The following is a 44,381-nucleotide window of genomic DNA, read 5'->3' as shown; positions in this document are numbered from 1 at the left end:
CACCTCCCCGGCCTCGACCACGACATGATCGCCCTGCCGCAACTCCGGGGCGCCCACGACCTCCCACCGGGCCGGATCGCCCGGGTCCGCCAGACGCCGGGCCGTGGTGTCGCGCTTGGCCGCCCGCAACGTCGCGGCCTGAGCCTTGCCCCGGCCCTCGGCCACCGCCTCGGCCAGATTGGCGAACAGCACGGTCAGCCACAACCACACCACGATCGCCCAGGCGAAGAACGAGGGATCACCGAACGCCAGCACGGTCGTGAACGCCGCACCGACCTCGACCACGAGCATCACCGGGTTACGCCACAGCGTCACCGGGTTCAGCTTCCGCAGCGCGTCGGGCAGCGAGGTGACGAGCTGCTTCGGGTCGAGCAGGCCGCTGCTCACCTTGCCGCCCTTCCCGGGAGCGGGCGCATGGCCCGGAGCTTCCGGCGCCTGGAGCACTGTCATCACTGGATTCCTTCTGCGAGCGGGCCGAGAGCCAGAGCGGGGAGGAAGGTCAGCGCCACCACGATGATCGTCACGCCGACGACCATGCCGACGAACTGCGGGCGGTGGGTGGGCAGCGTCCCCGCGGAGGCCGGCGTGGGGGCCTGCCTGGCCAGCGAGCCGGCGAGGCCGAGCACGAAGACGATCGGCAGGAACCGGCCGAAGGCCATGCACAGTCCGAGCGCGGTGTCGTACCACGGGGTGTTCACGGTGATGCCGGCGAACGCCGACCCGTTGTTGTTGGAGGCGCTGGTGAACGCGTAGAGCACTTCGGACAGGCCGTGCGGCCCGGAGTTGAGCATGCTCGCCCGCTGTTCGGGCGAGGCCATGGCCAAGGCGGTGCCCACGAGCACGAGCGCCGGGGTGGTCAGGAAGTAGAGCGAGGCCAGCTTGATCTCGCGCGAGCCGATCTTCTTGCCCAGGTACTCCGGCGTACGGCCCACCATGAGGCCGGCGACGAAGACGGTGATCACCGCGAGCACGAGCATGCCGTACAGGCCGGCGCCCACCCCGCCGGGCGCCACCTCGCCCAGCATCATGTTGAACATCGTCATCATGCCGCCGAGCGCGGTGAACGAGTCGTGGAAGGAGTCGACGGCGCCGGTCGAGGTCAGCGTCGTGGCCGCGGCGAAGGTCCCCGAGTTCGGCACGCCGAACCTGACCTCCTTGCCTTCCATCGCGGCGCCGACCGCCTGAGGAACGGTGCCGTGGTGCGCGATCTCCAGCCCGGTGACCAGCGCGACGGAGGCGAAGGCCAGCACGCCCATGATCGCGACGATCGCGTAGCCCTGCCGCCGGTCGCCGACCATGCGGCCGAAGGTGCGCGGCAGCGCGAACGGCAGCATGAGGATCAGGAAGATCTCCAGCCAGTTCGTCCAGGAGGCCGCGTTCTCGAAGGGGTGGGCGGAGTTGGCGTTGTAGAAGCCGCCGCCGTTGTTGCCGAGCTCCTTGATCGCCTCCTGGCTCGCCACCGGCCCGCCGGTGATGCCCTGCGTACCCCCGGCCAGCGTGGAGATCTCGTGGACGCCCGAGAGGTTCTGGATGACGCCGCCGGCCACCAGGAGGAGCGCCCCGACGAACGCGATCGGCAGCAGGATGCGGATCGTGCCGCGGACCAGGTCCACCCAGAAGTTGCCGAGATTCTCCGTCTGCTTGCGGGCGAAGCCCCGCACGAGCGCGACCGCGACGGCCATGCCCACCGCGGCCGACACGAAGTTCTGCACCGCCAGGCCGGCCATCTGCACGAGGTGGCCCATCGCGGACTCACCCGAGTACGCCTGCCAGTTGGTGTTGGTGACGAAACTGACCGCGGTGTTCCACGCCACGTGGTCCGTCACCCCGGGAAAACCGAGGCTCAGCAGCAGCTTGTCCTGCAGGCGCTGGAAGCCGTAGAGGAACAGGATCGAGACGGCCGAGAAGGCGAGCACGCTGCGGGCGTAGACGCCCCATCGCTGCTCGGTGTCCGGCCGGACCCCGATGAGACGGTAGATCACTCGCTCGAAGGCCAGGTGCCGCGTGCCGCTGTAGACGCGGTACATGTAGTCGCCGAGCGGCCGGTGCGTCAGCACCAGGGCGACGACAAGGGATGCGATGAACAGGATCCCGGCCGTGGTCGGCGACATCAGAAACGCTCCGGGAACAGCAGGGCCGCGACCATGAAGATCACCAGGCCGGCGGCCACGACCAGACCCACGGCGTTGACAGCGCTCACAGGCGCTCCACCGCCCTCACCACGAGCCCGCAGATCGCGAATATCGCGAGCGTCAGGGCGACGAAGATGACGTCAGCCATCTCACTTCCTCAAATCCGGATGCTTGCCTGGCCGCCGGACAGACGGCCACAAACCAGCAAAGCGCCAGGTTCGAGGAGGCCCTGATGTTCTTGACGCCTTTCATACGCCGGACGCCGGAATAGCTACGCGGTTCCTACGCCGCCGGCCGGGTGGAGAAGCAGTCGAATGGCCGGCGCGCCGTCACCCGCGGGCGCGACCAGGACCGCGGCCATGCGTCAACGTCGCGTCAGCTTTCCGCGGCACGGCGTCGGGATTCCGTAGCGATGGCGTTCCCGCTGGTCGCGTGGAATCTAACGTTGCCTTCGTAGAGTCCTCTGGAAGGCATGAGATGCTCGAAGATCCCTTATATGTGCCGGTTCGCCGCAGTTCGTTCTCCCTGGCGCTACGCCTGTTCCGTACGGCCGCGGGCACGCGGACGGCGGTGGCCTTCACCTCGCCGCTCCGGCTGACGAAGGTGCTGGGCAGCGGCCAGGAATGGGTCCGCCTGAGTGAGCCCGCGCTGCGGAGCATGACCGATGATCTCGGCGTGATCGGCATCGTGATCGACCCCGCCGGCGTGATGAGCCGGCCGATCCCCAGGACCGCGTGATGTGCATCCTCCAACAGAACCTCACCGACCAAGACCGATTCGCAGAGCCGCCGACGGCCGGGAATCCGCCTTCACGCGGGCAGGAGAACCCCAGCGGTCTCCGGCACGACCTCGACCGGCAGGACCCCGAGAAGCACACCGAGAGGCGGGGACCAGCCCACTAGCCGACGTGGACGTGAGGCCTGCGCTCGAGGTCCGGCTCCGCCTTGCGCAGCACCTCGCGGGTGAGCGGAGGCACGTCGCCGCCGCCGAACACCAGGTAGCGCAGCATGGCGAGCACCGGGTTCCCCTCGGCCCAGTGGAAGTAGATGTGCGGCACCGCGCCGGTGCGGTCGCGGAGGTGGAGCAGGAGCGCGGCCAGTGAGTTCGGCACGGCGGAGCTCTCGATCCGCAGGATCCTGTGCCCGTAGCGCTCCTCGCCCCGGACGTGCAGTTCCGTCTCGAACTCCGAGGCGTCCGGCACGGTCACCTCGACGAACATCACCGGCTCGTCGCTGCGCAGCCGGTGGTTGAACCACTGCTCGCGCAGCTTGTCGTTGTACTCGTCCTGGTCACGCTGATGGGGCTCGTTGGCGATCAGGTGGATCAGGCCGCCGGCCCCGTTGACCCACTGCTCGGCCAACGGGTCCAGGTCGACCTCGGTCACTCGCAACTCCGTGGAACGGGTGGCCCGGGAGATCACCGAGGTGATGATGATCGCGGCGATGAAGAAGGAAGCGATCTTCACGCCGTCCGGCCGCTCGACCACGTTGTCGACCAGCGTGTAGGCGAGGACCGCCGCGATCAGCCCGAAGCCGATCGAGGCGGCCGTCTGGCCCCTCCTGAACGCCGACAGGGTCACCGCGACCGCCGCCGACAGCATCAGCACCAGCACGCCTGTGGCGTAGGCGCCGCCCTGGGCGTCCACGTCGGCGTCGAAGATGATCGTGATGGCGAACGCGATCGCCGCGAAGACGAGCACCAGGGGCCGCACCGCGCCGGTCCACTCGGGCGCCATGCCGTACCGGGGGAGGTAGCGCGGCACCAGGTTGATGAGGCCGGCCATCGCCGAGGCGCCCGCGAACCACAGGATCGCGATCGTGGAGACGTCGTACACGCTGCCGAACCACTCGCCGAGGAACGTGTGCGCCAGGTAGGCCAGCGCACGGCCGCTCGCCTTGCCCCCCTCCCCGAACTCCTCGTGGGGGATCAGCATGGTCGTGACGAAGCTGGAGAAGATCAGGAAGACGCTCATGACGAGGGCGGCCACGGTGAGCAGGCGCTTGGTGCCCGTGATGCGCTGCCGTACGTCGCCCCTGACGACGGGCATCACGGCGACGCCGGTCTCGAAGCCCGACATGCCCAGCGCGAGCTTCGGCATGACCAGCAGCGACAGGCCGATCATGGCCAGTGGGCCGCTGTAGCCGGCGTCCAGCGTGTGCGTCCAGTCGACGACCATCTGGGGCGCCTGAAGTACGTGGATGATCGACGTGACCACGACGACGGCGTTGAGCGCGAGGTAGACGAGGACGAGGATCACCGCGATGCCGATCGCCTCGGTGAAGCCCATCAGGAACACTCCGCCGAGCAGGGCCAGCAGGAACAGTGTGACGGGCACCCGCTGTCCCTGGAGCCAGTGCGGCGCGAACGGGTTCTCCAGGATGTGCGCGGTCGCGTCGGCGGCCGACAGCGTCATGGTGATGACGAAATCGGTGGCCGCGAAGCCGAGCAGGGCCAGGACGAACAGCTTGCCCCACCACTGCGGCGCCAGCTTCTCCAGCATCGCGATCGAGCCCTGGCCGTACGGGCTCTCGGCCGCCACCCGGCGGTAGACCGGCAGCGCGCCCAGCAGCGTGAGAGCGACCAGGAAGACCGTGGCGAGCGGAGACAGGAACCCGGCCGCGAGCGCCGCGATCCCCGGCTGGTAGCCGAGCGTGGAGAAGTAGTCCACACCGGTCAGGCACATCACCCGCCACCACGGGTGCTTCGCGTGCGGCCCGTGCTCGATCTCCTTGCGATCGGTCTGGAGACCTTCGAGCAACCAGGTACGCACCGGACCCGTCGGCGTGGCGACAGAACGCCCCAACCTGGCCACCTCCGGCATCAAGGACGCGTAAAGCAACGCATGCACACTACTGGCGTGTTTATCGCTGTCAGAGAGGCCAGGGCGTCAAGAAGGCGTCAAGAGCGGAAGTTGTTCGATCACCGAACGTGACGACGGGCCCTCGGGTGACGAGGTCTCGTGGGCGGGCTCACGCGTCTCGGGGGGGTGCGGCGTCCGCTCCCGCGGGGCGACCGGCCGGCCGTCCCCTCACAAGCAGTGCGTGTCAATCGGGCGTCAGATTAAGCGGGCCCGCCGTAGGGATCGCGTCAGGATCGCCCGCCTCTGGGCTGGCCCGTGCTTAGCGTGTCGTGTGTCCCATTTCCGGGCTGTTGCCCGTTCGGCTCGTCAGGGCCGTTCAGGAGGCGGTGTGTGGTGAGATCCCTCGACGACGTCGACCGGTCGCTGCTCCAGGCGCTGACGCGAGACGGCCGTGCTCCGGTGCGGGCCCTCGCCCGCGACCTCGCGCTCGGCGACAGCACGGTCTCCGCCCGGTTGCGCAGGCTGCGTGACAGCGGCGCGCTGGCCGCCGTCCGCGTCGAGGTGGACCCCGCGGCGTTCGGCCGCCCGATCCAGGCCGTCGTACGCGTCCGGCTGCGCCACGACGTGACGTGCGCGACCTACGAGCGGCGGCTGCGTGGGATACCGGCGGTGTTGAGCGCGCTGGTCCTGCTCGGCGACGCCGACATCGAGGTACGCGTGGCCTGCCGGAGCATGGACGACCTCGAACTGGCGGTGGCGACGCTCCGCGACGCGGGCGCCGACACCACCTGCACCCAGATCGTGACCCGTACGGTCACCGGACTCGGCCAGGCGCTCCTGGCGGAGAAGAGAACGAAATGAGCCTGCTGATCACACCACCGCGTACGACGGAGACGGCCGACGGCCCCTGGCCGGCCACCGCGCGCTTCGACGCCTACGGGCATGCGGAGGTCGGCGGCGTCGACCTGATGGAGGTGGCCGCGCGCTTCGGCACCCCGGCGTACGTGATGGACGAGGTGGACGTGCGCCTGCGCTGCCGCGCCTACCGCGCCGCGCTGCCCCGGGCCGAGGTCGCGTACGCCGCCAAGGCGTTCTGGTGCCGGGCCATGGCCGCCTGGGTGCGGTCAGAGGGGCTCGCCCTCGACGTGTGCTCGGCCGGTGAGCTGGCCGTGGCGAGGGCCGCCGGCTTCCCGGCGGACCGGATCATCCTCCACGGCAACGCCAAGACCCCGGCGGAGTTGCGCGCCGCGGTGGACGAACGCGTCGGCCGCATCGTCATCGACGATCTCGCCGAGATCAACCGCCTCGCCGCGCTCGTCCCCGCCGGGATGCGGCAGAAGGTGCTCGTGCGGGTGATTCCCGACATCGAAGCCGGGGCGCACGCCGCCATCCGCACGGGCGGGGAGGACCACAAGTTCGGGCTGTCGATCGCGGCCGGTGGGGCGAGGGAGGCGGTGAACCGCATCCTCCGCCAGCCGCGCCTGGAACTGGTCGGCCTGCACTGCCACCTGGGATCCCAGATCACCGCCGCCGAGCCGTACGAGCAGAGCGCCCGTGTGCTGGTGGAGCAGCTCGCGCGGATCCGCGACGCGCACGGCGTGACGCTGCCCCAGCTCGACCTCGGCGGCGGTCACGCGATCGCGTACACGCGCGGGCAGACCGGCCTGGCCCCCTCCCGGCTCGGCGCGCTGGTCGCGACCGTCGAGAGGCGCTGCGCCGGCATCGGCCTGCCGGCGCCGCGGCTGACCGTCGAACCCGGACGGGCCGTCGCCGGGCCCGCCGGCGTGACGCTCTACCGGGTGATCGCCGTCAAGAAGGGGCTGCGCCGCACGTACGTCGCGGTCGACGGAGGCATGAGCGACAATCCCCGGCCCGCGATGTACGGCTCGCGGTATGAGATGCGCATGATCGGCCGGGCGACGCACGAGGGCCAGCGCGACTTCACCGTGGTCGGCCACCACTGCGAAAGCGGGGACACGCTGGCCGAGGCCGCCGCGCTCCCCGCCGACATCCGCCCCGGAGACGTGCTCGCGGTCGCCGCCACCGGCGCCTACAACCACTCGATGGCCTCGACGTACAACATGACCGGCCGCCCGCCGGTCGTCGCCGTCAGCCGGGGCAAGGCCCGCCTCGTCGTGCGCCGCGAAGGCCTCGACGACCTGCTGCGCCGTGACGTCGGCCTCTGAGAAGTCTGCAGGGAAGATCGTGCACGCCTCATCGACAGGGCGCGTCCTGACGCCGGCACTCCTGATGACCGTCGCCTGCGTGACCAGCGCGATCGTCAGCGCGCTCCTGATCCACGACGCGGACGCCTACACCGACGGCCACCGGCAGGTGACCGCCCAGGTCGTACGGGTGTTCCGGACCCCCGTCGCCGCGGCCCGGTCCGCTGCTCTGCCCGCCACGGCGGTGGAGGTCGTCTGGACCGGCCAGGACGGCCGCACCCACACGGGCAGAACGGTGACGACCTCCGGGCACCGGGCAGGAGACCGGCTGGCCCTGTGGGTCGACGGCGGCGAGGAGCCGGCTCCCGGCCCCGCGCCGACCGCCATGGTCGTCGTGATCGCCCTGCTCGCGGGACCGACCGTGGCCGGCGGCATCTGGACCGCCGGTCATCTCGTCCGGTCCGGACGCCGCGCGTGGACCGCGCGGCGCGCCGTGGCCGGGTGGGAGGGTGAATGGCGGACCATCACGGCCAGAGGACGCTGAGAGCGGCGACGGTCAGCCGATCCGGTCTCCGATCTTCGCGCCCATCAGGCGTCGGCTTCTGTCCCGTTCTCGTGCCACCTCGACCGCGTAGACGGTGGAGTGCTAGACCGCGTAGACGGGGGCGAGATCGACGAATATGCGATAGTCCGAGATCAGGCCGTCGTCGCGGGTGCGCCAGATCGATACGGCTACGGCGCTCGCGTCCTTGCCGTCGAGCCTCCGGTAGGTCACCTCGGTCTCGGCGATGACGTCGGCGTCCACCCGCCAGTTCCGGACGATCCGGTGCTGCAGGCCGCCGATGGTGGAGTAGAACTCCCGCAGTCCGGCGACGATGGCCTCGCGGCCCGCAAGCGGTTCGGCATTGCCGAATACCAGCGTGGCGTCCTCGGCCAGCAGTCGCCCGAAATCGTCGGGATCGAACGAATCGACTGATCGGAAAACGCGTCGCACCGCGTCGTCGGACATGCGGGTCCCTTCTCACGCAGCCGGGATCACTGAGGGGGACGATACGGGGCGAACGGTGGCGTACAACTAGCGCAAGGGTGGGGATTTCGTCTCCGAGTCCGCGATCTGGCTGCTTCCCCTGCGCCTGTTCAGGCCGCCCCGCCGGCCCGTGCGGTTCGTTCGGCCTCGTCGATGGCCCAGGCGGCGTTGATGAGCCCGATGTGGCTGAACGCCTGCGGGAAGTTGCCGAGCAGCTCGCCGCTCCCGGGGTCGACCTCCTCCGACAGCAGGCCCACGTCGTTGGCGAACGCGGCGGCTCGCTCGAACGCCTCCCTGGCCCGGCCGACCTGCCCGGACACGGCGAGCGCCTGCGCCAGCCAGAACGAGCACAACAGGAAGGTGCCCTCCTCTCCCGCGAGGCCGTCGACGCCCTCGACACCGTGGACGCCGTCCGCGGTGCGGTAGCGGTAGACCAGCCCCTGATCGTCGGTGAGCCGTTCCGCGATCGCGTCGATCGTGGACAGCACCCGCGGGTCGTCGGGTGGCAGGAAGCCGATAATCGGCACCATGAGGGCACTGGCGTCCAGCTCGTCGGAGCCGAAGGACTGCGTGAACGCCCCCACCCGCTCGTTCCAGCCCTCGCGCAGCAGCGTGTCGCGGATCTCGGCGCGGGTCCGCCGCCAGGACTGCGTACGATCCTGCGCCCGCAGGAGACCGGCGAGGGCGATGCCGCGATCCAGCGCCACCCAGCACATGAGCTTGGAGTACAGGAAGTCGCGTGGCTCCCCGCGTATCTCCCAGATGCCCTGGTCCTTCTCCGTCCAGCGCTCGGCCGCGGTGTCGGCACAGGCGACGAGGAAGCGCCTGACGTCGTCGTCTATGCCGCCGATCTGGCGTTCGAGGCGCGCGGCCGCGTCCAGCAGCTCGCCGTACACGTCGATCTGCCGCTGGTTCCACGCGCCGTTGCCGACGCGTACCGGTCGGCTGCCGCGCCAGCCGCGCAGGTGCGGAAGGGTGCGCTCGGTCAGGTCGTGCTCGCCGCGGACGCCGAACATGATCTGCAGCGCGCGGTCCTTGTCCAGAGACGGGGCCGCGGTGGTGAGGAAGGAGAAGAAGTCGCTCGCCTCGTCGGGGCAGGCCGCGACCCACAGGGCGCTCATGGTCAGTGACGCGTCCCGCACCCACGTGTAGCGGTAGTCCCAGTTGCGCTCACCGCCGGCCCACTCGGGCAGCGACGTCGTGGCGGCCGCGACGATCGCGCCGCTGGGCTGGAAGGACAGCGCCTGCAGCACCCGCCCGCTGTGGTGCACCAGGTCGCACCACGGGCCGTCATACGCCTGGTGGAGGCTGGACCACGACTGCCAGGCGGCGATCGTGCCGTCCAGCCGGGCCGCCAGTTCCGCCTGGTCCCACACCCGCGCGGGAGTCTCCTGCAGCGTCGAGCGCTGCATCCCGAAGTGCAGCGTCTCGCCCTCTCGCACCGTGAACACGCCGTGTCCGCTGCAGTCGTCGATGCGGAGGGGGACCGGCGTGGTCAGCACGAGCCACTCGGCTCCGCCGTGGGCGGTCACGCCGCCGTCGACGACGGACAGGATCGGGTGAATCAGGCCGTACTCCGGCCGGGGCCGGTAATCGACCTCCATCGGCACCTCGCCCCCGAGGCCGGACACCCGCCGGGCGAGCAGGTGCGGCACTCCGACGCCGAGCCGGTGGCCGCCGTCGTCCGGTCCGGTGAGCAGGGCGTCGATGAGAACGACCACGCCGCTCCCGGTGTGGAACGTGGTCTCCAGCACCATCGTCTGCGGCAGGTAGCGGCGCGTCGTCTCGAAAGGGACGGCCGGGCGGATCGACCAGTGCCCGGCCTCGTCGTCCAGCAGGCGGGCGAAGACCGACGGCCCGTCGAACCGGGGGAAGCACAGCCACTCGGCCGATCCGTCCCTGCTGATGAGGCCGGCGGAATGGCGATCGGACACCAACGCGAGGTCGGCGATGGGGGTGGTGCTCATCAACGCCCGATACCCGGAGAAGACCACAGCGTTGCGTACGGGCAGGGCAAATCGCGGCAAAGGCAATCAAAGCCGAGCGTTCCGTACGCCCGATCGCGGTTGACGGGCCCCACCGGCGACCGCGGCCGTCGTCAGGACGCCTCCGCCTCGCGAAGCCGTTTGGCGTAGTGGCCGCGGCAGTGCGGGCAGCAGAAGCCGTACGTCCGCCCGTCGCGCTCCAGGATGACGGCGTCGGCGAGCGGCACGGTCGCGCCGCAGACCGGATCCACGATCATGTCGTCCGGGACCGGCGCCGCGGAGCCGGTCTTGGCTTCCTCGATCAGTTGCAGGACGTCGGCGGAGCGGCGGACCCGCCCGTACAGTCCGTAGCCTCCTTCGGGCACGCTGATGACGTTCACCACGACCCGGGGCTCGGATGCGCCCGTGGCCTGCGCCAGTTCCTCGGTGATCCGGGAGATGAGGTGCTCGCTCATCTCCTTGCCCCACATCCCGACGATCACATTGACCACGCACCACGGGAGCTGGGCACGATCATGCGGGGTCTCGCCCGCGACCCAGACTTCCTCCTCCCGCACCACCACGTGGGTGAGTGAGTCGAACAGGTCGATCACGCCGGGATCGGCGCCCGCCGTGCCGGACTCGGCGGACAGCAACCGCCGCCCCCTGAGCTGTTCGGCGAGTCGCCGTCGAGCCGGCTCGTCGAAGACGCCCACAGGCACTCGAAGCTCGATGAACAGCATCGGCAGCGTCCTTTCCGAAGAGGAGATGGCCACTGGAGATGCTGCCGCCCGCGCTCGCCGCCGTCGTCACCCGAGGGAAGCCTGTCGCGGCTACCGCATCAGGAGTGAGGGCAGGCCGGCGTACGACCTTCGGAGTACGTCACGTGGCACCGAGCTACCGGCTCTCGGCGGCTTGCAGGGCGTCCGCGGCCGCCAGCAAGGAGGCTCCGAGGAGCACGATGTCCTTCAGCAGGAACTGCCCCGTGATAGACAGCTTCGGATCCCCGTGGGTCTCCTGCCACGCCTCGGGCGTCGTGGCAAGGAAGCTGAGAGTGGTGGCGAACATGCCGGCGGCGGCGAGGCTGCCGACGGCCGACACTCTCGGCGCGATCGGTTTCGCCGCGATCAGCGAGCCCAGGGCGATCTCGGTGACGCCGATCAATCCGGCGAACTTCTTCTCCCCCAGCCGGGCGATGAGCCACGCGAGCGGGGGGCTTGCGGTCACGAGGGGGCGGATGTTGTCCACCTCGTAGTCTTCGAATTTCAGTCGGCCGATCTCCAGAAGGTTGAGCGCAAGACCATACCGAATGGTCGAAATCCCCAGGCCATGCACTATTTTGCCGATGCGCTGCAGTTCCATCGAAGCCTCGCTCAACGCGTCGATTTCGCTTGGTACAGGACTCGAAACATCAGCCAACGCCGGCGGGCGACGACCATACGCCGGGCCGTGTCCGCGGCGCCGCTCGCCGCGGAGGACGGGCTACGACGTCGGGTCGTCGACCTTGAGCTTGTCTCCGGTGTCAGAGACGAAGACGACCAGAAGCCTGGCCCGCTCGGTGCGGTTGGTGTTCTCGGTGAGGACGTGGTGGGCGCCCGGCTGCTCGACCCAGTTCTCGCCTTGGTGATAGGTGCGCGCGGGCTTGCCGGCGAGCTTGCTGCGTACGCTGCCTTCGAGAACGTAGGCGTAGACGAACGCCTTGCCGTGCCGGTGCGGCCTCGCACGCGCGCCGGGCGGGAAGTCGACGATCGCCGAGGTGAAGGTCTTGCCCTTCACATTCGGGAGGCTCTGCCGGAGCAGTGGCGTGAGGGTCTCGGTGGGGTGCCTCGATGCCACGGCCGCGGGCGGCGTCGTGGCGTGGGCGGGCTCGTCCGAGGGGGAGGGAGGCGTGGCCGCGGTCAGCGTGGCGACGGCCAGCAGTCCACCGATGATCTGCATTCCGATCACAACGGGCCTCCTGTTCGGCCTTCTGCGCCCAGCCGTTCACGGGCCGCGACCTCACACAGTTTGCGAATCCAGCGTAGTCAGCCGAGTTCGGGATCTACGCGGACACTCCCGGAAGCGAGCCGGCACGCACGCTCGGACATCGTTCGGCCATGCCGGCCGACGCCGGTGATGAGTTGTCGCGCCCGCACCCGTCACACCTACGACGGAACACGTCGAGGCGGAAGGATGACGTGATGAGTGCGGACACGCGGCTGGAGGAGCTGGGTGTGGGCGGTCTGGGTGCCAGTGGTCTGGGTGTGGGCGGTCTGGGCGACGTCGACGAGCCGGCGTTCTCGGCGCTGGCGGAGCGGCACCGGCGGGAGCTGCACGTGCACTGCTACCGGATGCTCGGGTCGTTCGAGGACGCCGAGGACACGGTGCAGGAGACGTTCCTCCGGGCCTGGCGGCGGCGGGAGACCTTCGAGGGGCGGTCGACGTTCCGCGCCTGGCTGTACCGGATCGCCACCAACGCCTGCCTGGACCTGCTCGCCAAGTGCCGCCCGGAGCCTGCGACCGGCGGCGAGGTGCTGTGGCTGCAGCCCTATCCGGACCGGCTGCTCGACGAGCTGCCCGCGGGCGACGCGGACGAGCCGGAGAGCGTCGCCGTCGCGCGGGAGACGATCGAGCTGGCCTACCTGGTCGCCGTCCAGCACCTCGCGCCGCGTCCGCGGGCCGTGCTGATCCTGCGGGACGTGCTCGGCTGGCCGGCGAAGGACGTCGCAGGGCTCCTCGGCGACTCCGTCAACTCCGTGAACAGCGCGCTGCAGCGGGCCCGCGCCGGCATGCGGGAGCACCTGCCCGCCGAGCGGCAGGACTGGACCGGCGGCGAGGAGGACGCCGGGACGCGCGAGATGGTGCGGCGCTTCACCGACGCCAGCGTGGCCACGGACATCGACGGGCTCGCCGCACTGCTACGGGACGACGTCCGCTGCTCGATGCCGCCCACACCGGGCCTGTGCGTCGGCCGCGAGGCTGTGGTGAAGGACTGGGTCGAGGACGGTTTCGACCGCCTGGAGAACCTGCGCGCCGTCCAGACCTCCGTGAACCGGCAGCCCGCCGTCGCCTTCTACCTCTGGCAGAAGCGGGAGGGCGCGTATCTGCCGCTGACGATCGACGTCCTGCGCATCACCGGCGGGGCGATCACCGAGATCGTCACCTTCCACGCCGACCGGTTCCCGCGGCTCGGGCTGCCGGAGCGCCTGCCGGCGGACGGCACGGAGTAGTCCCGGCGCATCGCCGGACCGCAGCCTTCGCACCCGTGGGATCCGTGGCTATTCAGCTTGAGCCTGACGCGCGGCCCGCGTGGTGACGCGTTCGATCGCCTGGACGGCCAGATCGGGCTGGTCGACGTAGATGTAGTGGCCGCTCTTCGCGGCCGTGCTCAGCTTGCTGCCGCTGGACAGCGCGAGCCACTTGCGCTGGCCCGCGGCCCATGCCTGCTCCAGGCGCGGGCCGTACTTGGGGACGGCCGCGAGGTACGGCGTGCCGTGCTGGATCACCTCCACCGGGATGTCTCCGGCGGAACTGACCCGGCCGTCTTCGACGACGAGCTTCTCCGGGTTCTCGCCCTTGAACATCGCGAGGTTCTGCGCGCGCAACTCGGCCGCGGGGCCGGTGGCGGAGCCGGGGATCGCCTTCGTCATGTCGTTCAGCATGGTGGGCGGGGTGGCGTCCATCAGGACGAGCCCCTTGACCCTGTCCTGGTGCTCGGGGGCGTACCTGGCGGCGATCAGCCCGCCCAGCGAGTGGCCGGCCAGGACGACCGGGCCGTCGCCTGCGACGCGGTCGAGCACGCCCGTCAGGATCTTCCCGGTGCTGGAGAAGCTCTGCGGGCCGTCCGGCTGGTCGCTCGCGCCCTCGCCGAGCCGGTCGTAGGAACAGACCCGGTTCTGCGTGCTCAGCGTCTTCTGGACGGCGGCCAGCTTGTCCAGCCCGTCGCCTGCCCCGGCCAGGAGGATGACGACGGGCCTGCCCTTCTCCGGGTCGCCGGAACAGGACACGTTCACCGACCGGCCCCCGACCTCGATCTTCTCGGTCCCGGAGATCGGGGCGGCATCGGCTGTCGGCGTGGCGGGGGCGAGGGGGTCCCAGTTCTCCAGCGCTTCGCCGTCGCAGCCGGCGACCGCCGCGCCGAGCACGGTGCAGCAGAGCGCGGCCACAACGGATGTCTTGATCCTGGGAAGCATGAGGTCCTCCAGTGAGGGAGTCGACGCCGGGGATGACGCGCACGGCGGCGTAGCGGGAAGAGCGGCGCAGCGCCGTGGCTGCGTCGTAACGCTACGGATCGGGCGTTCCCGGATCGTCACCGCTCAGTGGACATTCACCGGTAGCTCGCACGGGGGACAAACGCGGGGGACGCGGGCGGGAGGATCGCCCGCGTCGTCCCCGGTCACGGTTCGCGGTGACCTACTCCGGCCAGGGGGAGCCGAGGATCGTGTCGACGAAGTTCCCCCGCCGGAAGCCGGGCACGTAGCGCTCGAGAACGTCGGCCTTGACGTTGCCGAACGTGGTCTCGGGCCTGGGCGCGATGCCCTCGGTGAACGCCCGCAGGATCGCCTCCTTGAAACCCGGCCGCGGATGCAGGGCGGTGATCTCGGCCCGCCGGGCGTCGTCGAGCTCGTGATAGCCGATGCCGAGCACGTCGTACTCCACGCCCGCGGTGACCAGCGCCACCTCCGGCTCCATGAACTCGGGGATGCCGGGGGTGGTGTGCAGGGCGATCGCCGTCCACACCCGGCGGACGCTGTCCTCCGGCACACCGCGTTCCAGCAGGAAGCGGCGGGCGGCATCGGCGCTGTCCACCTCGAAGCGCCGCCCGCTGCCGCGATACTCCTCGTTGAGCCCCAGGTCGTGGAACATGGCGCCGATGTAGAGCAGCTCCGGGTCGAAACTCAGGTCCCTTCTCCGCCCCATCAGGCTGCCGAAGAAGTAGACACGGCGTGAATGGTGGTAGATCAGGTCGCTGGTGACCTCGCGGACGAACTCCGTGGCCTCCGTCGCCAACCTGGTATCGGGTACGGTCTGGCCGATCGTCATGGTTCTGCTCCCCTCCGGTGGTGCGCCGTGCCGGGCTCCACTGTCACCCGCGGCGGCCGGGGGACATCGCACCAACACGTGGAGAAGGCGGTCGCTTGCCTTGTCCATGGCCTGGTCGCGGACGGCGGGCGAGGGCGGGCGGGGGGACGGCGATCAACGAGGAGGGTCGCCGGTCACTCGGAGAGCCGGGGCCCCGCGGCGCGGCGGAGCCGGTTCGCGATCGCGAGCCCGAGCCCCTCCTCCACCGGCAGGGACGCGATGATCAGGTCGCACCCCCGCTGGTCGAGCTCGCGCAGGAATCCGTACAGCCCGCGCGCGTAGGCGTCCATCGAACCGGGGACCGCCACCACGGCGTGCGCCTTCACCTGGGCGCCGGCGAAGGAGGGGGGCAGGAAGACGCCCACCTGGTGCCCGAGCTCCTGTGCGAGCTCCGCCTCGGCGACGACCTTCCCGGGCTCGACGAGGACGACCCGCGCGCGCGGTGCGTAGTGTGACGGATGCTGGCCGGGCACCCGGACGGCGCTCGTCGCCGGAACCGCGAGCGGGTGCCCGAGCACCGCTTCGAGGTCCTCGCGCGTCACCCCGCCGGGCCGGAGGATGCTCGGGACGTCGCCCGTGGCGTCGACGATGGTGGACTCGACGCCGACCCCGCAGGAGCCGCCGTCCAGCACGAAGTCGACGGCGTCGCCGAGCTCCGCACGGACGTGGTTCGCCGTCGTGGGGCTGACCGAGCCGAAGCGGTTGGCGGACGGGGCCGCGACGCCCCCGCCGAAGGCCGACAGCAGCGCGAGCGCGACGGGGTGATCGGGCACGCGTACGGCCACCGTCTCCAGGCCACCGGTCGCTTCGAGGGGCACCCGGCGGCCACGCCGCAGGACCAGCGTGAGCGGCCCGGGCCAGAAGCGCTCGGCCAGCAGGCGCGCCGTCTCGGGCACGTCCTCGGCCCAGTCGCCCAGGTGCTCCGCGCCGGCGATGTGGACGATCAGCGGGTGGGAGGGCGGACGCCCCTTGACCTGGAAGACGCGCGCGACGGCGGCGGGATCCTCGGCGTTGGCGCCCAGACCGTAGACGGTCTCGGTCGGGAGGGCCACGAGGCCTCCGGCGCGCAGCACATCGGCCGCCTTCTCGATGTCACCGGTTCCTGCCGTCACCCTCGCGATCCTTTCACTGTTCCGCTCTCCACCGCTCTCCACCGCTCGCCACATGCCGGGCTCTCGCCGGCGCATGGCGAAGAACCACGGCCGACGGCGCCGCGCGGGCCCGGACGGACGAAATCCGTCACAGCGGCACGGGGGAACACCGCCGGCACGTGTCCACTTCAGCGTAGAACCCGCAGGTCCCATCCGATCCACCCCCAGGTGCCGCGGGTCCTCGCGCTGCTCCGCCCACACCCTCGGCTTGCCGGCGGGCGACAGGCCGAGGACACACATTCCGCACGATTAATCCGGATTCGACGGGCCGGAGTATCCTGCTGCGCACATGTCACCGACCTCCCCCACCCCTCTGCGGGACCCGCCGCGTGGCAACGGCACGGCACGGCACGGCATGGGTGCGGCGCGGGTGGGGCTGGGCTCGGCGTGAACGAAAGGGTGTCAAGTGACGCGCTGTGAGGACGCTGAGCAGGGGCTGCCGGTAGCGGCCGGGGCCGGGGTGTTCCTCGCCGACGACGAGGTCGGCCGGGACCTGGCGTCGGTGGACTGGGGGGCCACTCCGCTCGGGCCGCCGCAGGAGTGGCCGCAGAGCCTGCAGACGGCGGTGAGCATCCTGCTGTCGTCCCGGTTCTCCATGTGGATGGCGTGGGGGCCGGAGCTGACCTTCTTCTGCAACGCCGCCTACCGGCGCGACACGCTGGGCCGGAAGTATCCGTGGGCGCTGGGCCGGCCCGCCAGCGAGGTCTGGGCGGAGATCTGGGACGACATCGGCCCGCGCATCGACACCGTGCTGGCCACGGGGCAGGCGACCTGGGACGAGGCGCTGCTGCTGTTCCTGGAGCGGGCCGGCTATCCGGAGGAGAGCTACCACACGTTCTCCTACAGCCCCCTCCGTGACGACTCCGGCGCCGTGGTCGGCATGTTGTGCGTCGTCAGCGAGGAGACCGAGCGGGTCATCGGCGAGCGGCGCATGGCGACGCTGCGGGATCTCGGGTCCGACCCCAGCGTGGTCCGCACCGAGCAGGAGATGCTGGGTTTCGCCTGCCGCCAGCTGGGCCGCAACCTGCACGACCTTCCGTTCACGATGACCTACCTGTTCGAGGACGGCGGCGGCGCACGGCTGGCAGGGGTGACCGGCATCTCCGCCGGGCACCCGGCCGCCCCGCTCACGCTGCCGGCCGACGACCCGGACGCGGTGTGGCCCGCGGCGGCGCTGGCCCGGGGAGAGTCGGTGATCGTGCCGCTCGACCCTGTTCCACTCCACCGGGCCCCCTTCGCCGGTCTCCCGGCCGGAGCATGGCCCGAGCCGCCCACGCAGGCGCTGGTGGTGCCGCTGCTCCAGCAGGGCAGTGCGCCGTACGGGTTCCTGGTGGCCGCGCTCAACCGCTTCCGTTCTCTGGACGAGGCGTACCGCGGGTTCATCGAGCTGGCCGCGGGACACGTCGCGGCGGGCGTGGCGAGCGCCCGCAGCTACCAGGCCCAGCAGCGGCGGGCGGAGGAACTGGCCGAGCTCGACCGCGCGAAGACCGTCTTCTTCTCCAACATCAGCCACGAGTTCCGCACGCCGCTGACCCTGATCATGGGGCCGGTGGAGGAACTGCGCGGCCGTCTGCAGGCGGCGGACCCGCAGGTGCGCGAGGAGCTGGAGGTCATCCGCCGCAACGGGTTGCGGCTGGGCAAGCTGGTCAACACCCTGCTGGACTTCTCCCGCATCGAGGCCGGCCGGATGCAGGCCAGCTATGAGCCGGTCGACCTGGCCGCCGTCACGGCCGAGCTGGCGAGCCTCTTCCGCTCCGCGATCGACAAGGCGGGCCTGGACTTCCGGGTCGACTGCCCTCCCATGGACGAGCCGGTCTACATCGACCGCGGCATGTGGGAGAAGGTGGTGCTCAACCTTCTCAGCAACGCGCTGAAGTTCACTTTCGAGGGCGCGATCGGCGTCACCGTGCGCGGCGAGGCCGGCCACGCGGTGGTGACCGTCACCGACACGGGCATCGGCGTCCCGGCCGACGAGGTGCCGCGGCTGTTCGAGCGGTTCCACCGCATCGAGAACGCGCGCTCGCGGTCCAACGAGGGAAGCGGCATCGGGCTGGCCCTCGTGCAGGAGCTGGTCGGCCTGCACGGCGGCACCATCAGCGCGGACAGCGCCGAGAGTGAGGGCACCCGTTTCACCATCCGCCTGCCGTACGGCTCCGCGCACCTGCCCGCAGAGGCGATCACCACGTCCGGCGCCGGCTCCGGCGCGACCACCGCGGACCCGTACGTCGAAGAGGCGCTGCGCTGGCTGCCCGGGGACGAGACCGGCGAGGCCACCGGGGACACCATGGGGCTGCCGTCCCACGACGGCTCCGCCGCCCGGTCCGGGGGCTCGTCCGCCCCGGCGCGGGTGCTGGTCGTCGACGACAACGCCGACATGCGCGGATATCTCGTCCGTCTCCTCAAGGGCGCCGGTTATCTCGTCAGCACCGCCGGCGACGGGATGGAGGCCCTGGACGGCATCCGCGCGGACGCCCCCGACCTCGTGGTCAGCGACGTGATGATGCCGCGACTGGACGGTCTGTCTCTGGTCGCGGCGCTGCGGTCCGATCCGCGTACGGCCGCCGTGCCCGTGCTGCTGCTGTCGGCTCGAGCGGGTCAGGAGGCGTCCATCGAGGGGCTGCAGGCCGGGGCCGACGACTACCTGGTCAAGCCCTTCGCCGCCGCGGAGTTGCTCGCGCGGGTGAGGGCGAACATGGACATGGCGCGGCTGCGCCAGCACCAGGCGCGCTGGCGCAGCGCGCTGGTGGACTCGCTGCAGGAGGCGTTCTTCGTCTGCGACGAGCAGGGCGCCGTCGTCGAGATCAACAGCGCCTTCGCCGACATCCTCGGTTACGGCCCCGAGAACCTGCCCTACACGCCGATCCACCCGTGGTGGCCGGACGCCGCCACCGATCCCGCGGCCCACCAGCAGGTCGCCGACGCCTTCAGCGGCCTTGTCGGCCCGGGCCAGGGCAGCTACACCATCCCGGTCACCCACCGCGACGGGCACCGGCTGTGGGTCAGCGTCACCTTCAACCAGGCGCAGGATCCCGACACCGGGCGGCACGTCGTCGTCGGCACCTTCCGCGACGTCACCGCCGAGCACTACGCCATCCAGCGCGAGACCGCTCTCGCCTCGCTGAGCACCAGCCTGTCCCAGGCCGGGAGTCTCTCCGACGCGCTGGTCGGCGCCCTGCGGGAGCTGCGGAGCCTGTGGCGCGCCCGGTCGGTCCTCGCCGCGGTCTTCGATCACGGTGAGGAGGCGACCCTGACCGTCGCGGGCGAGCCGGTGGACTGGCGCGGGCTGCCCGGCGAGCGCCGCCGCGTCCTCACCGATCTGCTGCGGCGGCCGCTGCTCACCCCGGTCGCCGACCGCGACGGGGCCGGCATCCTGCTGGAGCACCCCGAGGGCCAGCTGGCCCTGTGGATCGACCTGGGCGACCACCGGCCTTTCACCGGCGAGGACCAGGTGCTGCTGTCGCTGCTGGCCGGGCGTCTCGCCCAGGGACTGGTGCGCGCCCACCAGATCGACCAGCAACGCGAGACCGCCATCGCGCTGCAGCGCGCCATCCTCGGCCCCTCCCAGCTTCCCGACGGGTTCGCCGTACGCTACGAGCCCGCCACCAGGCCCCTGGAGGTCGGCGGCGACTGGTACGACACCATCGCCCTGCCCGGCGGGCGCATCGGCATCGTGGTCGGCGACTGCGTCGGGCGCGGGGTGGAGGCCGCCGCCGTCATGGGACAGCTGCGCAGCGCGTGCCGCGCGCTGCTGCTGCAGGACGACAGCCCGGCCCGCGTGCTCATGGCCCTGGACCAGTTCGCCGCCGGGGTCCCCGGCGCCAGGTGCACCACCGTCTTCTGCGCCGTCCTCGATCCGGAGAGCGGGCGCCTGTCCTACTCCAGCGCAGGACACCCGCCGGGGATCCTCGCCCACCCCGACGGCAGCACCGGCCTGCTCGACGGCGGGCGTTCCGTTCCGCTGGCCGTACGCCCGGGCGCGACCCGCCCGGAGAGCGAGACGACCATCCCCGCCCGCGCCACGCTCATGCTGTACACGGACGGCCTGGTCGAGCGCCGCCGCCGCCCGCTGTATTCGGGCATCGACCAGGCCAGCCAGGCCGTACAGGACGGCAGGAACGTCGCCGTCGACGACCTCGCCACCCAGGTCATGATCCGCCTGGCGCCCTCGGACGGCTACGACGACGACGTCGCTCTGCTGCTCTACCGGCACCCGGCCCCGCTGGAGATGACCTTCCCCGCCGAGTCGTCCCAGCTGGCACCCGTCCGCAAGGCGCTGCGGAGCTGGCTCGGCCAGTGCGACCTGCCGACCCAGATCGTCCAGAATGTCCTGGTCGCCGCCGGTGAGGCGTGCGCGAACGCCATCGAGCACGGCCACCGGCACGCCCCCGGCGACATCGTCCGCCTGCGGGCCGAGGCGTCGGTCGACAACCTGCGCCTCACCGTCGCCGACACCGGCCGCTGGAAGTCCCCCGAGCCCGAGGCGAACTCCCACCGCGGCCGGGGCGTCGCGCTCATGCGCGCCATGATGCAGCAGGTCACCATCACCCCCGGCCCGTACGGGACCACCGTCGACATGCAGATGAGGATCGCCTGATGACCACACCCCTGACCCTCACTCCTGGGGTTCGCCCGGACGGCGCCGCTCTCCTGACCGCGGCCGGTGAGATCGACATGAGCAACACCGACGCCCTCGCGGCCGCTCTCGAGAGCACCCCGGGGCCCGTCGTCCTCGACCTGACCTCGGTCGAATACCTCGACAGCGCCGGGCTGAGCGTCCTGTTCGCCCACGCCGACCACATCACGCTCATCGCCAACCCTCTGCTGACCCCCGTCCTGACCATCTCCGGGCTGGCGGACCTCGTCGGGGTCGCGGGTGGTGACTCCGGCGTCCGATAGCGGGCGCTCAGCGGGCGTTCCCGCCTCCTCCTCCGGTCATCGCCTTAAATGAGATTTTGCTCTCGCTTGCGTTGATCTCTTTACACGAGTCATGTGATAGTTGACTATCAAGTGGCTGCTCGACGGCTCGTGGTGAAACGGCGATCCGCTCTGGAGGCATCATGACCACTGTCGAACCCCGGATCTTCCCCTTCGGCCAGGTGGACCGGCTGGAGGTGGACCCCCTCTTCTCCCGGTTGCGGCAGGAGGAACCGCTGTCCCGGGTCCGGCTGCCCTACGGTGAACCCGCGTGGCTCGCGACCCGCTATGAGGATGTCAAGGTCGTGCTCGGCGACCCGCGGTTCAGCCGGGCCGCGGCGATCGGCCGCGACGAGCCGCGGATGCGGCCCCACCGGTCCCGCCCCGACGGCATCCTCAGCTTCGACCCGCCCGAGCACAGCAGGCTGCGCAGGCTGGTGTCGAAGGCGTTCACCGTACGGCGGATCGAGTTGCTGCGGCCCCGCACCCAGGAGATCGCCGACGATCTCGTCGGCGCGATGCTGGCGAAGGGCGCCCCGGCCGACCTCGTCGAGGACTTCGGGCTGCCGCTGCCGATCACGGTCATCTGCGAGTTGCTGGGCGTGCCCGTCGAGGACCGGGTCGACTTCCGCACCTGGTCGGACGCGCTTCTGTCCACCACGCGGTTCACCCCCGAGGAGGTGGTGCGCTGCATGGGGCTGCTCCGGGAGTACATGGCGGGGCTCATCGCCCAGCGCCGGCAGACCCCGAAGGACGACCTGCTCAGCGCGCTCGTCGCGGCCCGCGACAACGAGGAGCGCCTGTCGGAGGAGGAGATGCTGTCGCTGGCCGAGGCGCTGCTGGTCGCCGGCCACGAGACCACGGCCACGCAGATCCCGAACTTCGTCTACGTGCTGCTCACCCACCCCGAGCAGCTCGCGGCGCTGCGCGCGGACCTCGACCTGATCCCCAGGGCCGTCGAAGAGCTGATGCGTTTCGTGCCGCTCGGCGGCGGCGCCTCCATCGCGCGCTACGCGCTGGAGGACGTCGAGCTGGGCGGCGTCACGGTGCGCGCCGGTGAGCCGGTCGTCGTGAGCCTGGTGTCGGCCAACCGCGACGAGTCGGTCTACACGAACCCCGACGACCTCGAGTTCGACCGTCAGCAGGCCTCACACGTGGGGTTCGGGCACGGGGCGCACCACTGCCTCGGCGCCCCGCTCGCCCGGATGGAGCTGCAGGTCGCGCTGCGTACGCTGCTCACCCGGCTGCCGGGGCTCCGCCTCGCCGGCTCCGAGGACGACGTCGTGTGGAAGACGGGGTTGTCCACCCGGGGACCCGAGCACATGCTTGTCACATGGGACCGGCCCTGACGCCCGTACGGACCTAATCGATAGTCACCTATCACTTGGCTATCCTGTGGGGGTGACCACCGAGACCTCGCGACGGCTGCGCGCCGACGCCGCACGCAACTCCGGCAGGATTCTGCGCGCGGCCCGGGAGGTCTGGGCCGAGCAGGGGCCCGATGCGCTGCTCGAAGACATCGCCCGCCGCGCCGGTGTGGGCATCGCGACCCTCTACCGCCACTTCCCCGACAAGGCGGGCCTGGTCAGGGCGGCCCTCGACCAGAGCTTCGCCGAGGACATCGCCCCCGCCATCGAGCGGGCGCTCGACGACGACGATCCCCGGCGCGGTCTGGCCACCGTGCTGGAAGCGGCGATGTCCACGGCGGCCCGTGAACGCAACACCCTGGCCGCCGCCCGCAACTCCGGCGCCGTCACCGCCGAGGCCAGCAGCCCGTTCATCGAGTCGCTGACCCTGCTGGCCCGGCGCGGGCAGGAGGCCGGTGTCATCCGCGAGGACCTCGTCCCCGGCGACCTGCCGAGGATCATGGTCATGCTGATGGGCGTGCTGTGGACGATGGAACCCGGCAGTGACGGCTGGCGGCGCTACCTCGCGCTCGTCCTCGACGCCCTGTCTCCCGGCGCGGCCTCCCCGCTGCCGGCCGCCGTGCCGCTCAGGTCGGCGCGCAACCGGGGCGGCTGGCCCGTGTGACGCACGGGCGGCCTACGGCAAGGGGAAGGACGCGTCGTGATCCTGCCCAGGAGCGGTGAGCCTGGCGAGCGCGGCGGCCGAGGGCGTTCCGGGCTCGGCCTGGTAGGCGATGACGACCTGGCCGTCCGTCCCGCCGACGGTCAGGCTGTGACGCCGCAGGACGAGCGGCCCGGCGACGGGATGGGCGAACTCCTTCGTCTCGTCTCGCGTCGGGCGGACGTCGTGGCGTTCCCACAGGCGGCGGAAGTCCTCGGAGGCCGCCGACAGCTCCTCGACCAGCTCGCGCAGGGCAGGGTCGCCGAGGTCGGCCCCGGCCCGGAGCGCGGCGGCAGAGCCGGCCGCGACGGCGCCCCACTGGGGGAACAGCGCCCGCGCGCCGGGATCGAGGAAGACGTCTCGGACGAGGTTGCGGCCGGGCCGATACATGGGCGCGAGGGCCATCGCCGGCCCGTTGGCGGCCAGCACGTCGAACCGGCGTCCCCGCAGGTAAGCGGGTATACCCACCCACGCGTCGAGGAGAGACCCGGCCCCCGGGGCCGGTCGATCACGCGGTCGGCGGGCCTGGCCGCCGTTCGGTCTCGACGCGTCGCGGGCCAGGGCGTGCAGGTGGGTTGTGAGGTCTGCGTCGAGGCGCAGGGCGGCCCCGAGCGCGTCGAGCACCTGCTCGGAGGGATTGCGGTCCCGGCCCTGCTCAAGCCGGGTCAGGTAGGCGAGGCTGACGCCTGCGAGCGCGGCCAGCTCGTCGCGGCGCAGCCCGGCTACGCGGCGTCGCCCGAGCGCGGGCAGCCCGGCGTCCTCCGGGCGTACGAGCGCGCGGCGGGCCTTGATGAAGCTGCCAAGAGCGTTGGTGCCGGGCATGTCACCCGCCACTGTACGCAGCGCCCGATGGTGACCCTGCCACGGTGATGGCTGCGCCGTCCCGCGGGGGGCAGAGTGACTGCCATGAATACCGAACACGCGATCACCTGGTTCGTCACGGGAGCGTCCCGCGGCTTCGGAAACGTGTGGACGCGGGCGGCGCTGCGGCGCGGCGACCGGGTCGTCGCGACGGCGCGCGACGTTGCCGCGCTGAAGCCGCTCGCCGACGAGTTCGGCGACGCGATCCTCCCGTTGACGCTCGACGTCACCGACCGGGAGGCCGCCTTCGCCGCGGTGGACCGGGGGGCCGAACGCTTCGGCGGGATCGACGTCGTCGTCAACAACGCCGGGTACGGCCTTTTCGGAGCGGTGGAGGAGGTCACCGAAGCCCAGGCGAGAGCTCAGCTGGAGACGAACCTGCTCGGCGCGCTCTGGGTCACCCAGGCCGTGCTGCCCGGAATGCGGGAACGCGGACGGGGCCACATCCTGCAGGTGTCGAGCATCGGCGGCGTCGCCGCGTTTCCCATGCTCGGGCTCTACAACGCGTCGAAGTGGGGCCTGGAGGCGTTCAGCGAGTCGCTCGCCCAGGAGGTCGCCCCGTACGGCATCAAGGTGACGATCATCGAGCCCGGCCCCTACGGCACCGACTGGAGCGGATCGTCGTCCGTCCACGCCGAGCCGCATCCCGCGTACGAGCACGTCCGGGAGGCCCGCCGGGCCGCCGCGGCGGGCAGGGAACCGATCGGCCCCGAGGTCACGGCCGAGGCGGTCCTCTCGGTCGTGGACGCGGAACGGCCCCCGCTGCGCCTGTTCCTGGGGAGTTACTGCCTGCCGATCGCCGAGCGGGCCTACGCCGGACGCCTGGACACCTGGCGGGAGTGGCGCGCCCTCTCCGAGTCCGCCGACGGGTGACCCGTTCCGCGGTCCGGCTCTCGGCGCCCGGCCGGAAGGGGAAACCTCCGGCCGGGCCGCCGGACGCGGCCGATGAAACGCGGAGTTCCGCCGAGGAGGCGATGAAAGTTTCATTTCCGGGGTGGTGTCCGGATCGGACCGGACTTCCTCACAAATCCTTCTCCGAGGAGTGAAGGCGAAAAAAAATTCCGGGCGGCGCCGGACTATGCGTGGGGGACGGATGAGGAGCCGCCCGATGAGAAACTTGGGCGGTGGAGACTTCGGGGCCAGGGCGAGCCGAAACGCGGCTCCAGGCCAAAATACTCACGCGATTGCGTGACGCCGGTCCGCAATCCCGCATTCAGCTGTCGGAACACTTCCAAGTGTCACGTACGACGATCGGGACGGAACTCGGCCGGCTTACGGCACTTCAACTCGTCGAGGAAATCGGGCCGGCCGCGTCTCGTGGAGGGCGCCGGTCGACCGTCGTCGATCTCGCCGGCCGGGTCAGGTTCGTCGGCGTCGCCATCGGCGCGACCTCGGTGTCCGCCGCGGTCACCGACGGCGGGCTGCGCGTCCTCGCATTCGAACGCATGGAATGCGACGTGCGTCAGGGCCCCGAGCCCGTGCTCGAACTCGCCATGGAACAGAGCCGGCGGCTGCTCCTGAAATCGGGAGTGGACAAGCCGACGGGCGTCGGCGTCGGCGTGCCCGCTCCGGTGGACTTTTCCCGCGGTGTCCCGGTCTCACCACCGATCATCCCGAGGTGGGACGGTTATCCGGTCCGCGATGTCCTCCGGAGGCAGTTCGATTGTCCGGTCGTGCTGGACAACGTTGTCAATGTAATGGCACTGGGCGAACGACACGCCGGTGTGGCGAGCACCGCGGAGAACTTCCTGTTCGTCAAGCTCGGCTCGGGCATCGGCTGCGGAATCGTGGCCAAGGGTGAGCTCTATCGCGGCATGGACGGGTGCGCGGGGGATATCGGGCACATCAGCGTCGCCGGCTCCGGCGAGATCTGCGCCTGCGGCAACACGGGGTGCCTGGAGGCGTCCTTCGGCGGCGACGCGCTGGCTCGCGACGCGCTCGTCGCGGCCAGGTCGGAGCGTTCGCCCCTGCTCGGCGAGCTCCTCGAACGCGACGGCACGCTGACCGCCGCACAGGTGGGCGAGGCGGTCGCCGCCGGTGACCCGACGTCCCTCCAGATGGTGCGGGACGGCGGACGGCGCGTGGGCGAGGTGCTGGCGGGCCTGGTGTCTTTCTTCAACCCGAGTCTCATCGTGCTGGGCGGTCGCCTCACCCTGCTGGGTCACGTCCTGCTCGCCGAGATCCGCGGCGCGATCTACCGCCGATCGCTGCCCCTCGCCACCAGGAATCTGCCGATCACGATGAGCGATCTCGGCCCGCAGGGCGGCGTCATCGGCGCCGCCAGGCTCGTGAGCGAGGAGGTCTACGGCTTCCCCCGGTGATCGGCGCTCGTCCCGTGAGGCCCCGCCGATGACGTATCCGGGTCACAGGGGATTGCATGATCATGCATTCCCGTGTATATATTCTACTCGTGTCCAAGGTGCTCACTTCTCTGCCTGTCGGCGAGCGTGTCGGGATCGCCTTCTCCGGTGGCCTCGACACTTCGGTAGCGGTCGCGTGGATGCGGGAGAAGGGTGCAGTGCCGTGCACCTACACCGCCGAAATCGGCCAGTACGACGAACCTGACATCGCCTCGGTGCCGGGGCGTGCCACCGCGTACGGCGCGGAGATCTCCCGGCTGGTCGACTGCCGGGCGGCCCTGGTCGAGGAGGGACTCGCGGCCCTGGCCTGCGGGGCCTTCCACATCAAGTCCGGCGGCCGCACGTACTTCAACACCACCCCGCTCGGGCGGGCCGTCACCGGCACCCTGCTGGTGCGCGCGATGCTCGAGGACGGCGTGCAGATCTGGGGAGACGGCTCCACCTTCAAGGGCAACGACATCGAGCGGTTCTACCGCTACGGTCTGCTCGCCAATCCCTCCCTGCGGATCTACAAGCCGTGGCTGGACGCCGACTTCGTCAACGAGCTCGGCGGGCGCAAGGAGATGTCCGAGTGGCTGCTCGCCCACGGGCTGCCCTACCGGGACAGCGTGGAGAAGGCCTACTCCACCGACGCCAACATCTGGGGCGCGACGCACGAGGCCAAGTCCCTTGAGCACCTCGACACGGGCATCGAGATCGTCGAGCCCATCATGGGCGTGCGTTTCTGGGACCCCGCCGTCGAGATCGCGACCGAGGACGTCACGATCGGCTTCGAGCAGGGACGTCCGGTGACGATCAACGGCAAGGAGTTCCCCTCCGCCGTCGATCTGGTGCTGGAGGCCAACGCCATCGGCGGCCGCCACGGCCTGGGCATGTCCGACCAGATCGAGAACCGGATCATCGAGGCGAAGAGCCGGGGCATCTACGAGGCGCCGGGCATGGCGCTGCTGCACGCGGCCTACGAGCGGCTGGTCAACGCGATCCACAACGAGGACACCCTCGCCAGCTACCACATCGAGGGACGGCGGCTGGGCAGGCTGCTCTACGAGGGCCGCTGGCTGGACCCGCAGGCGCTGATGCTGCGCGAGTCGCTGCAGCGCTGGGTCGGCATGGCGGTTACCGGAGAGGTGACCCTGCGGCTGCGGCGCGGTGAGGACTATTCCGTGCTGGACACGTCCGGGCCGGCGTTCAGCTACCACCCGGACAAGCTCTCCATGGAGCGCACCGAAGACTCCGCCTTCGGCCCGGTGGACCGCATCGGTCAGCTGACCATGCGCAACCTCGACATCGCCGACTCTCGTTCCAAGCTGGAGCAGTACGCCAGGCTCGGCATGGTCGGCAGCCAGCAGCCGGCGTTGATCGGGGCCGCCCAGGCGGCGTCGACCGGATTGATCGGCGCGATGCCCGAGGGCGGAGCCGAGGCGATCGCCTCTCGCGGTGAGGTCTCCACCGAGGAGGAGCTGCTCGACCAGGCCGCCATGGAGCTCGGCACCGACTGACGACCACGACTGGGGCGCCCGGTGCCGCCGGGCGCCCTTCGACGTCATCAAGCCGGGCCAGGGACGTCCGCAAGCCGGGGACGTCTGCAAGCCGGGCCGGGGACGACAGGCCGGGGGCGTCTGCAAGCCAGACTGGGGGCGTCCGGAAGCCGGGTCAGGCGTGGGCGCGGGCGGTGAGGAGCTCGGTGATCCGGGTGAACCCGTCGGCGCCGTGGCCTTCTGCGATGACGCGGCGGGCCCAGCCCTCGGCCGCGCGCATCACACTCGCGTCGATGCCGTGGGCCTCGGAGGTATGGACGACGTGGGCCATGGACGAGGCTGCCGAGGTGATCGGGTTGCCCTCGCCGGAAAACCCGCCGCTGTCCACTTCCGCCGCCGCCTCCTCGAAGATGGGCGGCAGGATCGCGCCGATGCCCTTGGCGAACGGCGCCAGCTCCCGCGCGGTCACCCCTTCGGCCCGCGCCACCGCCAGCGCGTGCGCGTAGCCCGCCATCGCGGTCCAGAAGACGTCGAGCAACGCGATGTCGTAGGCCGCCGCCCGGCCGATCTCCTCGCCCAGATGGGTGTGCGTGCCGCCGAGGGCCTCCAGCATCGGCCGGTGCCGCCGGTAGAGCTCCTCCGGGCCGCTGTGCAGGAACACCGCGGCCGGGGTGCCGATGGTCGTGGTCGGCGTCATGATCGCGCCGTCGAGATATTCGATGCCGTGCTCGGCGGCCCAGGCCGCGGTGCTCCGGGCGCGGCCGGGCGTGTCGGCCGTCAGGTTCACGAGCGTGCGTCCCCCGAGCGCGCCGGCGACCGCCTCGCGCCGCACGACGGCGTCCGCCGCGTCGTAGTTCACGACGCAGATCACGGTCAGCTCGCTCGCGGCGACAGCCGCCTCCGGTGTGGGAGCGCCGTACGCGCCCCGCTCGGCCAACTGCAGATCTTTGCCCGGCGTCCGGTTCCAGACCGTGGTCCGGACGCCGGCGTTCAGGAAGGCCCCGGCCAGGGCCCGGCCCATCGGCCCAAGGCCGAGCACGGTGACGGCAGACTGGTGGGCGTGCTGGCTCATGTCTCGACTCCTGCATGCATGACAGCGAAGGCGCTGAAGGGGATGGAAAGGTGACGCGTAGCCGTGCCGGAGACACGAACGTCTGCGGGGTCACCGCCGCGATCGCCGTGATCGACGGCAAGTGGAAGACGATCCTGCTCTGGCTCCTGGAATCCGCTCCGCGTCGCCCCGGCGAGCTGGTCCGGCGGCTGCCGGGCCTCACCGAGAAGGTGCTGACTCAGACGCTCAGGGAGATGGAGGCCGACGGGCTGGTGCACCGTGAGGTGCACGACGGCCGCCCGCTGAAGACGGTGTACTCACTGACCGATTTCGGCCAGGAGCTCTCCCAGGCGCTGGCGCCGCTGTCCGACTGGGGACATCGCCGCCTGGAGAAGCTGGCCCGGGAGACGCCGTCCGGGGGGACGCCGTCCGGGGAGGCGCAGGCAGGGCCCCTTCCGGTCTCCTGACACACCGCCGTCACCCCCGTTCCCCGCCTGGCATCGGGCCGCCTTCCGGCTGCCCGCAACCAGCTTCACGCCGCTCGGCCCCAGCCGACAAGTACCCACAAAAAGGTGGGTAGGCGGTGAAGCCCCACCGCCACGATCAGCGGTTCTTTGCACAGCGCATACGTGTTCTTTGCCCGGGTAGCTCGGCCCTTGTCCGCGAGGACGAGATCGACCGCCGGAGGGGGAGGCGCGGTGGCACTGCGGATCGAGGACTACGGGCTGCTCGGCGACCTCCACACGGCCGCGCTGGTGGGACGCGACGGGTCGATCGACTGGCTGTGCCTGCCCCGGTTCGACGCCCCCGCGTGCTTCGCCGCCCTGCTCGGCGACGAACGGGCGGGGTTCTGGCGCCTGGCCCCCGCGGCGGGCGGGCTCTGCACGCGCCGCCGCTACCGCGGCGACTCCCTCGTCCTGGAGACGGAGTGGGACACTCCCGAGGGATCCGTACGCGTGATCGATGCGATGCCGCCACGCGGTAAGGCGGCCGACGTGGTGCGCGTTGTGGAGGGGGTCAGCGGACGTGTGCCGATGCGGATGGCGCTGCGGCTGCGGTTCGACTACGGGCACATCGTGCCCTGGGTGCGGCACCAGGACGGACGGCTCGCGGCGGTCGCCGGACCGGACGCCGCCTGGCTGAAGACGCCGGTGCCGCTCAGCGGCGAGGACATGACGACCTACGCTGGTTTCGAGGTGGCTGCCGGGCAGCGGGTGCCGTTCGTGCTGACCTACCGGCACTCGCACGAGCGCATGCCACGTCCGGTGGACGCGGAGAAGGCCCTCGCCGACACGGAGGCGTTCTGGACGTCGTGGATGCGCGGCTTCCGATACGAGGGCCGGTGGGAGGAGGCCGTGCGCCGATCACTGGTCGTGCTGAAGGCGCTGACCTACGCGCCGACCGGCGGCATCGTGGCCGCGGTCACCACTTCGCTGCCGGAACAGCCGGGCGGGCCACGCAACTGGGACTACCGGTTCTGCTGGCTGCGCGACGCGACGTTCACGCTGCAGGCGCTGCTGGGCACCGGCTTCGTCGCCGAGGCCAGGGCCTGGCGGGAGTGGCTGCTGCGGGCCGTGGCCGGAGACCCGGCCGACCTGCAGATCATGTACGGCATCGACGGCACCCGCCGCCTGCCGGAATACACGCTGGACTGGCTGTCCGGCTACGAGGGCTCGGCTCCGGTGCGGGTGGGCAACGCGGCGTCCGGGCAGTTCCAGCTCGACGTGTGGGGCGAGGTCCTCGACGGGCTGCACCTGGCCAGGACGGCCGGCATCCACGCCGACGAGCAGGCATGGGACCTGCAACGGTCGTTGCTGGACTTCCTGGAAGGCCACTGGGACGACCCGGACAACGGGCTGTGGGAGGTGCGCGGCGACCGCCGCCACTTCGTGCACTCCAAGGTCATGGCGTGGACCGGCCTGGACCGCGCCGTGCGGGCCGTCGAACGATTCGGCCTGGACGGGCCCGCGGATCGGTGGCGCGCCACCCGCGACAAGATCCACGCCGAGGTGTGCGACCGCGGCTACGACGCGGAGCGGCGCACGTTCACCCAGTTCTACGGCTCGAAGGGGCTGGACGCCGCCCTGCTGCTGATCCCCCGGGTGGGGTTCCTGCCGTGGAACGACCCGCGGGTGGCCGGCACCGTCGAGGCCGTGCGGCGCGAGCTGTGCTCCGACGGCTTCCTGCTGCGCTACGAGCCGCAGGCCGACGGCAACGTGGACGGCCTTCCCGGCACTGAGGGGGCCTTCGTCACCTGCACGTTCTGGCTCGCCGACGCCCTGTACGGCCTCGGCCGCCACAGGGAGGCGTACGAGCTGTTCGAACGGCTGCTGAGCCTCCGTAACGACCTCGGGCTGCTGAGCGAGGAGTACGACCCCGGGACCGGGCGGCAGCTCGGCAACACCCCGCAGGCGTTCAGCCACGTCGGGCTGGTGAACGCCGCCCTTCACCTGTCCGGCGCCCGGCCGGCCGAGCGCACCGCGCACGGCCGCGAACACGTTGGAGGTGAGCGCTGATGCGCGCTCTCACCGTCATTCCGTCGCAGAAGGACTCCCTGGCCGTCACCGCGGTCCCCGATCCGGAGCCGGGTGAGGGGGACCTGCTCGTCGACGGTCTCGCCGTCGGCGTGTGCGGCACCGACAAGGAGATCTCCGCAGGGGAGTACGGCTGGGCCCCGCCCGGCCGCGAGCGCCTGGTCATCGGCCACGAATCGCTGGGCAGGGTGCGGCAGGCGCCGTCCGGCAGCGGCTTCGCCCCCGGTGACCTCGTGGTCGGAGTGGTCCGCCGGCCCGACCCGGTGCCGTGCGGCGCCTGCGCGCACGGGCAGTTCGACATGTGCCGCAACGGCCGTTACACCGAGCGCGGCATCAAGGAACTCGACGGATACGCAAGTCAGAGCTGGGTGGTCGAGCCCGGCTACGCCGTCGGGCTCGACCCCCGGCTGGCCGACGTCGGAATGCTCCTCGAACCCACCAGCGTCGTCGCCAAGGCCTGGGACGAGGTGGAGAAGGTCGGCGCCCGGGCCTGGTTCGCGCCGAAGACCGCGCTGGTCACCGGCGCGGGTCCGATCGGCCTGCTCGCGGCCCTGCTCGGCGTGCAGCGCGGGCTGGAGGTGCACGTTCTCGACCGGGTCACGGACGGCCCCAAACCGGCCCTCGTACGGGACCTCGGCGCGGTCTACCACGCCGGGGACGCCGCAGAGGTCGCCGCGAAGGTGCGCCCCGACGTGGTGATCGAGGCGACCGGCGCGGGGCCGGTCATCTTCGCCGTGGCGGCCAACACCGCGCCGTACGGCATCGTATGTCTCACCGGCGTCTCCTCGGCCGGGCGCCGGATCACGCTCGACGCGGGCAGCCTCAACCGCGACATCGTGCTGGAGAACGACGTGCTCATCGGCTCGGTCAACGCCAACTGCGGCCACTACGCCACCGCGGCCGACGCCCTGGCCAAGGCCGACCTCGCCTGGCTGAACCTGCTGATCACCCGCAGGGTGCCGCTGGAGTCGTTCCGGGACGCCTTCACCGCCGGGCCGGAGGACGTCAAGGTCGTCGTCGAGTTGTGACGGTTCTCCCGCTCACAGCACAAAGATCAGCATGGCGGTGAGGCCGAGGGTCGCCGCCACGAAGCCGGCCGTCCTGGGCTGCCGGGCGGCCTCCCGGCGAGAGGAGACGACCAGCAGGGCGCCCACGGCGAGCGCCGCCACGAGGTGCAGGCCGTACCAGACGGGAATGGGCACCCTGGCCAGGAAGGTGCCGGACAGCAGGTCGTCGGCGGACCCGTAGCCGCCGAGTTCGGCGACCGCGGCCAGGCCCAGCACCGGGAGCGCGTACCGGAACCGGCCGAGCAGGGCCCAGACGACGGTCCCCAGGCCGAGCAGGATCGCGCAGCGGTGGTGCAGTTGCCGTGCGAGCAGGCCGCCGTGATCGTCGAAGCTGATGTCGAGGATCGAGTGGTAGGCGGCGCTCATCTGCACGCCTCGCAGCGGCTCGTAGTCGCCGGTGTAGGAGACCGTCTCGCCGCTGGGCACGTAGGAGAACGCCAGCACGCCGCCGGTGATCAGGAAGGCCGCGAAAAGGTAGATGAGCATCTCACCCATCGCCTGCCTCGTCCGATTCACCGGCACATTTCAGCACATGTGGGTGCCTCAGGAGGGCGGAAACAGGTGGACCGCCGCGGCGGGTGTCTCGCGGGTCGTGAACGGAACCGGGCTGAGCGCGTCGAGGCGATCGGCGAACTCGGCCGCGAGGCCGGTCAGGACCAGCATCCCCGCCGCCGTCTCCGACACGCGCTGTTGCGCCACGATCAGGGCGGTGATGCCGGTGCTGTCCCAGTAGGTCACCGCGGACAGGTCGATCACCAGCCTCGGCGCCGGTGTGCCGGAGACGAGCTCGCCGACTGCCGCGCCGATCTGGGGGGCCGCCTGCTCGTCGAGGGCGCCGTCCAGCTCCAGGACGGTGTGCGACTCGAGACGGCGCAGCCGTGGAGTGGCGGACCGGCGTGACGCGGGCCCGGGGAGGGTGAAATCGGCCGTGGCGAGGGTGCCGTCCGGGCCGGAGCCGATCGTGAACCGGTCCGACAGATAGTGGGCGAGCCACAGCCCGTGCCCGTGCCTGACCGGCCATTCGGCCGCGTCGTGCCCGGACGTTCCGGGGTCGGCGACCTCGCACCGCAGCACGCCGTCGAGCTGCCGGATCCTCGCCCGTCCGGTTCCCGAGCCGTGGAAGACCGCGTTGGTGGCGAGCTCGTGGACGGTGAGGACCAGGTCCATGGACCGTCCGTGGGGAAGCCCGGCGTGGACGACGTGGGCTTCCAGCGTCTCCCGCAGGGGGTAGAGCGACCCGCGGTCGAACGACTGGTCGAGGATCAGCACCGGCGTTCCGGCGTCCCGCCTCTCGCCGCCGGAGCACGAGGCGACGTGGGTGGCGTGGGAGGTTCCGTCATCGCTCATGCGTGGTCACCAGGCTGATCCCGGGAATGCCCTGTGCGCCGAGCAGCACGAACCGCGGCGCGATGGCGGGGTTGCAGCGCAGGACGACCGCACGGGCGGGCGCCAGGCTCCGCGCCACGTCGATGATCGTCCGGGTGCAGGACAGGTCGATGAAGAACAGCTCGGCCATGTTGATCGTGACGGGGCCGTCCGTCCTGATCGCCTCGCTCAGCGCCAGGACCAGGGCGTCCTCGGCCGCCCGGTCGATCTGTCCCGCCAGCCGGATTCCGGGCGGCGCGTACTGGCGGCAGATCCGCAGCAACGGGTCGTCGTAGTAGGTGGCCGCGGTGACCGCCCGCGTGTGAAACGGGGAGACCGAGGCGAGGGTGACCGGGTCGAAGCGTTCCCGGTCGTACTGGCACAACACCGACACGCTGCTGTCCGACAGGATCGTGGCGATCTTCTCCTCGAAGGCGGGCAGCTGCTCCACGCCGTGGACCGGCCGCAGCGCCCAGCCCATGTCGAGGGCAACCCGTAGTCCCGAGTAGCCCTCGTGCGAGGTCAGCTCCATCTGGGAGCTCAGCCACCCCATCGCGTGATCGAGGTCGAAGGTCTGGCCGGACAGCAGGCCCTCCTGAGAGGCGACGACGTCCATCCGGCCGCTCGCGGTGGCGGACTGCACGGCGATCCCGCGGCGGCTCAGCTCGGCCGCCGCTCCCTGCGGCTCCTCGCACAGCCAGACGACGCGCAGTCCTCCCGCGAGCCCGTCCCGTACGAACGCCGCGGTGAGGTCGAGCAACTCCTCCGGCTCACCGAAGGTCAGGCACGCGTGATCGTTGATCGTCAGATCCGTGATCTGCACCTCAGCACTGACCGTCACCGCGCCACCACCCCCGGGGCGGTCCCCGCCGCCTACTGCCTGATCGGAGTACCCATCCTAGTGACGGGCATTCGTAAAGAATCGGTCTCGGTGTTGGCGCGAGGACCTACAGGTACGTCCGCGTACGACCGGCCCGGTCGCGGAACGTCCACCAGTTCCAGACCTGGGAGAGCACCATCAACGGCACCATGACCGCGGCGAAGACCGTCAGAATCCGCAGGGTGCCCGCCTCCGCCATCGCCTCCGCCAGCCGCAGGCCGGTGCCGGGGGCGCCGGAGGAGACCAGCGCGAAGGGGTGCAGGCCCGCGCCGAGTGCCACGACGGGCAGGGCGGCCGCACACGAGGTCGCGGCGAAGGCACGGCCCGTACGGCCCGCGCGCAGCAGAGCCGCCCCGGCGAGGAGCACGACCACCAGGGCAACGCCGGCCGCGAGGGCGGGCCACGGGTTGACGAGGGCGTGCCGCGCCGAGGTGAGGAAGCCGGTGACGAGGACGGCCGCCGCCGCCACGGCCGCCACGAGCAGGGCACGACGGCCGGCCCTCGCGGCCCGCGCGCCCGGCTCGCCGCCGGTCCGCCAGGCCAGGAAGGCCGCCCCGTGCGCGAGGAACACCGCCGTGGTCGTGGCGCCGCACAGCAGCACGAAGGGGTGGAGCAGGTCGGCCGGTCCGATCGAGAAGACGTTCCGGGCGTCCAGCGGCACCCCGGCGAGGAGGCGGCCGGTCACGAGCCCCCACCCCACGGCGGGCACCAGCCCGCCCAGGAAGATCAACCCATCCCAGAGCCGGCGTGCCGAGACGCCCCGGTGGCGGCTGCGCAACTGTACGGCGGCGTTGCCGACGACGATGCCGGCCAGGATCGCCGCGAACGGGAAGTACATCCCGGACAGCAGTCGCCCTTCCAGGAAGGGGAAGGCGCCGAACAGCACCCCCGCCGCGGCCACCAGCCAGACCTCGTTGCCGAGGAAGAACGGGCCGAAGGCGTTGAGCAGCGCGCGCCGCTCGCGGTCGTCGCGGCCGAGCCAGGGGGTGAGCATCTGCACGCCGTAGTCGAAACCGGCCAGGACGAAGTAACCGGCGAGCACCAGCCCGAGCAGGGCCGGCCACACGAGTCCGAAAGTCACAAGGGCTCCTGTTTCACAAAGCGAGCGACGCGGTGGGCCGCTCCGGCTGCCCGTCGCCGGGTGCGCCGCCCAGGTCGGTGGCGGCCGGGCCGCGGCGGGCGTACCGGGCGATCAGCGCCACGTCGGCGACCGCCAGCGCGAGGAACACCCCGCAGAACAGGACCAGGGACGCCGTCATCGAGCCGACGTGCGACCGCGCGGCGGCCGTCGTGAGCTCGCCGTACACCACCCACGGCTGGCGCCCCACCTCGCGCAGCAGCCATCCGCCGAGCGCGGCGACGAAGGGCAGGGGAACCGCGACCAGCAGCAGGTACGCCGCCGGGCGGAACCGGAGGTACCAGTCCCGGTAGAGCAGGACGAGGGCCACGACGATCAGCAGGAAGATCAGATAACCGGCGCCCTGCATGACGTCGAAGGCGGTGGCGATCCAGGAGGGCGGCCGGTAGTCCCCCGCGCCGAACCGCTGCACCAGTTGGGCCTGCACGTCCTCGACTCGCAGGGAGCCGACGTCGTCGCTGTGACCCTGCAGGGTCGCCGCCTTCATCGGCTGGGTGTCCACGAGCGTCGGGATCTGCACGAACCCGTAGTAGAGCGCCACGAACGCCGCGGGCGTGGCCACGAACAGGCCGAGCCGTAGCGAGGCGCGGAAGAACTCCCGCTCCGCCGTGCGCTTGAGGAAGTGGTAGGAGCTCACCCCCGCCACGAACACTCCGCCGGCCATCAGCGCGGCGGTGGCCGCGTGCACCAGCGCGTTGATCGCGTTCGGGTTGGTGAGCATGGCCCCGAAGTCGGTGAGGTAGGCGACGCCGCCGCGCACCTCGTGCCCCACCGGGTGCTGCAGGAAGCCGTTGGCCACCATGATCCAGTACGCCGAGGCGTACGCGGTGAGGGTGACCAGCCAGATCAGTGTGACGTGCACCGCCTTGGGTAGCTTCCCCCAGCCGAAGATCCACATGCCCAGGAAGGTGGACTCGGCGAAGAAGGCGACGATCGTCTCGAGCGCGAGCGGGGCGCCGAAGACGTTGCCGGCGTACTCGGCCAGCCCGCTCCAGGCCAGCCCGAACTGGAACTCCATGACCAGGCCGGTGACGACGCCCAGCACGTAGTTCACGACGTAGATCTGCCCCCAGAACCGGGTCATGCGCTCCAGGAGCGGTGTGCCCCTGAGGGCGTGCCGGGTGTGCATCACCGCGATCAGCGGGGCGAGGCCGAGGGTGAGCATCACGAACAGCCAGTGGAAACCGGCCGTCGTCGCGAACTGGAGGCGCGCCAGCGTCTCGTCCGTCACCGGTGTCCGCCCGTCATCGATGTCCGCCCGTCACCGGCGGGGAGAGGTCCGGGGCGTGGGGGGTGCGACAAATCAGCCCTTTTCTCGCAAAGTCCGCAAGAGTGGACGGATCATATCCTCACACGTCGCGCGGAAGATGATCGGGGCCGTGACCCCGATCAGGAGGATGCGGGGGCCGTCCCTGCGGAGCCGAACAGGATGCCGTCGAGCGTCATCGTGAGGTAGCCGGTCAGCTCACCCGCCGGCATCGCCGCGATGGGACCGTCGGCCAGGACGTACCGGCTGAACGTGACCCCGATGAGGTGCGCGCCGAGCAGGTCGACCCGCAGCGCGACGTCCGGGCCGGTGAGCACGGTGCGGTAGGCGGCGATGCTCTCCTCGCGCATCGCCCGCAGCAGTGCCTTGGCGGCCGCCTGGTCACCGGCCGCGCTGCGTACGAGGGCGATGAAGGGGTCGGCGCTGTCGGCCGACTCCATGCGGGCGACGTAGGCGTGCGCGACCCGCCCGGCCAGGCCCTCGGCGTCCCCGCGGACGCTGTCGGCGAGGTCGCGCGTCCCCGGCACGGCGGCGAGGAAGAGCTGCTCCTTGGAGGAGAAGTGCAGCACCACGAGCCCGTGGGTCACCCCGGCCCGCTGCGCGATCTCCCTGATGGTCGCCTTCGCGTATCCGTGCTCGGCGAAGACCGAGCGTGCCGCGGTGAGGATGGCGGCTCGTCGCGCCTCGGGGTCGCGCACCCGCTTCCTCCGGGGGGCGGGCGCGGGCTCCGCGGCGCTGGACTGTGACGCGTCGGACACCATGCCGCTTACTGTACACGTGGACATTAGGGGCGACGTCGGCGTACATTACTGACCACGTGGTCAGTAGAAGTTCCCGCATACCAGGAGTGATCGCGATGAACCTCGCCCCGCTCTCCCCCGACGACACCACCGTGGTCCTGGTCGACTACGCCGTCGGCTTCGCCAACCTGCTCCGTTCACACGACCTGCGCGAGCACATCGCCAACGTCGCCGGCCTCGCCAGGACCGCCACGGCGTACGGCAGCGGCCTGGTGGTGACCAACGGTGAGGCGTCCAAGCCCTCGGGCCCGCTCTATCCGGAACTGCTGGAGGTCATCGGCGACCGGCCGGTGATCGAGCGCACGACGGCGTTCAACTCCTTCCTCGATCCGGCCTTCGCCGAGGCCGTCCGCGCCACCGGCCGCCGCAGGCTGGTCATCGGCGGCATCGCCACCGACGGGTGCGTGCTGCAGACCGCGCTCGGCGCGTTGCGCGAGGGCTACGAGGCGTACGTCGTGGTGGACGCCACGGCGAGCCTCAGCAGGGAGGCCCACGACGCGGCGGTGCAGCGGATGGCGATGTCCGGCGTCGTGCCGGTCACCTGGTGGTCGCTGGCCGCCGAGTTCCAGTTGGAGCCGCGCTTCGCCGACGCGCCGTACCGCGCGCAGTTGATGAGCGAGTTCCAGCCGGCCATGACGATGGCGGGCCGCACGTTCTTCGCCGGCGTGCACCAGGGGCGGCTCGCGCCCGCGACGGCCTCAAACGCAGGCGTCTGAGACGCAGGGCCTGAGACGTGGCCGGGGCGCTAGGGATGAGGCGCGCCGGACTGAGCCACGACGGGCTATTCGGGGTCGATGAGGAAGGTCTGTCCGGGCGCTGAGGCGCAGGGCCGTTCGACGGCCTCCGCGCCAGGCCGGCCGCGGTCCCCGTTGATCGCGAGACACCGGCCGCTCGACGCCGGCCGGATGCGGTACCCGTCCCCGTCCGCCTGTTCCAGGCGGAAGCGCTGGTTGGGCCGGGCGCCGGTGCAGTCGTCCCAGGGCTCCAGCATGCCCGCCGCCGGGCCTGCCTGGATCACCGTCAGGCAGCCGACGCCCTTCGCCGGATCGGGATGATCCCATTGCAGGTGGACCAGCCCACCGCCCGCGGGCGTGAGGAAGGTACGCGGCGGAACCGCGGTGGCGCAGGGACGCAGGACCGCGACCTCGTCATCGTGCGCGACGTCCCTGGCACGCCCCGCCGTCAGGCACAGGGAGGGATCGGCGGCCGGCCGCACGCGGACCCACCTACGGGCCGGTGCCGGTACGTCCGACGCGCCGGCCAGGTTCGACGGTGCCGGGGCGGCCGAGATCGGCGAGGAGGCGCGGGAGGCCGCCTCACCGGTGGACAAGCGGTCGAACTGCCAGGCTCCGACCAGGCAGAGCAGGGCAACGGCCGAAACGCTGGCCACCAGTCTCCGGGACGGAGCCTTCCGCCTGGAGACCTCGCCCACGGACGGCGAGGCCGGGACCCGACCGGTGCCGCTCCCGCCCGCGACGATGCCCGGGGGCTCGTCCGGCGGGCAGACGTCTCCTCCGGGAGCCGGCGAGGCGGACGCGGGCGGCATCCCCTCGGAGGCCACAACGCGCGTCTCACTCCCGGGCGCGGCAGGCGCGTCGCCGGGCGGCGGGGTGGTCTTCTCGCGGGAGACGGCCAGGCCTCGGCGGACGCCCACCCACTCGGCGACGACGTCGTCATCCGCACAACAGGCCCGCACGAACGCGGTGAGCAGGTCTTCGCGCGGCAGATCCTGACGACCGAGCGCGTCGGCCAGCGTGGCACGCGGCAGGACGTCGCCCACGGCCTCGGCGCGGCGTTCAAGCTGCCGGTAGCTGCACCCGCTCCACGCCCGGAGCCGTCTCATCAGAGCGACGAACTCCGCGGGCGTGGCGGCGGCCCGCGGCTGCGGCCGGGTGTCGGTCACGCGCACTCCATCCCGTAGATCCCTGCCCTCCACGGCAGCCTATGCACGCTCCGGGGTGTCCGAGATCGTCCGGATGTGTCCGGGACGCCGTCCACGTATGGACGTCGACCCACGTGCCGGGCCACGGTAGCCGTGCACGACCCGTCGGGCGCCGGAGCACCCAGGTGCTCGGGGGCGGCGTCACGGGGGCGGGCCGTGGCGGCGGACGTGACCGCCCATCGCGGCAGCGGGTGGCGGCGCACGCATTTTCCGCGGGCGACTGGCGCACGTCCGCCGCCACATTTCACTCGACACAAGGGATACGCACCATGGGACGCATAGTTCTGTCTGTTTTCACCACCCTTGACGGCGTCATCGAGAACCCGCACGAGTGGGCTTTCGGATTTGTCAGCGAGGACTCGATGCAGGCCGGCCTCGACCAGATCCGCGCGGCGCGGGCGCTGCTCCTCGGGCGGGTCACCTACGAGGGTTTCGCGGCCTCCTGGCCGTCGATGACCGACGAGGTGGGCTACGCCGACGCGATGAACAACCTGCCGAAGTACGTCGTGTCGACCACGTTGACCGAGGCCACTTGGAACAACAGCACGATCATCGACGCGGACGCGGCAGCCCGGATCGAGGCGCTGAAGAAGGAGACGGACGGCGACATCCTCGTCTTCGGCAGCGCGGCGCTGGTGCGGTGGTTGCTGCGGCAGAACCTCCTCGACGAGATGCGCCTGGCCGTCTACCCCGTGCTCGCCGGTCGCGGCGCCCGCCTGTTCGATGGCGACTCCACTGACTCTGTGGACTTCGCCGGGCTGCGGCTCGCCGGCACGCAGGCGTTCTCCTCCGGTGTGGTCCTGCTCACCTACGAGCCGACCGGCGAGGGCCTCGCCGACCCGGGCGCCGCGCGCCGGGCGGCCGAGGCGAACGCCAAGGGCTGATCGGCGCCGTCGTGACCCGGCTCCGCCGCGCGGGTTCAGCGGCGCAGCCGGGTCACGGTGGCGTACAGGGCCAGGGAGAGGGCCGCCCAGGTCAGGGTGGCGACCGTGAGGGACAGCCACAGCGGCCAGATGGTCACCGTGAGCGCCACGACGACGGCGAAGCCGATCAGTCCGAGGGCGCCGAAGGTCGCGCCCCTCACGTCCTGCCCGGCCTGGCGTACGCCCTCCTCCTTGGCGACGAGGGTGACGCTCGCCAGCAGGATCGCCGGGAACGCGAGGAAGATCCCGCCCGCGCGCGGGCCGGCCAGCACGGACACCACCCCGGCGAGGGCCGACACTCCGGCGCCGAACGCGAACCGGACCGCCCAGTCGCGCATGGGCGGTCGCCGCAGCTCACTGAGCCGCAGCCGCACCTTTCGCTCGTCATCGCAAGCCTGTTCGTCGTCGGAAGCCCGGCCGCCGTCAGAAGGTCGCCCGTCGTCGGCGGGCCGCCCGCCGCCGGGAGCCGGGCCGTCGTCTCGGCGGGCGCTCACGACGGGCGCGCCGGTGGCGGGGCGAGGTCCAGGGCCGCCGGCCCGGGAGGCGAACCGGGGACCGTCGTGGTGCGGACGCCGAGCAGGCCCTGCGGCGCCAGCGCGTGCCCGATGGCCACGACGACGCCCCAGACGGCGAGCGCGGCCAGCGCCCCCCGCCAGGCGCCCCACCTGCGCAACAGAGGGACGGCGATCAGGCAGTAGAGGGTGAACCCGACGGCGCCGATCTGCATGCCCCGGGCCGAGGCGAGGACGTCGGGGACACCGGCGATGCCGGCGGTGACGATGAGGCTGGCCAGGGCCACCGAAGGGGCGGCGCAGAACACCCCGGCGAGCCGTTTCGGCGTCAGCATCTCGGCCAGCGCCGCGAAGGCCAGCACGAAGACGCCCCCGGCCAGCGCCTTCAGCACGACCTCCACGATCTGGCCGGTCATCTCGCCCACACCGCGTCCCCTCCCCAGCCGACACAGATGATCGGGGGGCGCCGCTCGCCGGTTGAACCGCGTTGATTTCCGGCACGGGTACGCGCGAAACCCTCGGCGTGGACGGCGTACAGAGCGCGTCAATACTCGGTTCGAACCCGTATGAAAGCCGTCAAGAGCCGCCAAATGCCCCTGATTCCGGACTTTGCTTGTGCTGAGACCGCCGTAGTCCGGCGGACGTGATCACAACCGAGGAGTGGGGATGGCGGACGTCATCTTCGTCGCTCTGACGATCGCGGTGTTCGTGGTTGCAGGGCTCGTCGTGAGGGCGGTGGAGCGCCTGTGAGCGTGATCAACGCCGTCGGTCTCGGCGTGGCCGCGGCGCTGCTGGTCTTCATGGTCGCGGCCCTGTTGTTCCCGGAGCGCTTCTGATGGGCGCGGCAGCGGCGGGGGCCCTGCTCGTGCTGTCCGTCGTCGCGGTGCTCGCCGTCGTCCACCTGCTGCTGGGCGACTACCTGTACCGGGTCTACACCGGCACCCGCCACAGCGCGGCCGAGCGCCTCGTCTACCGGCTCATCGGCGTGCGGCCGGACGCCGAGCAGCCCTGGGCGGTCTACGCACGCGCCCTGCTGGCCTTCTCCGCGGTCTCCGTGCTGGTCGTGTACGGCATGCAGCGACTGCAGGACCGGCTGGTCCTCGGCCTCGGGCGGCCTCCGGTGCCCGCCCATGTCGCGTGGAACACGGCCGTCAGCTTCGTGACGAACACCAACTGGCAGGCGTATCCGGGCGAGACCGTGATGGGTCACCTGGTGCAGATGGCCGCACTCGCGGTGCAGAACTTCGTGTCCGCGGCGGTCGGCATGGCCGTCGCGGTCGCGCTCGTGCGGGGCTTCGCCCGCAGGCAGGCCGACACCATCGGCAACTTCTGGGTCGACCTCGTGCGCGGCACGTTCCGGGTCCTGCTGCCGATCGCGTTCGTCGCCGCATTGGTCCTGGTCGCCGGGGGCGTGGTGCAGAACCTCGCGTCGCCGCACGCGGTGACGACGCTGACCGGCGGCATCCAGGCGATCCCCGGGGGGCCGGTGGCGAGCCAGGAGGCGATCAAGGAGCTCGGCACCAACGGCGGCGGTTTCTACAACGCCAACTCCGCCCACCCCTTCGAGAATCCGGCCGGATGGACGAACTGGCTGCAGATCATCCTGCTCCTGGCGATCCCGGTCGCGCTGCCGCGCACCTTCGGCCGCATGGTCGGCCAGGTGCGTCAGGGACACGCGATCCTCGCCGTCATGGCGGTGATCGCCCTGGTGAGCGTGCTGCTGACGAACGTCTTCGAGATCTCCGGCGGCGCCACCGTCCCCCGCGCCGTCGGGGCGGCGATGGAAGGCAAGGAGGTCCGCTTCGGCGTACCCGGTTCGGCGACGTTCGCCGCGGCCACGACGCTGACCTCGACAGGCGCCGCCGATTCCGCCCACGACTCCTTCACCCCCCTGGGGGGCATGATGACGATGCTGAACATGATGCTCGGCGAGGTCGCGCCGGGCGGCGCCGGTTCCGGCCTGTACGGCATCCTCGTGCTGGCGTTGATCACCGTCTTCGTGGCCGGGCTCATGGTGGGCCGTACGCCGGAGTACCTGGGCAAGAAGATCGGTTCGCGCGAGATCAAGCTGGCCTCGCTCTACTTCCTGGTCACCCCGGCGCTCGTGCTCGCCGGCACGGCCGCGGCGATGGGCAACCGGGCGGGGCTCGCGGCCATGTCGAACGGCGGCCCCCATGGGCTCTCGGAGATCCTCTACGCGTTCACCAGCGCCTCCAACAACAACGGGTCGGCGTTCGCCGGGATCTCGGCGGGCACGCCGTGGTGGTGCGTCGCGCTCGGCCTGTGCATGGTCCTCGGCCGGTTCCTGCCGATCGTCTTCATCCTCGCGCTGGCCGGCTCGCTGGCCAGGCAGGCGCCGGTGCCGGTCTCCGCGGGGACGCTGCCCACCCACCGCCCCCAGTTCGTCGGGATGGTGGCCGGCGTCACGGTCGTCCTCGTCGCCCTCACGTTCCTGCCGGTCCTCGCGCTCGCGCCGCTCGCGGAAGGACTCTCCTAGCCATGCCGACGACGGCATCACCCCGCACGGGCGGCAGGATCGGCGGCGGCCTGCTCAATCCGCGGCAGCTCGTCACCTCTCTGCCCGACGCGCTGCGGAAGCTGAACCCGGTGACGCTGTGGCGTAACCCGGTGATGCTCGTGGTCGAGGTCGGTGCGGCGTTCACGACCGTGCTGGCGTTCGGTGATCCCTCGTTCTTCGCCTGGGCGATCGTGGTGTGGTTGTGGCTGACCGTGCTGTTCGCCAATCTGGCCGAGGCGGTGGCCGAGGGCCGGGGCAAGGCTCAGGCCGCGACGTTGCGGGCGGCCAAGCGCGACACCACGGCCCGGCGTCTGGCGGACCCGGGCGATCCGGCCCGGTGGGAGGTCGTGGGCGCCCCGGAGTTGCGGCAGGGCGATCATGTCGTGGTCGAGGCCGGGGAGGTG

The 44,381-nt window shown here is 71.3% G+C and carries 41 protein-coding genes and 2 pseudogenes; 20 read left to right on the top strand and 23 right to left on the bottom strand.

Annotated elements, in window-relative coordinates; all coding sequences use genetic code 11:
- The 3 genes and pseudogenes from BXA11_RS38625 to kdpF form a co-directional block, all read right to left on the bottom strand.
- A pseudogene (locus BXA11_RS38625) lies at positions 1 to 450 on the bottom strand (potassium-transporting ATPase subunit B); the annotation flags it as partial.
- Positions 450 to 2,111, bottom strand: coding sequence for a potassium-transporting ATPase subunit KdpA (gene kdpA / locus BXA11_RS38620; protein ID WP_076442717.1), 1,662 nt, complete (start codon positions 2,109 to 2,111; stop codon positions 450 to 452). The gene kdpA (BXA11_RS38620) and the pseudogene BXA11_RS38625, both read right to left, overlap by 1 nt.
- On the bottom strand, positions 2,111 to 2,200 hold the full coding sequence (kdpF, locus tag BXA11_RS38615) for a K(+)-transporting ATPase subunit F (protein WP_051762724.1): 90 nt from the start codon (positions 2,198 to 2,200) through the stop codon (positions 2,111 to 2,113). Before kdpF ends, kdpA (BXA11_RS38620) begins: the two co-directional genes overlap by 1 nt.
- Positions 2,201 to 2,609: 409 nt before the next feature.
- Between kdpF and BXA11_RS38610 the strand changes: the two genes are divergently transcribed.
- Positions 2,610 to 2,870: an SAV_915 family protein gene (locus BXA11_RS38610; RefSeq protein WP_143734772.1), complete on the top strand. Its 261-nt coding sequence runs from the start codon at positions 2,610 to 2,612 to the stop codon at positions 2,868 to 2,870.
- Between the two features lie 160 nt (positions 2,871 to 3,030).
- Here the strand turns inward: BXA11_RS38610 and BXA11_RS38605 are convergent, their stop codons facing one another.
- Positions 3,031 to 4,944: an APC family permease gene (locus BXA11_RS38605; RefSeq protein ID WP_373320709.1), complete on the bottom strand. Its 1,914-nt coding sequence runs from the start codon at positions 4,942 to 4,944 to the stop codon at positions 3,031 to 3,033.
- 378 nt (positions 4,945 to 5,322) lie between these two features.
- Here BXA11_RS38605 and BXA11_RS38600 point away from each other — a divergent pair, with 378 nt between their 5' ends.
- The 3 genes from BXA11_RS38600 (at position 5,323) to BXA11_RS38590 (ending at position 7,641) form a co-directional block, all read left to right on the top strand.
- Complete coding sequence (locus BXA11_RS38600) at positions 5,323 to 5,793, top strand: Lrp/AsnC family transcriptional regulator (protein WP_051762722.1); 471 nt, start codon at positions 5,323 to 5,325, stop codon at positions 5,791 to 5,793.
- A complete protein-coding gene (gene lysA, locus BXA11_RS38595; RefSeq protein WP_076442711.1) occupies positions 5,790 to 7,118 on the top strand; it encodes a diaminopimelate decarboxylase in 1,329 nt (442 codons plus the stop codon). The genes BXA11_RS38600 and lysA overlap by 4 nt, the downstream gene beginning before the upstream one ends.
- 79 nt (positions 7,119 to 7,197) lie before the next feature.
- Complete coding sequence (locus BXA11_RS38590) at positions 7,198 to 7,641, top strand: hypothetical protein (RefSeq protein WP_143734771.1); 444 nt, start codon at positions 7,198 to 7,200, stop codon at positions 7,639 to 7,641.
- Between the two features lie 102 nt (positions 7,642 to 7,743).
- Here BXA11_RS38590 and BXA11_RS38585 read toward each other — a convergent pair whose 3' ends face one another.
- From BXA11_RS38585 to BXA11_RS38565, 5 genes are all read right to left on the bottom strand, one after another.
- Positions 7,744 to 8,106, bottom strand: a complete 363-nt coding sequence (locus tag BXA11_RS38585) for a nuclear transport factor 2 family protein (protein ID WP_076442707.1) — start codon at positions 8,104 to 8,106, stop codon at positions 7,744 to 7,746.
- A 128-nt stretch (positions 8,107 to 8,234) separates the two neighbouring features.
- Positions 8,235 to 10,091, bottom strand: a complete 1,857-nt coding sequence (locus BXA11_RS38580; RefSeq protein ID WP_076442723.1) for a glycoside hydrolase family 15 protein — start codon at positions 10,089 to 10,091, stop codon at positions 8,235 to 8,237.
- Between the two features lie 131 nt (positions 10,092 to 10,222).
- Positions 10,223 to 10,831 carry a tautomerase family protein gene (locus BXA11_RS38575; protein WP_076442705.1) on the bottom strand — a complete coding sequence of 203 codons (609 nt, stop codon included), beginning with the start codon at positions 10,829 to 10,831 and terminating at the stop codon, positions 10,223 to 10,225.
- Between the two features lie 154 nt (positions 10,832 to 10,985).
- Positions 10,986 to 11,450: a DUF417 family protein gene (locus BXA11_RS38570; protein ID WP_076442703.1), complete on the bottom strand. Its 465-nt coding sequence runs from the start codon at positions 11,448 to 11,450 to the stop codon at positions 10,986 to 10,988.
- A 120-nt stretch (positions 11,451 to 11,570) separates the two neighbouring features.
- Positions 11,571 to 12,026 (bottom strand): cupin domain-containing protein, encoded by a 456-nt coding sequence (locus BXA11_RS38565; protein ID WP_076442721.1) that lies wholly within the window; start codon positions 12,024 to 12,026, stop codon positions 11,571 to 11,573.
- Positions 12,027 to 12,268: 242 nt separating this feature from the next.
- Here BXA11_RS38565 and BXA11_RS38560 point away from each other — a divergent pair, with 242 nt between their 5' ends.
- Positions 12,269 to 13,297, top strand: a complete 1,029-nt coding sequence (locus tag BXA11_RS38560) for an RNA polymerase subunit sigma-70 (RefSeq protein WP_076442701.1) — start codon at positions 12,269 to 12,271, stop codon at positions 13,295 to 13,297.
- Positions 13,298 to 13,345: 48 nt separating this feature from the next.
- On the opposite strand, the gene BXA11_RS38555 is transcribed toward BXA11_RS38560, so the two are convergent.
- The 3 genes from BXA11_RS38555 to BXA11_RS38545 all read right to left on the bottom strand — a co-directional run bounded on the left by BXA11_RS38555 (position 13,346) and on the right by BXA11_RS38545 (position 16,261).
- Positions 13,346 to 14,260: an alpha/beta fold hydrolase gene (locus BXA11_RS38555; protein WP_076442699.1), complete on the bottom strand. Its 915-nt coding sequence runs from the start codon at positions 14,258 to 14,260 to the stop codon at positions 13,346 to 13,348.
- Positions 14,261 to 14,480: 220 nt separating this feature from the next.
- The gene (locus BXA11_RS38550) at positions 14,481 to 15,110 is read right to left on the bottom strand and encodes an HD domain-containing protein (RefSeq protein WP_076442697.1); all 630 of its coding nucleotides are present in this window, start codon (positions 15,108 to 15,110) and stop codon (positions 14,481 to 14,483) included.
- A gap of 173 nt (positions 15,111 to 15,283) precedes the next feature.
- Positions 15,284 to 16,261 carry an L-threonylcarbamoyladenylate synthase gene (locus BXA11_RS38545; protein WP_076442695.1) on the bottom strand — a complete coding sequence of 326 codons (978 nt, stop codon included), beginning with the start codon at positions 16,259 to 16,261 and terminating at the stop codon, positions 15,284 to 15,286.
- Positions 16,262 to 16,706: 445 nt separating this feature from the next.
- Between BXA11_RS38545 and BXA11_RS38540 the strand changes: the two genes are divergently transcribed.
- The 4 genes from BXA11_RS38540 (at position 16,707) to BXA11_RS38525 (ending at position 23,245) form a co-directional block, all read left to right on the top strand.
- Complete coding sequence (locus tag BXA11_RS38540) at positions 16,707 to 20,894, top strand: SpoIIE family protein phosphatase (protein ID WP_076442693.1); 4,188 nt, start codon at positions 16,707 to 16,709, stop codon at positions 20,892 to 20,894.
- A complete protein-coding gene (locus BXA11_RS38535; RefSeq protein ID WP_076442691.1) occupies positions 20,894 to 21,196 on the top strand; it encodes an STAS domain-containing protein in 303 nt (100 codons plus the stop codon). The genes BXA11_RS38540 and BXA11_RS38535 overlap by 1 nt, the downstream gene beginning before the upstream one ends.
- Before the next feature lie 161 nt (positions 21,197 to 21,357).
- Entirely contained in the window at positions 21,358 to 22,563 is a 1,206-nt protein-coding gene (locus BXA11_RS38530) for a cytochrome P450 (protein ID WP_076442689.1), read from the top strand.
- A 52-nt stretch (positions 22,564 to 22,615) separates the two neighbouring features.
- Complete coding sequence (locus tag BXA11_RS38525) at positions 22,616 to 23,245, top strand: TetR/AcrR family transcriptional regulator (protein WP_076442687.1); 630 nt, start codon at positions 22,616 to 22,618, stop codon at positions 23,243 to 23,245.
- A 12-nt stretch (positions 23,246 to 23,257) separates the two neighbouring features.
- Here the strand turns inward: BXA11_RS38525 and BXA11_RS38520 are convergent, their stop codons facing one another.
- Positions 23,258 to 24,103, bottom strand: coding sequence for a helix-turn-helix domain-containing protein (locus tag BXA11_RS38520; protein ID WP_076442685.1), 846 nt, complete (start codon positions 24,101 to 24,103; stop codon positions 23,258 to 23,260).
- A gap of 84 nt (positions 24,104 to 24,187) precedes the next feature.
- Here BXA11_RS38520 and BXA11_RS38515 point away from each other — a divergent pair, with 84 nt between their 5' ends.
- The 3 genes from BXA11_RS38515 (at position 24,188) to argG (ending at position 28,001) form a co-directional block, all read left to right on the top strand.
- Complete coding sequence (locus BXA11_RS38515) at positions 24,188 to 25,015, top strand: SDR family NAD(P)-dependent oxidoreductase (RefSeq protein ID WP_076442683.1); 828 nt, start codon at positions 24,188 to 24,190, stop codon at positions 25,013 to 25,015.
- Positions 25,016 to 25,377: 362 nt separating this feature from the next.
- Positions 25,378 to 26,463, top strand: coding sequence for an ROK family protein (locus BXA11_RS38510; RefSeq protein WP_231514175.1), 1,086 nt, complete (start codon positions 25,378 to 25,380; stop codon positions 26,461 to 26,463).
- A gap of 89 nt (positions 26,464 to 26,552) precedes the next feature.
- On the top strand, positions 26,553 to 28,001 hold the full coding sequence (gene argG / locus BXA11_RS38505; protein WP_076442681.1) for an argininosuccinate synthase: 1,449 nt from the start codon (positions 26,553 to 26,555) through the stop codon (positions 27,999 to 28,001).
- A gap of 154 nt (positions 28,002 to 28,155) precedes the next feature.
- Here argG and BXA11_RS38500 read toward each other — a convergent pair whose 3' ends face one another.
- Positions 28,156 to 29,052, bottom strand: a complete 897-nt coding sequence (locus BXA11_RS38500; RefSeq protein WP_076442679.1) for an NAD(P)-dependent oxidoreductase — start codon at positions 29,050 to 29,052, stop codon at positions 28,156 to 28,158.
- 50 nt (positions 29,053 to 29,102) lie between these two features.
- On the opposite strand from BXA11_RS38500, the gene BXA11_RS38495 reads away from it, so the two are divergent.
- The 3 genes from BXA11_RS38495 to BXA11_RS38485 all read left to right on the top strand — a co-directional run bounded on the left by BXA11_RS38495 (position 29,103) and on the right by BXA11_RS38485 (position 32,593).
- Positions 29,103 to 29,498 (top strand): winged helix-turn-helix transcriptional regulator, encoded by a 396-nt coding sequence (locus BXA11_RS38495; protein ID WP_076442677.1) that lies wholly within the window; start codon positions 29,103 to 29,105, stop codon positions 29,496 to 29,498.
- Between the two features lie 231 nt (positions 29,499 to 29,729).
- Positions 29,730 to 31,547 carry a glycoside hydrolase family 15 protein gene (locus BXA11_RS38490; RefSeq protein ID WP_076442675.1) on the top strand — a complete coding sequence of 606 codons (1,818 nt, stop codon included), beginning with the start codon at positions 29,730 to 29,732 and terminating at the stop codon, positions 31,545 to 31,547.
- Complete coding sequence (locus BXA11_RS38485; RefSeq protein ID WP_076442673.1) at positions 31,547 to 32,593, top strand: glucose 1-dehydrogenase; 1,047 nt, start codon at positions 31,547 to 31,549, stop codon at positions 32,591 to 32,593. Before BXA11_RS38490 ends, BXA11_RS38485 begins: the two co-directional genes overlap by 1 nt.
- A 12-nt stretch (positions 32,594 to 32,605) precedes the next feature.
- On the opposite strand, the gene BXA11_RS38480 is transcribed toward BXA11_RS38485, so the two are convergent.
- From BXA11_RS38480 to BXA11_RS38455, 6 genes are all read right to left on the bottom strand, one after another.
- Positions 32,606 to 33,127: a hypothetical protein gene (locus BXA11_RS38480; protein WP_076442671.1), complete on the bottom strand. Its 522-nt coding sequence runs from the start codon at positions 33,125 to 33,127 to the stop codon at positions 32,606 to 32,608.
- A gap of 48 nt (positions 33,128 to 33,175) precedes the next feature.
- Positions 33,176 to 33,979 (bottom strand): STAS domain-containing protein, encoded by an 804-nt coding sequence (locus BXA11_RS38475; protein WP_076442669.1) that lies wholly within the window; start codon positions 33,977 to 33,979, stop codon positions 33,176 to 33,178.
- Positions 33,969 to 34,838 carry an MEDS domain-containing protein gene (locus BXA11_RS38470; RefSeq protein ID WP_083744891.1) on the bottom strand — a complete coding sequence of 290 codons (870 nt, stop codon included), beginning with the start codon at positions 34,836 to 34,838 and terminating at the stop codon, positions 33,969 to 33,971. Before BXA11_RS38470 ends, BXA11_RS38475 begins: the two co-directional genes overlap by 11 nt.
- A 106-nt stretch (positions 34,839 to 34,944) precedes the next feature.
- Complete coding sequence (gene cydB / locus BXA11_RS38465) at positions 34,945 to 35,958, bottom strand: cytochrome d ubiquinol oxidase subunit II (protein ID WP_076442665.1); 1,014 nt, start codon at positions 35,956 to 35,958, stop codon at positions 34,945 to 34,947.
- Between the two features lie 13 nt (positions 35,959 to 35,971).
- Positions 35,972 to 37,246, bottom strand: coding sequence for a cytochrome ubiquinol oxidase subunit I (locus BXA11_RS38460; RefSeq protein ID WP_076442663.1), 1,275 nt, complete (start codon positions 37,244 to 37,246; stop codon positions 35,972 to 35,974).
- Positions 37,247 to 37,404: 158 nt separating this feature from the next.
- Positions 37,405 to 38,043, bottom strand: a complete 639-nt coding sequence (locus BXA11_RS38455) for a TetR/AcrR family transcriptional regulator (RefSeq protein WP_076442661.1) — start codon at positions 38,041 to 38,043, stop codon at positions 37,405 to 37,407.
- A gap of 95 nt (positions 38,044 to 38,138) precedes the next feature.
- Here BXA11_RS38455 and BXA11_RS38450 point away from each other — a divergent pair, with 95 nt between their 5' ends.
- Positions 38,139 to 38,798 carry an isochorismatase family protein gene (locus BXA11_RS38450; protein WP_076442659.1) on the top strand — a complete coding sequence of 220 codons (660 nt, stop codon included), beginning with the start codon at positions 38,139 to 38,141 and terminating at the stop codon, positions 38,796 to 38,798.
- Positions 38,799 to 38,863: 65 nt separating this feature from the next.
- Here the strand turns inward: BXA11_RS38450 and BXA11_RS42825 are convergent, their stop codons facing one another.
- Positions 38,864 to 39,985 carry an RICIN domain-containing protein gene (locus BXA11_RS42825; protein WP_143734770.1) on the bottom strand — a complete coding sequence of 374 codons (1,122 nt, stop codon included), beginning with the start codon at positions 39,983 to 39,985 and terminating at the stop codon, positions 38,864 to 38,866.
- A 308-nt stretch (positions 39,986 to 40,293) separates the two neighbouring features.
- On the opposite strand from BXA11_RS42825, the gene BXA11_RS38440 reads away from it, so the two are divergent.
- Entirely contained in the window at positions 40,294 to 40,908 is a 615-nt protein-coding gene (locus tag BXA11_RS38440; protein ID WP_076442657.1) for a dihydrofolate reductase family protein, read from the top strand.
- A gap of 35 nt (positions 40,909 to 40,943) precedes the next feature.
- On the opposite strand, the gene BXA11_RS38435 is transcribed toward BXA11_RS38440, so the two are convergent.
- Both BXA11_RS38435 and BXA11_RS38430 read right to left on the bottom strand, forming a co-directional pair.
- On the bottom strand, positions 40,944 to 41,321 hold the full coding sequence (locus tag BXA11_RS38435; RefSeq protein WP_076442655.1) for a DUF3147 family protein: 378 nt from the start codon (positions 41,319 to 41,321) through the stop codon (positions 40,944 to 40,946).
- A 116-nt stretch (positions 41,322 to 41,437) separates the two neighbouring features.
- Positions 41,438 to 41,884: a DUF3147 family protein gene (locus tag BXA11_RS38430; protein WP_076442654.1), complete on the bottom strand. Its 447-nt coding sequence runs from the start codon at positions 41,882 to 41,884 to the stop codon at positions 41,438 to 41,440.
- 321 nt (positions 41,885 to 42,205) lie between these two features.
- Between BXA11_RS38430 and BXA11_RS41730 the strand changes: the two genes are divergently transcribed.
- The 3 genes and pseudogenes from BXA11_RS41730 to BXA11_RS38415 all read left to right on the top strand — a co-directional run.
- Complete coding sequence (locus tag BXA11_RS41730) at positions 42,206 to 42,295, top strand: potassium-transporting ATPase subunit F (RefSeq protein ID WP_051762707.1); 90 nt, start codon at positions 42,206 to 42,208, stop codon at positions 42,293 to 42,295.
- Positions 42,295 to 43,956: a potassium-transporting ATPase subunit KdpA gene (kdpA, locus tag BXA11_RS38420; RefSeq protein WP_076442651.1), complete on the top strand. Its 1,662-nt coding sequence runs from the start codon at positions 42,295 to 42,297 to the stop codon at positions 43,954 to 43,956. Before BXA11_RS41730 ends, kdpA (BXA11_RS38420) begins: the two co-directional genes overlap by 1 nt.
- Before the next feature lie 2 nt (positions 43,957 to 43,958).
- Positions 43,959 to 44,381, top strand: a pseudogene (locus BXA11_RS38415) (potassium-transporting ATPase subunit B); the annotation flags it as partial.

Origin of the sequence: Microbispora rosea, assembly GCF_900156315.1 — a bacterium.
Lineage (GTDB): Bacteria > Actinomycetota > Actinomycetes > Streptosporangiales > Streptosporangiaceae > Microbispora > Microbispora rosea.
This window is presented reverse-complemented; position numbering and strand designations above follow the sequence as displayed.

Excerpts from the sequence above, each read along its gene's own strand:
- BXA11_RS38585 (WP_076442707.1), bottom strand. The coding sequence starts at position 8,106 with ATGTCCGACGACGCGGTGCGACGCGTTTTCCGATCAGTCGATTCGTTC.
- lysA (WP_076442711.1), top strand. The coding sequence starts at position 5,790 with ATGAGCCTGCTGATCACACCACCGCGTACGACGGAGACGGCCGACGGC.
- BXA11_RS38560 (WP_076442701.1), top strand. The coding sequence starts at position 12,269 with ATGAGTGCGGACACGCGGCTGGAGGAGCTGGGTGTGGGCGGTCTGGGT.
- BXA11_RS38515 (WP_076442683.1), top strand. The coding sequence starts at position 24,188 with ATGAATACCGAACACGCGATCACCTGGTTCGTCACGGGAGCGTCCCGC.
- BXA11_RS38450 (WP_076442659.1), top strand. The coding sequence starts at position 38,139 with ATGAACCTCGCCCCGCTCTCCCCCGACGACACCACCGTGGTCCTGGTC.
- BXA11_RS38535 (WP_076442691.1), top strand. The coding sequence starts at position 20,894 with ATGACCACACCCCTGACCCTCACTCCTGGGGTTCGCCCGGACGGCGCC.
- BXA11_RS38575 (WP_076442705.1), bottom strand. The coding sequence starts at position 10,831 with ATGCTGTTCATCGAGCTTCGAGTGCCTGTGGGCGTCTTCGACGAGCCG.
- BXA11_RS38480 (WP_076442671.1), bottom strand. The coding sequence starts at position 33,127 with ATGGGTGAGATGCTCATCTACCTTTTCGCGGCCTTCCTGATCACCGGC.
- kdpA (WP_076442651.1), top strand. The coding sequence starts at position 42,295 with ATGGGCGCGGCAGCGGCGGGGGCCCTGCTCGTGCTGTCCGTCGTCGCG.
- BXA11_RS38570 (WP_076442703.1), bottom strand. The coding sequence starts at position 11,450 with ATGGAACTGCAGCGCATCGGCAAAATAGTGCATGGCCTGGGGATTTCG.
- BXA11_RS38475 (WP_076442669.1), bottom strand. The coding sequence starts at position 33,979 with ATGAGCGATGACGGAACCTCCCACGCCACCCACGTCGCCTCGTGCTCC.
- BXA11_RS38580 (WP_076442723.1), bottom strand. The coding sequence starts at position 10,091 with ATGAGCACCACCCCCATCGCCGACCTCGCGTTGGTGTCCGATCGCCAT.
- BXA11_RS38520 (WP_076442685.1), bottom strand. The coding sequence starts at position 24,103 with ATGCCCGGCACCAACGCTCTTGGCAGCTTCATCAAGGCCCGCCGCGCG.
- kdpA (WP_076442717.1), bottom strand. The coding sequence starts at position 2,111 with ATGTCGCCGACCACGGCCGGGATCCTGTTCATCGCATCCCTTGTCGTC.
- BXA11_RS38440 (WP_076442657.1), top strand. The coding sequence starts at position 40,294 with ATGGGACGCATAGTTCTGTCTGTTTTCACCACCCTTGACGGCGTCATC.
- BXA11_RS38550 (WP_076442697.1), bottom strand. The coding sequence starts at position 15,110 with ATGACGATCGGCCAGACCGTACCCGATACCAGGTTGGCGACGGAGGCC.
- BXA11_RS38485 (WP_076442673.1), top strand. The coding sequence starts at position 31,547 with ATGCGCGCTCTCACCGTCATTCCGTCGCAGAAGGACTCCCTGGCCGTC.
- BXA11_RS38530 (WP_076442689.1), top strand. The coding sequence starts at position 21,358 with ATGACCACTGTCGAACCCCGGATCTTCCCCTTCGGCCAGGTGGACCGG.
- BXA11_RS38565 (WP_076442721.1), bottom strand. The coding sequence starts at position 12,026 with ATGCAGATCATCGGTGGACTGCTGGCCGTCGCCACGCTGACCGCGGCC.
- BXA11_RS38555 (WP_076442699.1), bottom strand. The coding sequence starts at position 14,260 with ATGCTTCCCAGGATCAAGACATCCGTTGTGGCCGCGCTCTGCTGCACC.
- BXA11_RS38500 (WP_076442679.1), bottom strand. The coding sequence starts at position 29,052 with ATGAGCCAGCACGCCCACCAGTCTGCCGTCACCGTGCTCGGCCTTGGG.
- BXA11_RS38610 (WP_143734772.1), top strand. The coding sequence starts at position 2,610 with ATGCTCGAAGATCCCTTATATGTGCCGGTTCGCCGCAGTTCGTTCTCC.
- BXA11_RS38455 (WP_076442661.1), bottom strand. The coding sequence starts at position 38,043 with ATGGTGTCCGACGCGTCACAGTCCAGCGCCGCGGAGCCCGCGCCCGCC.